We start from the raw sequence: 55505 nt of genomic DNA on the forward strand, positions 1-55505 counted from the left end.
GTCGCGGGCCGAAAGGCCCGGTTTTCACGATCGCCCATGGATATGTCTCCTGAGGAAAGGCGCGGTCGGGCCGCGGCCTGTGAATGCGCAATGAAATAGGAATGCCGCGCCATCCGGGCGGCAGGACGGAAAAATGCCCCGACCTTGCGGATCAGGGCAGCGGGCATGAAAAAATCGAGGCGAGAAATATCGCAAATGGCCTTGGTCCGATGTGACCCGCCGACCCTGCATGGGTGCCTCTGGGGAAAGTCAATTCACATGAAATAACTGCATGGAATGGTAATCTTCCGCCCGCCACCGGTCAATCTGCCGGCGATGATCGGGACCGGGCTGTGGCCGGAATACCCGGCCTAGAATTCGAACGGCTCGACGGTGATGCGGCGGCCAAGGGTAAAGGCATCGGCGACCAGCACCATCGGCGACAGGTCCACCTCCGAAGCCCCGCCCCGCACCAGTTCCGCCATCCGGGCATAAAGCGCGGGATATTCGCCCATGATCGTGTCTTCGCCCCCGGCGGGCTGGCCGTCGATTTCCAAGAGATTGCCCCCCATGCGCAGGGCAAGACTGCCACCGTCGGTCTGGAACTCCATGTCCCATGTCTGCGGACCTTGCTGACGGAAATCGAAATCGGCACTGATCCCTTGCGTCATCGCAAGCCGTGCAGCGATGGGCGCGTCGCGGTTGGCGGGAAAGTCCAGCTCGGCCGCGGTCAGATGCACCGGGCGTGGCAGGATATGGGTCAGGATCGACAACGCATTGATGCCGGGATCAAAGACCCCCATACCGCCTGCCGCAAAGATCCAGTCCTGACCGGGATGCCACTTGCGCACATCCTCGCGCCAGGTGATGCGGCCACTGTCGATACGGCGGCCAGCAAGCCAGCGCCGGGCGGCAGCTACGGCATGGGCCTGGCGCGAATGCCACGTCGTATACAGCGTGACGCCCTGATCGCGGGCGATGGTCTGCAATTCATGCACCTCTGACAAGGACGCTCCCGGCGGCTTTTCCAGCATCACATGCCGACCCGCCCGCAATGCGGCAGATGCCGCGGCAAAGCGTGGCACAGGCGGCAAACAAAGCGAGACCACCGGGATATCCGGCCGCGCCGCCAGCATATCCTCGATCCGGGTGAAGGCCTCGACACCTTCGACCGTCCCATTGCGCGACACGGTGGCGGCCAGTTCCCAATCGGCACTGGCTGTCAGGGCAGGCACATGCTGGTCCAGCGCGATTTTTCCGATACCGACAAGAGCAAGTTTCATCAGTGGCTGTCCTTTCCGACCTCACGGCCCCGGCAGCCCTTGAGAAAATCGAAATCCGCCCCGGTATCAGCACCCTCGACGTGTTCGTGGAACAGCTGCGCATAGCCGCCGTCAGGCTTGGGCGCGGGGTTCTTCCATTCGGCCAGGCGGCGGGCGATTTCCTCGTCCGGCACGTCCAGATGCAGACGGCGGTTCGGCACGTCCAGTTCGATCATGTCGCCGGTCCGCACGATGGCCAGCGGCCCGCCCCGCGCCGCCTCGGGCGAGGTATGCAGCACCACCGTACCATAAGCCGTCCCCGACATCCGTGCGTCCGAGATGCGCACCATATCCGTGATGCCTTTTTTCAGCACCTTGGGCGGCAGGCCCATATTGCCAACCTCGGCCATACCCGGATAGCCGCGAGGGCCGCACATTTTCATGACCATGACGCTGTTTTCGTCGATCTCCAGCGCATCATCGTTAATACGCGCCTTGTAGTCGTCGATATCCTCGAACACGACCGCCGGACCACGATGGGTCATCAGATGCGAACTGGCGGCCGAAGGCTTCAGCACCGCACCATCCGGCGCAAGGTTACCGCGCAGGACCGCGATGCCGCCATGTTCGGTCAGGGGCTTGTCGGCGGGCAGGATCACGTCCTCGTTCCAGTTCCGCGCGTCCTTGACCTCGTCCCACATGGTCTTGCCCGATACGGTCAGCGCGTCCTTGTTCAGAAGCCCCGCCTCGCCCAGGCGCTTGATGACCACGGGCAGACCGCCGGCATAGAAGAACTCTTCCATCAGATACTGGCCCGAGGGCATCAGGTTCACGATGGTGGACACGTCCCGGCCCAGCCCGTCCCAGTCGTCCAGCGTCAGATCGACGCCGACCCGGCCGGCAATCGCCAGCAGGTGGATGACAGCGTTGGTCGAACCGCCGATGGCGCCATTGGTACGGATCGCGTTTTCAAAGGCAGCGCGGGTCATCACATCGCTGGGCTTCAGGTCGTCCTTGACCATCTGCACGATGCGCCGGCCCGTCATCTGCGCCATGACACGGCGGCGACTGTCCACCGCCGGAATCGCGGCATTGCCCGAAAGCGCCATCCCCAGCGCCTCGGCCATGCTGGCCATGGTGCTGGCGGTGCCCATGGTGTTGCAGGTCCCCGAGGAGCGGCTCATGGATTGCTCGGCCTCAAGGAACTCTTCCTGCGTCATCTCGCCGGCCTTCACGGCCTCGGAAAATTTCCACAGATGCGTGCCCGATCCGATGCGTTCGCCCCGGAACCAGCCGTTCAGCATCGGCCCACCGGTGACGACGATCGAGGGAATGTCGGTCGAGGCCGCGCCCATCAGCAGGCTGGGCGTGGTCTTGTCGCAGCCCACCATCAGCACGGCACCATCAATGGGCTGACCGCGCATGGCCTCTTCGACCGCCATGGCAGCAAGGTTGCGATACATCATCGCGGTCGGGCGATAGGTGTTTTCGCTGGCGGAAAAGACCGGAACCTCGACCGGAAAGCCGCCCGCCTCCCAGACGCCGGCTTTGACCTTTTCGGCCAACTCGCGCAGGTGGCCGTTGCAGGGCGTCAGGTCCGCCCAGGTGTTCATGATGCCGATGACGGGGCGGCCGTCGAACAGGTCGTGCGGATAGCCCTGATTTTTCAGCCAGCCACGGTGATAGATCGTGTCGCGGGAATTGCCGCCATACCAATGCTGCGAACGCAGTTTGCGGGGCCAGGGGGCGGGGGTGAAACTCTTGCTCATCGCGGGACCTTTGGGCGGTTGGCGGTTTCGTTTTGTCATCTTGTCAGGCGCGGCGCGCCCCCTGCCGCCCTTGCGGGGGCCGGTTTCGATCTAGCCACAGCGCGACATGCTGGTAAAATGATATCTTCCGCATTCTGCATACCGAAATCAATATGTCCAAGCCCTCGCCCCGCCTGATGCTCAAGCCTGCGCAGCTGCGGCTGATCCAGCAGATCGCCGAACATGGCCAGCTGCAACTTGCGGCCGAGACCGTGGGCATGACCCAGCCCGCCGCCTCACGCATGCTGGCCGAGGCCGAGGCCCAGGTCGGCGCGCCTCTGTTCCTGCGCCTGCCCAAGGGGATGGAGCCGACCGAGATCGGCCGCGCCGTGCTGCGCCGCGCCAATGCCATCCTGCGCGAGATGTTCAGCATGGGCGCCGATGTCGCGGCGCTGCGCAGCGGCGCGGGTGGCGCGGTGCGCGTGGGTGCGGTGACCGGCCCCGCCGTCAGCTATCTTGTCGGTGCCATCCGCGAGATCAAGGCCGCCGCGCCCGGCGCCGATATTACCGTGGACGTGATGCCTTCGCGCGAATTGCTGTCCTATCTGGCTGCCGGAGAGATGGATTTCGTCCTGGCCCGCATCCTGCCGGAATTCGACAGCCAGGATTTCAACATCCTGCCGATGCGCGACGAAAAGGTCTGCTTTCTGGTCCGCGCAGATCACCCGCTTGGCCGCGCAGGCACGGTCAGCCTGACCCAGCTGGCCGATCAGGAATGGATCATGCAGCAGCGCGGCGCCCCCATCCGCGAGGCGGCGCTGGCGGCCTTCGCCGATGTCGGACTGACCGAGCCACAGGATATCGTCAGCAGCCCCTCGCTTTTGCTGACCATCGCCGATCTGGCGCAAAGCGATGCCGTGGCGCCGATGTCCGAAGAGGTGGCCGAGCTGCTGATCCGCCCGCCCGTTTCGGCCGGGTTCGCGATCCTGCCCGTGCGCGAGGAAATCCGCGTTGCGCCCTATTACCTGCTTGATCTCAAGCGCCGGCCGCTGTCGCCTCTGGCCACGCGGCTGCGCGAAAAGCTGGCGGCGATGTCCAGCCTGCGCCGGATCGGCAAGCCATCTTGAACCTTAACGCGAAAGCCGCTAGCAGCGCATCCTTTCTTCAAGACCGGTCAATCGGCCGATCCGGGGAGCCATGATGCGCGACCACACGCTTGCCATTGATTTCGGAACCTCGAATTCCGCCGCCGCCGTGGTGCTGGACGGCCAGATCCGCCGCCTTGCCATCGAGCCGGGGGCCGAGACCCTGCCCACCGCCGTGTTCTTTCCGGCGCGTCAGGGGGCCATGCGCATCGGTCAGGCTGCTTCGGACGCGCTGATCGAGGGCGCCGAGGGCCGTTACATGCGGGCGCTGAAAAGCGTGCTGGGAACGGCGCTGTTTCATGAATCGCGGCTGATCTCGGGGCGGCGGCGCACGCTCTCCGAGGTGGTGACGGCGTTTCTGGCGGAACTCCGGACCCGCGCCGAGGCGGCGTCAGGCCTGCGCTTTCATCGCGCTCTGTCGGGCCGGCCGGTGCATTTCCACAGCAACGATCCCGAACGCGACACGCAGGCCCAGGAAGACCTGCGCGGCTGCTATCTGGCAGCGGGGTTCGATGCGGTCGATTTCCTGCCCGAACCCGAGGCGGCGGCGCTGGCCAGCCACGGGCTTGGCCGTGCCGGTGAGATCGGGCTGATCGTCGATATCGGCGGCGGCACTTCGGATTTCTCGGTGTTTCGCAGCACCGGAAATGCGGTCCAGATCCTTGCCAATCACGGCATCCGGCTGGGCGGCACCGATTTCGACCGGCTGGTGTCGCTGACCCATGCCATGCCGGCGCTGGGGCATGGCGGCAAACTGCGGCGCGAGATGGGGCCAGGCCTGCTGCCGGTGCCCAATGCCATCTATGTCGATCTGGCGACCTGGGCCAAGATCCCGTTTCTTTACACGCCCGAGACCCGGCGCATGGCCGCCGACATGGCGCGCATGGCCGATGACCGGCAGGCGATGGACCGGCTGGTGACGGTTCTGGGCGATGAACTGGGCCATGAGCTGGCCTTTGCGGTCGAGCGCGGCAAGATCGCCGCCAATGGCAGCGACGATGGCCGCATCATGATGGGCTTCATCGAGTCGGGGCTGGCCCAGCCGCTGACGCCGCAGGCGCTGGATGCGGCGCTGCGCGATTGCCGAGCCGATCTATACGAGGCCGCCGCCCAGACCCTGCGCATGGCCGGGGTCGCGCCGAATGATGTGGGCAGCGTGATCCTTGTCGGCGGCTCAAGCCTGATGGGCTTCGTCGCCGAGGAGGCCTTGCGGCTTTGCCCCGCCGCGCAGCTTTTGCGCAGCGAGGCCTTTACCGCCGTGGTCGACGGGCTGGCGCTGGCCGCCGCCCGCTGACCCTTAGCGCTTGGGCGCGGGCCCGCGCTTGCCCGGTTTCGCGCCGCCCTTGGGCGCTGAGGGGCGAAAGGGCTTGTCGTCGCCCGACTTGCTTTGCCAGGGCGCCTTGCCCCCGGGCTTGCCGGCGAATGCCTTGCCGGCGGGCTTACCGCTGGTCCGGCCTTCGGAGCGACCCTCAGTCGAATGCGACTTGTAGCCCGCCGCGCGCGAGGGGCGCCCCTCGGCGCCGTCACCGCGCGCGGGTCCGCCAAAGGACTTGTAACCGGCCGAGCGCGGGCCGGGCTTTGCGCCAGCCTTGGCCGCGGGGGCGAAATCGGGCTTGTCCTTGCCGGTCTTGTGGGCTTGTTTCTTTTCGCTGCTCCAACGCTCCTTGACCTTGCGAGGGGCCTCGGCGGTCTCACGCGGGGCCTCGGTCACATCGGGGCGTGCCTTGGGCGCAGGCTCGTCCAGCTCCAGCAGGGCGGGACGGCGCGCGGGTTTCGCAGCCGGGCGTTCGGGACGGGGCTCGGGATGGGCGTCAAAACGCGTCTCGCTGCGCGGGCCCTGACCGCGATGCGGCTTGCGCTCGGCCCGTTCGGGGCGCGGCGCGCGGGCGCCGGGGGCGTCAAAGACCGGCTCGCTGTCCAGCTTGCGCATGGTCAGGCCCGGCTCCAGCTCGACACCTTCGCCGAAATTCGCGGCAACATTGGCGGCGATCTGGACAAAGGTCTGTTCGGTCTTGACGCGGATCGCACCGATGGCGTCGCGGGTGATGTTGCCCGCCTCGCAGATCTTGGGCAGCAGCCAGCGCGCCTCGGCCCGGCCGGAATGGCCGACCGACAGCAGGAACCAGACCGAAGGCCCGAATTCGCCACGCTCGCGCGGGGCAGAGGGGGCCACGGGCGCCATGCCTTCGGCCAGTTCCTCGGGGGCGGGGCGGCCATCGCGCCACAGCCGGATAAAGGCCGAGGCGACCTGTTCGGCGCCGAAACGCTCGATCAGGGCGGAGGCCTGCGCGGCCTCGTCGCCCGGCGCCTCATGCAGCGCGGGCAGGTCCAGCATGCGTTGGTCGTCGCGCGCCTGCACATCGTCGGCCGAGGGCGCCTTGTCCCATTCCGCCACCAGCTTCGCGCGCTGCAAAAGCCGCTGCGCCTTCTTGTAATCCGCCGAGGTCACGATCAGGACCGAAGTCCCCTTGGACCCCGCCCGCCCGGTCCGGCCCGAGCGGTGCAGCAGCGTGTCGGGATTGGTCGGCAGATCGGCATGGATCACCAGTTCCAGCCCCGGCAGGTCGATACCGCGCGCCGCCACGTCGGTGGCGATGCAGACGCGGGCGCGCCCGTCGCGCAGGGCCTGCAGCGCATGGCTGCGTTCCTGCTGGCTAAGCTCGCCCGACAGCGCCACGACCTTGAAGCCGCGATTGCCCATGCGCGCCAGCAAGTGGTTCACATTGGCGCGGGTCTTGCAGAAGATGATGGCGCTTGGCGCCTCGTAATAGCGCAGGGTGTTGAAGATCGCGTTCTCGCGGTCGCGGGTGGTGACCGACAGGGCACGATATTCGATGTCGCCATGCTGGCGTGCCTCGCCCAGGGCGCTGATGCGCAGGGCGTCGCGCTGGAAATCCTTGGCCAGCGCCTCGATCGCCGGGGGGACCGTGGCCGAGAACATCAGCGTCCGGCGATCGGCCGGCGCGGCGCCCAGAATGAATTCCAGATCCTCGCGGAAGCCAAGGTCCAGCATCTCGTCGGCCTCGTCCAGCACGCAGGCACGCAGGGCAGAGAGGTCCAGCGAGCCGCGCTCGATATGGTCGCGCAACCGGCCGGGCGTGCCGACGACGATCTGCGCGCCACGCTCCAGCGCGCGGCGTTCGGTGCGGTAATCCATGCCGCCGACGCAGGTGGCGATCTGGGCGCCGGCATCACCGTAAAGCCAGCCCAGTTCGCGGGCGACCTGCAGGGCCAGTTCACGCGTGGGGGCAATCGCCAGTGCCAGCGGCAGGCCCGATTGCGGCAAAAGCCTGCCGTCATCCAGAAGATCGTCGGCCATCGCCAGGCCAAAGGCCACGGTCTTGCCCGAGCCGGTCTGCGCCGAGACCAGCAGGTCGCGGCCGCGCGCCTCGGAGGCCAGCACGGCGTCTTGCACAGCAGTCAGGCTGGCATAGCCCTTGGCCGCCAGCGCCGCGGCCAGAGGCGCGGCAATATCATGTTCGTTCATCATCTTCGCCAGAAAGGGGATGCGGCTGCATCCGTTGAGCGGCGCCCATTCCCCTTTGCGGCAGGGCTTTTCCACGCCCTCCGCCCCGGAATCTCGGAGCCAAAGCAGGGCTGCTATCCTGCGCCTGCCGCAAAGTCAAAGGAAAACGCCGCCCTGCATTGAGCGCACGCCACGTCACGCCTAGATAATGGACGAGCGACCGACAGGAGAGCCATGCAGCCCGCCGATACCCGCCCCATGACCCGGCGCGAGACCGAGGTGGAGCGTTTTGTGCGCGCCCGCTACGGCTTGCGCGGCACCCTGGCGCTGCATCGCCATGCGCTGGGGCTGGACCTGTTGCGGGCGCCGGTCAATGTGGCGCTGTCGCCCGTCTTCGTGCTGGTGCGGCTTGGCGCCCCCCTGCTGCGCTGGGTCGGGCTGACCGGGGCGGCGGACTGGCTGGCACGACGCCACATCTTTCTGCGATCCGACGTCGCGCAGCGGATCGAGGCCGATCTGGGCGGATTTCTGGACGATCTCGCCGACGAGGGACTGGCCCCCAGAGCCGCGCCCGAGATGACGGCGCGGGCCGTCGCCAACTATGCCGAGACCCGCAATGCGGTGGCCGAGATCACCTGTTCGCTGATCGTGCTGGGATCGGGGCTGCTGCTGTTCCACCGCGCCACGCCGGGGGTGATCTCGCTGGCGGGGCCGGTCGCGCATCTGCGCGCACAGGCGCAGGCGGTGCAGGATTTCGCACTGGGAAGCTGGGCCGGCGGCATGTGGTATGGTGCCTTTCCGACCGAACTTTCCACTTTCGAGGTGGTGGTAACCGGCACGGTGCTGGCGATGCTGGCCTCGCTCATCACCACCTTTGCCGGGCTGATCTCTGACCCGGTGCAGCTTTGGACCGGCATCCACAAGCGCCGGGTGATGCGGCTTCTGGCGCGGCTGGACCGGGCCGAGCCCGGCCCGGCGCTGGCGCGCGAACATGTGCTGGCGCGGCTGGGCGATCTGTCGGACACGGCGCTGAGCCTGTGGCGCAGTTTTCGCGGCTGAGGGGACGAAAAGCGGTGGTGTGGTCGGCGCGGCTGATCTAGGTTGGCCCCATGCTGGTCGATCCTCACCACCCGTTCTTCCGCCCGCTCTGGATCCGCATCCTGTCCGTGGTCCTGCCGCTGGCTTGGGCATTCTTCGAGCTGTCGACCGGCGCGATCTTCTGGGCGATCCTGTTTGGGGCCGCGGGGATCTATCTGCTGGTGGCGCTGTTCGTGATTCGGAAAGACGAATCCTGACAGTTGTCGGCGCATTTGCGGCTGCTCGCAGGGGCTGACAAATCGCGCACGCAATAATAGATAGAATTAACATTATTCTCCATTAGGTTGTGTCGCCGGTTTGTTGCAAGATCCGGCTACTGTGGCATTTGGATTCTTGTCCACACAATACTTGGGCTCCTGTGGATGGAATCCATCTATATCTTGTTGACCACACCCCATCATCATGGCTAACTGTCCCTCGCCCCACCGCGCAGGACAGGATGGCCCGGTTCATGATCCTTTCGGATCGCAGCGCCGATTCCCTTGCCGCCGGACAGGCCGAGAAAACAAGAAAGGGACAGGCAATGACCATCACCGTCTATTCGAAACCCGCTTGCGTGCAGTGCACCGCCACCACCCGCGCGCTGGAAGCCCGTGGGCTGGCCTATCAGCTGATCGATCTGACCGAAGACGATGATGCGATGGAGCTGGTCACCTCGATGGGCTATCGGCAGGCTCCGGTGGTCGTCGCCGGCGAAGCGCATTGGGCGGGTTTCCGTCCCGACATGATCGGCTCGCTGGCCTGATCCCGGGACGATGGGCGGGCTGGTCTATTTTTCCTCGGCATCGGGCAATACGGCGCGGTTCATGACCCGCCTGGGCCTGCCTGCCGCGCGGATCCCGATCGCTCCTGCGGACGAGATGCCCGCGCCTGACCGCCCCTATGTCCTGATCTGCCCGACCTTCGCCGATGGCGAGGGGCGGGGTGCGGTTCCCAAGCAGGTGATCCGCTTTCTGAACGACCCCGACCGCCGCGCCCTGTTGCGCGGCGTCATTGCCACCGGCAACCGGAACTTCGGGGCGACCTTTGCCCTGTCCGGCAAGGTGATTTCTGATAAGTGCAACGTCCCCGTCCTGTATCGATTCGAACTGTCGGGGACCGATCTTGATATTGCCCGCGTGCAGGCGGGGCTTGAAAAATTCTGGGGGACGGAATGCTTGACGATGGCGTAAAGGCCGAGCTGGACTATCACGCGCTGAACGCGATGCTGAACCTTTACGACGGCGAGGGCCGCATCCGCTTTGACGCGGATCGCAAGGCCGCGCGGCAGTATTTCCTGCAGCATGTCAACCAGAACACCGTCTTCTTCCACAATCTGGACGAAAAGCTGCGCTATCTGGTCGATGAGGGCTATTACGAGCCCGAGGTGCTGGACCAGTATTCCAAGAACTTCCAGCGCGCGATCTGGGACGCCGCCTATCTGCGCAAGTTCCGCTTCCCGACTTTCCTGGGCGCGTTCAAGTATTACACCAGCTATACGCTGAAGACCCGCGACGGCCAGCGCTACCTTGAGCGTTACGAGGACCGCGTGGTCATGGTCGCCCTGGCGCTCGCGCGCGGCGATGAGGCTCTGGCCATGCGCTTCATGGAAGAGATTCTGTCGGGCCGCTTCCAGCCGGCGACGCCGACCTTCCTGAATGCCGGGAAAAAGTCGCGGGGCGAGTTGATTTCCTGCTTCCTGCTGCGGCTGGAAGACAACATGGAATCGATCGGCCGCTCGATCAACTCGGCCTTGCAGCTGTCGAAACGCGGCGGCGGCGTCGCCCTGATGCTGACCAACCTGCGCGAGGCCGGCGCCCCGATCAAGGGCATCGAAAACCAGTCCTCGGGTGTCATTCCGGTGATGAAACTGCTGGAGGACAGCTTTTCCTATGCCAACCAGCTTGGCGCGCGGCAGGGCGCGGGCGCGGTCTATCTGAACGCCCACCACCCCGATATCCTGCGTTTCCTGGACACCAAGCGCGAGAACGCGGACGAGAAGATCCGCATCAAGACGCTGTCTCTGGGCGTGGTCATTCCCGACGTGACCTTTGAATTGGCCAAGAAGAACGAGGACATGTACCTGTTTTCCCCGCATGACGTGGAAAAGGTCTATGGCCTGCCCTTCTCGGAGATCTCGGTCACCGAAAAATATGCCGAGATGGTCGATGACAAGCGCATCAAGAAGCGCAAGATCAACGCCCGCGAATTCTTCCAGACCATCGCCGAGATCCAGTTCGAAAGCGGCTATCCCTATATCATGTTCGAGGACACGGTGAACCGTGCCAACCCCGTGCATGGCCGCATCAGCATGTCGAACCTGTGCAGCGAAATCCTGCAGGTGAACGAGGCCAGCGAGTTCAACGAAGACCTGTCCTATGCGCATCTGGGCACGGATATTTCCTGCAACCTCGGCTCGCTGAACATTGCCGCGACCATGGACGGGCCGGATTTCGGCGCCACCGTCGAGGCGGCGATCCGGGCGCTGACCGCGGTGTCGGAAATGTCCTCGATCGAGGCTGTGCCCTCGATCCGGCGCGGCAATGACGAGGCCCATGCCGTGGGTCTGGGGCAGATGAACCTGCATGGGTTCCTGGCGCGCGAGCGCATTCATTACGGCAGCCCCGAGGGGATCGAGTTCACCAGCGTTTACTTCGCCGCTGTGGCCTATCACGCGATCCGGGCCTCTAACCTGCTGGCGCAGGAAAAGGGCCATAGCTTCAGGGATTTCGACAAGTCGAAATATGCCAACGGCTCGTTCTTTGACAAATATACCAGCCGCGACTGGCTGCCCGAGCTGGCCGATGTGGCGCGGGTCTTCGAGGGCGTGACCCTGCCCACGCGCGCGGATTGGGAGGCGCTGAAGGCCGATGTCATGGCGCATGGGCTTTATAACCGCAACCTGCAGGCGGTGCCGCCGACCGGCTCGATCAGCTATATCAACAATTCGACCAGCTCGATCCATCCGATCGTCGCCAAGATCGAGGTCCGCAAGGAAGGCAAGATCGGCCGCGTCTATTATCCGGCGGCGTTCATGTCGAACGACAATCTGGAATATTACCGTGACGCCTATGAGATCGGGCCTGATGCGATCATCGACACCTATGCAGCGGCGACCGAGCATGTCGATCAGGGCCTGTCGCTGACGCTGTTCTTTCCGGCCGAGGCGACGACGCGCGACATCAACCGCGCCCAGATCCATGCCTGGAAAAAGGGCATCAAGACCATCTATTACATCCGCCTGCGCCAGACCGCGCTGGAAGGGACCGAGGTTCAGGGCTGCGTGTCCTGCACCTTGTGAGCAGCGTAGCGACCCGGGGGTTTTACACCCCCGGACCCCCGTAGGATATTTGGACATGAAAGAGAGGTTCTTCGGATGAAGGATCATGTGATGAAGACCCCGCTGCGCGCGATCAACTGGAACCGGCTGGAGGACGAAAAGGACCTTGAGGTCTGGAACCGGCTGACGGTGAATTTCTGGCTGCCTGAGAAAGTGCCGCTGTCGAATGACGTGCAAAGCTGGGCCACGCTGCGCCCCGAAGAGCGTGAGCTGACCATCCGGGTCTTCACCGGGCTGACGTTGCTGGACACGGTGCAGAACACCATCGGCGCGCCCTCGATGATGCCGGATGCGCAGACGCCACATGAGGAGGCGGTGCTGTCGAATATCAGTTTCATGGAGGCGGTGCATGCGCGCAGCTATTCCTCGATCTTTTCGACGCTGTGCCTGACCAAGGAGGTCGATGAGGCCTTTCGCTGGTCCGAGGAAAACCCGCATCTGCAGGCCAAGGCGCGGCTGATCCTTGAGGAATACAAGGCTGGCTCGGACCCGCTGAAGCGCAAGATCGCATCGGTGTTTCTGGAGAGCTTCCTGTTCTATTCGGGCTTCTACCTGCCGATGTACTGGTCGAGCCGCGCGAAGCTGACCAATACCGCCGACCTGATCCGTCTGATCATCCGCGACGAGGCGGTGCATGGCTATTACATCGGCTATAAATACCAGCGCGCGCTGGAAAAGCTGCCCGAGGCACGGCGGCAGGAGCTGAAGGATTTCGCCTTTGCGCTGATCTTTGATCTTTACGACATCGAGCAGAAATACACCGCCGAGCTTTATGACGGCATCGGCCTGACCGAGGACGTAAAGGCATTCCTGCATTACAATGCCAACAAGGCCCTGCAGAACCTGGGCTATGAGGCGCTGTTCCCGCCCGCCGCCTGCGAGGTCAATCCGGCGATCATGGCCGCATTGTCGCCGGACAGTGAAAACCATGACTTCTTCAGCGGCTCGGGCTCGTCCTATGTCATCGGCAAGGCCGTCGCGACCGAGGATGAGGACTGGGATTTCTGATCAGCTAGGTGCGGCGGGCCATGCGCTGCGCGATGGCCGAGCAGACCAGAAGCTGGGTCATGTGATAGATCATCACCGGCAGCACGGTCGCCCCGACCGTTGCCGCCGGAAAGATGGCCGTGGCGATGGGCAGTCCGCTGGCCAGGCTTTTGGTCGAGCCGCAGAAGAACAGGACCGCCCGGTCCTGATGCGGCATATGGGTGATGCGTCCGCTGGCCACCATGATCCCCATGGCCAGTGCCAGCAGCAGCGTGACCACCGCAAGGCACAGGATCAGGCTGGGCGCCGGGATCGCCGACCAGATCCCCGCCACCGTGCCGGCGCCAAAGGCCGAATAGACGATCAGCAGGATCGAGCCGCGATCCACCACCATGGTCAGCAGTTTGTGGCGCTGGACGAAGCCTCCGATCCATGGCCTCAGGATCTGGCCGAGGATGAAGGGCAACAGGATCTGCAGCGCGATCTTTTCGATGGCGTCGAGGCTGATGCCGCCGCCGTCCTGATGCAGAAGCTGCGCGACCAGCAGGGGCGTCAGCGCCACCCCGATCAGGTTTGAAAGCGAGGCCGCGCAGATCGCCGCCGGGACATTGCCGCCCGCGATCGAGGTGAAGGCGATCGAGCTTTGCACGGTCGAGGGCAGGACGCATAGAAACAGCAGCCCCAGCGTCAGCTGCGGTCCCAGCACGCCGCCGAAGACCGCCGCAAGGATCAGGCCAAGGACTGGAAACAGCAGATAGGTCGCGGCAAAGGTCAGCCCTTGCAGGCGCCAGTTCAGCAGGCCTGCCCGCACCGACGCCGGGTCCAGCTTGGCCCCGTACAGAAAGAACAGCAGCGTCACCGCCCAGAAAGTGACGCCACGCAGCGCCTCGGCCGCGATGCCGCGCGCAGGCAGGATCAGGCCCAGAAGCACCGTGCCGACCAGCAGCAGCATATAGGTGTCGATGCCGATCCGTTTCAGCGCGTTCATGCCCGTCCCCGTCCTGTGATGCCGGGTTTGTGAGCCAGATCAGGGCCGGACACAAGCGCGGGGCACCGGGTCGGGGGGTGCTTTTGGGCCGTTGGGATGCTAGACGGCCCGCGAATCCTGCCCGGAACGACGCCAAGACATTGCCGCGCCCGGCGTATAATCCAGATCGATGACAAGGAAACCGCATGTCCAGCCAGCCCCAGCGCGCCCCAAGGACAGATCCGATGCCCGCGCCCGAGGCCTCGCGCCCCGGCTTTGCCCGCTGGCTGTCGCAAAGCAATGACGTCACTTCGGTCTTTCTGGCGGCGGGGCAGAACCCGGACCTGATCAATCTGGCGGGCGGCCTGCCGGAACCGGCGCTGTGGCCCGTGGACGAGCTGGCCGAACTGGCCGCCGAGGCGGTCCGCAACCACCCGGTCGAGACGCTGGCTTACGGCCCGATCCCGGGCCTGCCGGCGCTGCGCGATCTGATCGCGGCGCGCTTCTCGACCCCCACGCTGCGGCTTGGGCGCGAGAATGTACTGATCGCCACCAGCGGCATGCAGGCGCTGGAGCTGGTGGGCAAGGTGCTGCTTGAGCCGGGCGCAACGACCATCGCCGCACAGAGCCCCGCCTATCTGGGGGCGCTGGATGCGTGGCGTCCGCGCGACCCGGAATATCGCCCGATGCGGCTTGAGGATGCGGGTTTTGACCCGGTTACCGCGCTGGCCGGGGCGCAATTTGCCTATACGGTGCCGAATTTCTCGAACCCCTCGGGGCGGCTGGTGCCGTTGGCGCAGCGGCAGGCGCTGGTCGATGCCGCGCATGAGACCGGGACATGGCTGATCGAGGACGACCCCTACGGCGTGCTTTACTATGAGGGGGCGCCCCTGCCCCGGCTCTTGGACCTGTCCGGCGCGCGCAAGCCCGGCACCTATGACGGGCCGGTGGTCTATATGGGGACGCTCTCGAAAGAGCTGACGCCGGGGCTGCGTATCGGCTGGATCATTGCCGCGCCCGAGATGATCGCGGCGCTGGCGGCGGCCAAGCAAGGCAGCGACATGTGCAGCAGCGGGCTGGGGCAGATGATCGCCCTGCGCGCCTTCGAGCGCGACATTCCGGGCCGCATCCTGCCAGATATTCTGGCCACATATCGCGCCCGGCGCGACGCGCTTTGCGCTGCGATGCATGAGCATCTGGGCGAATATCTGGACTGGCAGCACCCTTCGGGCGGGATGTTCGTCTGGGCGCGGGCGCGCGATCCGCGCCTTGATACCGACCGGCTGCTGGCCCATGCGCTGGCCCATGGCGTCTGCATCTCGCCCAGCAGCGTCTTTGACCCCGAAGGGCTTGACCGGGGCGCCATGCGCATCAACTTTACCCTGAACGCGCCCGAGCGTCTGGCCGAGGGCGTCCGGCGTCTGGCCAGCGCGATCCAAGCCACACTTGCCGAAAGGAGCTGACATGACCGTGACCCTGCACCCCCCGGCCTTCGACGCCATCCCCGATGAGCTGCTGGCGCGCTGGCAGCGCATTCCGGTGGCGGTGGCGGCGGATCTGACGCCCTCGCATCAGATCGACCCGGCGATCCGGCCGCTGCGGCCGGTGGGGCAGCAGGCGGCGCTGTTTGGCCGCGCGGTGACGGTGCGCTGCACGCCGCCGGATTTCGGCGCGGTGCTGCACGCCGTCGGCGCGATCCGGGCGGGCGAGGTCCTGCTGATCGATGCCGGCGGCCAGACCCATCATGCGATGATCGGCGATATCCTGGGCGGGCATCTGCACCGGCAGGCTGCGGCAGGGTTGGTCTGCGATGGCGCCGTGCGCGATGTGGCGGGGCTTTCGGCTATGTCCGGCCTGCCGGTCTATGCCCGCGCGGTCAATCCGCTGGGTCCGACCACCGCCCGCATGGGCGAGGTGAATGGCGGCATCATGATCGGCGGCATCGCCATCGCGCCGGGCGACCTGATCTTGGGCGATGATGACGGGCTTGTCGCTCTGCCGCCCAGGCTTTTGCCCAAGCTGATCGACGCGGCCGAGGCCAAGCTGCGGCTTGAGGCCGAATGGACCGCGCGGCTGACGGCGGGAGAATCGATCCGCGATATCTTCAAGCTGGGCTAGGCTCCGCCCGTCGCCATCTGGATTGCCAGAAAGATCAGCGCCGACAGGATCGCGGCGGCGGGAACCGTCACCACCCAGGCGGTGGCGATGGTCATCACATGCGAGCGGCGCACCAGCTTGCGGCGGCGGCGCTCCTCGGGCGGGATGCGGGGGCGGTCTTCGTCGTCCTGGGACAGGCGCAGGCGGCGCTCGGCATCCCATTCGCGGAAGAAGCCGACGCCAAAGATCGCACCCACCGCAATATGGGTCGAGCTGACCGGCAGGCCCAGCCAGCTGGCCACGATCACCGTCAGCGCCGCCGACAGCGCCACGCAAAAGGCGCGCATCGGGTTCAGCTTGGTGATCTGGCTGCCGACCATGCGGATCAGTTTGGGGCCGAACAGGAACAGCCCGAAGCTGATGCCGAAGGCTCCGATCAGCATCACCCAGACCGGAATGCTGACATCATGGGTGAAATCGCCGGTCTGCGAGGCCTGCACGATGGCCGCCAGCGGCCCGACCGCATTGGCGACGTCATTGGCGCCATGGGCAAAGCTCAGCAGCGCGGCGGACACGACCAGCGGAATCGCGAACAGCACCTTCAGCGACTTGTTGCGGTTCTCAAGCCCCTCGGACTGGCGGCGGACGACCGGGATCATCACCAGCCAGGTCGCGATGCCCAGCCCCAGCCCCAGCAGGACCGCCATGCCCAGCGAGACATCGATCAGATTCTTTAGCCCCTTCAGCGCCAGATAGGCGGCAAAGGCGCCCGACATGATGCCGACCAGCACCGGCACCCATTTGCGCGCCGCCGCGATCTTGTCGGGCTGATAGATGATGCGGGCCTTGATGAACCACAAAAAACCCGCCGCGCTCACACCGCCCAGCACCGGCGAGATCACCCAGCTTGCGGCAATGGCGCCCATCATGCCCCAGTTGATCGCACCGAAACCGGCCGCCGCGATCCCCGCACCGACGACGCCGCCCACGACCGAATGCGTGGTCGAGACCGGAGCCCCGATCCAGGTCGCGAGGTTCACCCACAAGGCCGATGACAGCAGCGCCGCCATCATCGCCCAGATGAAAACGTCGGACTCGGCGATGCCGCCTGGGGTGATGATGCCCTTTGAGATGGTCGAAACCACGTCGCTGCCCGCGATCAGCGCACCCGCGCTTTCAAAGATCGCGGCGATGACGATGGCACCGCCCATGGTCAGCGCATTGGCGCCCACCGCCGGGCCCATGTTGTTGGCGACGTCATTGGCGCCGATGTTCAGCGCCATATAGGCACCAAAGGTCGCGGCGATGACCACGATCAGCGTGTTGCTGGTCTGGCCCAGCGACAGCGCCGCCACCAGCCCTGCCAGAATGATGAAGACAAAGGCGATGCCCGGACCCACCAAGGGCCGCGAAACATAGCTTGCCGCCATTTCCAGATTCGAAAAGCGCCCGAGATCGCGGTCCAGCGTCTCGAGATGTCGGGATTCGTGGTCGTTCTGGGCCATGCTCTCACCGCTGCGGTCGCGCCGGGTGGGTAGGCGGGATTTGGGGGCAAATCAACCTTTGCGTCACCGAAACGTTAAAGATTCTTTACATGGCGCTGCGGATGGGTCGCTATGGCGGCCGGTAGCAAGTATCGACAATCCTTTCCTGTCGGATTTATCTATAAAAATGACCAGCAGATCAGAAGACACTCTCGCCCATCGCATCAGCCGCGTGCTGGCCGAGCGCATCATCGCCGGCCAGATCCAGCCGGGGGCGCGCCTGCGTCAGGACCATATTGCCGAGGAATTCGGCGCCAGCCACGTCCCCGTGCGCGAGGCGTTCCGCCGGCTCGAGGCGCAGGGCCTGGCGGTCAGCGAGCCGCGCAAGGGCGTCCGGGTGGCGAGCTTTGATCTCGACGAGGTCAAGGAGGTCGCGGCGATGCGCGCTGCGCTTGAGGTGCTGGCGCTGCGCCATGCCGCCCCGCATCTGACCCCGGCGGTGCTGGATGCGGCGGATGAGGCGACGCGGGCGGGCGACGCCTCGCGCGATGTCCGCGAATGGGAGGAAGCGAATCGCCGCTTTCACCGCCTGATCCTTGAGCCTTGCGCGATGCCGCGGCTGCTGGCCTCGATCGACGATCTGCATGCAGCCAGCGCGCGCTTCCTGTTCACGGCCTGGCAATCGACCTGGGAGGCGCGCACCGATCACGATCACCGCGCCATTCTGGGCGCCCTGCGCAAGGGCGATGTCGAGACCGGCTGCGCCACGCTGGCGCGGCATGTGCAATGGATCGGGCATCGCCCCGTTGCCAGCCCGAATGGCCGGCACCGAAGCGCTTTCGCCATCGTCGGTTAAAATTATCTATAATATCACTTGCGACTCATCGCCGCATTGCGCTCAATATAGATCATCGTGTTGATTATCTATAATTCTGAGGAGCAATGATGAGCACCACCCCCTCCCTGTCGCATCCGGCAATGCCGGGTCTGGCCCGAAAGGGCGCCGTCATCGTCCTGGGGGTCGCCCTCATCACCCTCTGCGCCAAGCTTCGCGTGCCGTCCTGGCCGGTGCCGATGACGCTGCACACGCTGGCGGTGATGGCGATTGCGCTGGCGACGGGGCCCCGCCTCGCGACGGCGACCTTCATGGCCTATCTGATGGCGGGCGCGGCGGGATTGCCGGTGTTTTCCGGCACACCGGAGCGCGGCATCGGCCTCGCCTACATGGTCGGCCCGACCGGCGGCTATCTGCTGGGATATCTGGTCGCCAGCTGGGTTTCGGCCAGCATGGCGCTGGGGCGCGGGACGCCGGGCCGGATCATCGCGATGCTGGCGGGGCTGGCGATCACCTATGCCGTCGGCCTGCTCTGGCTTGCGAAATTCGTGCCGGCGGGCGCGGTCGTGGCGGCCGGCTTCACGCCTTTCATTCTGGGCGATCTGATCAATATCGCCATGGTCGCATTGGGGGCCATTGTCCTGCCCGCGCGCCTGATGGGACGGATCGGGCAATGACCGCGCAGCTCCCTTGCCTGCCCGAAGGGCAGATCGCGTCCCGGACCGCCTTGCGCCATGACTGGACCGAGACCGAGGCGCGGGCGATCCATGATCTGCCCTTTCCCCAGCTGATGTTTCGTGCCCAAAGCCTGCATCGGCAGCATTTCGACCCCGAAACCATCGAAACCGCGACGCTTTTATCTATAAAAACCGGCGGTTGCCCCGAGGATTGCGGCTATTGCTCGCAAAGCGCGCATCACAAGACCGGGCTTCCGGCCTCGAAACTGATGCAGGTCGAGGAGGTTCTGGCCGAGGCGCGCCGCGCCAAGGCCGGAGGCGCGACCCGGTTCTGCATGGGCGCCGCCTGGCGCGGCCCCAAGGATCGCGACATGGCGGCGGTCTGCATGATGATCCGGGGTGTGCGCGAACTGGGCCTGGAAACCTGCGTCACGCTGGGCATGCTGACGCCGGCGCAGGTCGCACAGCTGGCCAGGGCCGGGCTGGACTATTACAACCACAATATCGACACTTCGCGCGACTATTACCCAGACATCGTCACCACCCGGACCATGGACGACCGGCTTGAGACGCTGGCCCATGTCCGCGCCGGCGGGATCAAGGTCTGTTCGGGCGGCATCCTCGGCATGGGCGAGCGGCCCGAGGACCGCATCTCGATGCTGGTGACGCTGGCCACCCTGCCCGCGCATCCCGACAGCGTGCCGCTGAACATGTGGCACCCCGTCGCCGGCACCCCGGTGATGGAGAAGGCCCGCCCGGCCTCGGCGCTGGATCTGGCGCGGCTGGTGGCGCTGGCGCGGATCCTGATGCCGCAAAGCGTCCTGCGCCTGTCGGCCGGGCGCGAAGCGCTCAGCGACGAGGCGCAGGCGCTGTGCTTTCTGGCCGGGGCGAATTCGATCTTTACCGGCGAAAGGCTGCTGACCACCGCCAATCCCGAACGTGACAAGGATGCGGAGCTGCTGGCGCGGCTGGGGATGCGCATGGCCGAGCTGCCGCCCCACCCGATAATCGCTGCCAATTGAGGTTTCCTGCATGACCCACGCCATCATCCGACACGCCATCGTTGTCACCGGCACCGATACCGGCATCGGCAAGACCGTCTTTGCCGCCGGGCTGGCCGGGGCGCTGGACGGGTTTTTCTGGAAACCTGTCCAGGCCGGGATCGAGGGTGCGACCGACAACCAGACCGTCGCCCGCCTGTCGGGCCTGCCCGAGGGACGCATCCTGAAAGAGGCCTGGCTGCTGCGCACGCCGGCCTCGCCGCATCTGGCCGCGGCGCTTGAGGGGGTCGAGATCAATCCCGACCTCATCAATCCGCCGGCGCTGCCCCGGCCGCTGGTCATCGAGGGCGCGGGCGGGGTGATGGTGCCGCTGAACCGGCGCCGGACCTATCTGGATCTCTTTGCCCGCTGGAACCTGCCGACGGTGCTCTGTGCCCGCACCCGGCTGGGGACGATCAACCACACGCTGCTGTCGCTGGCGGCGCTGCGTGACCGGGGCATTCCGGTGCTGGGCGTGGCCTTCATCGGCGATCCGGCCCCCGATACCGAAAGCATCATCGCGGAACTGGGCCGGGTCAGGGTTCTGGGCCGCATGCCACGGCTGGCGCGGCTGAACTCGCTGACCGTGCCCGCCGCCTTTCACGAGGGGTTTTCCATGGATCATTTCCGCATCTAGGCCAGAATCCAGGTCCGGAACATGGACCGGCGCCCCGGCGCCATGCACTCAGTCCGTGCCGCGCGGGCCCTCATCGGCGGCCAGCATCGCGGCCAGCTCGACCGCGTTCCTGACCCCCATCTTGGCCAGCACCCGGCCGCGATGGACCTCGACCGTGCGCATCGAGATGTTCAGCTCGGCCGCGATCTGCTTGTTCATCGCCCCGGTCAGCATCAGCGCCATGACCTCGTCCTCGCGCGCCGATAGCGTGGCGCGGCGGACGGCAAGACCGCGGCGGCTGGCGGCCTCGGCCCTGGCGGCGATATGGGTCTGGATCGCCGCCAGCACCAGATCGACGATCTGGTTGTCGTTGAAGGGTTTTTCCAGAAAATCATAGGCCCCGGCCTTGAGCGCCTGCACCGCCACCGGCACATCGGCATGGCCGGTCAGAAAGATCACCGGCGCGGCATTCCCCAGCGCCCGCAGCCGCTGAAAGGTTTCGGGGCCACTGAGCCCGCCCATGCGCACGTCCAGGATCACGCAGGCGCAATCGGCCAGCGGCTGCGCGGCCAGGAACGCCTCGCCCGAGGGCCAGCCGCGCGAGGCCACCCCCCGCGAGGTAAAGAGGAAGCTCAGCGCGTCGCGGATCGCCTCTTCGTCATCGACGATATGGATCATCCCCTCGCCCGTCATGTCGCAGCCGTCATTCTGTCACCCCTTACCCTGCACCCGTGCCGCTTGCCCATGGCGTCAAGCCGCCTTTTCCGCCCCCGCCCGCAGCGGCAGCAGGATGCGGAACACCGTGCCCCCGCCCGCGCCCGGCCGATGCGTCAGCAGCCCGCCATGCAGTTCGACGATCGAGCGGCAGATCTTCAGCCCCATGCCCATGCCCTGCGGCTTGGTGGTGGCAAAGGCATCGAAAAGCCGCCCCGCCAGTTCCGGGGCGATGCCGGCGCCGCAGTCGGCGACCTCGATCACGACATGACCCGCCTCGGTCATCAGCCGCACCTCAAGCCCGTCGCCCGAGCGGCTTTCCCCCATCGCCTCCATCCCGTTTCGGATCAGGTTGATCAGCACCTGTTCCAGCAGGATGCGGTCGGCCTCGACCGGCGGGACCGGGGCGATGGCGGCCGCCAGTTCCACCCGGTGTTCGCGGGCATCAGCCTGCAGGAATTCGACCGTCTCGGCAATGACCTCGTCCAGCCGGGTTTCCGAAAAGCGCGGCTCGCGCTTTTTCACCAGATCCTGAATGCGGCGGATGATCTGTCCGGCACGGTCGGCCTGACGCGCCAGTTTCTGATTGGCCTCGCGCATCAGCACCGGGTCGGCATCGCCGCGATCCATCAGATTCTGCATCCCCGCCGCGTATGAGGCGATGGCCGCCAGAGGCTGGTTCAGCTCATGCGCCAGCGTCGAGGCCATCTCGCCCAGCGTCACCAGCCGCCCGGTGCGGGCCATGGTCTCGTCCTGCGCCCGGGCCAGCCGGGCCACGCGTTTCTGTTCGGTGATGTCAATGACCGAGCCCATCCAGCCGCGATGCTTGCCGGCCGCGTCGATCAGCGGCGCATCATAGACCTGGACATCGATCTCGTGCCCGTCGCGATGCAGGAAACGGGTCTCGAAGCTGCGCACGGCCGGACCGCGGGCCATCTCGCGGTGGCGCGCCTCGGTTTCCGAAAGCCGCTCGGGGTCCCAATAGGGCATCGGCGGCATGCGCCCGACCAGCTCCGAGACCTCCCAGCCGACCAGGTTGCAAAAGGCCGAATTGACGTAAAGGATGCGGCCCGAATGATCCTTGGCGCGCAGGCCGACGGTCAGGCTTTCCTCCATCGAGCGGCGGAACGCGGTCTCGTTGCGCAGCCGCAGCTCGGCCAGCCGCCGGTGGCCGGCGCTGCGAAACAGGATCACCAGCGCCAGAATGGCAAAGATCGCCAGCCCGCCGATCGCCGCCATCAGCAGCGTGGTGCGAAACGAGGTCGGCGCCTGATAGGCGTTGATCTGGACCGCCACGCCACGCAGGGGCGGATCGAAACTGATGGCGTGGCTGGGGCTGTCGGCGGTGGGGGTCAGGCGCTGGCGGGCGGCCAGCTCGGTGCCGGCACTGTCAAGGATGCGCACGCCATATTGCTCGGCGATCCACCAGGGCAGGTGGCGGTTGAGAAGCAACGGCAGCGACAGCGTCGCGGTGACAAAGCCCCGCCTTCCGGGCAGGGCAAGGCCCATGGCGACGCTGCCATCGGGGGCAATGTCGCCGTAGCTTGGCCGGGTGGTGCCGACGCCGCTTTGCGCCAGCCGGCCCACCAGCACGTCATCGCCCGGCGCATCGCGGCCCGGAAGCGCGCGGATGCGGCGGCCCTCGGCATCATACCAGACCACGGACAGGAATTCCGGGCTGCCGGCGATATGGGCGCGGGCGCGGGCATCGATGGTCGCGCTGGAGATGCCGCTGGCCGTATCCAGCGACATGCCGACCAGCATGTCCTCGTCGACCGACATCTGGAAGCGCAGGGTCTGTTCGACCCAAAGCGCATCCGTGGCCAGTTTCGTGCGCGCCTGCTCGGTCTCGCTGCGATTGGCGATCCAGATCACCAGCGTCACCAGCACGACCAGCGCCACGATGGCAAACAGCGGCACCAGCGACAACAGATCAAGGCCGCGCCGCACTGGCACGCGCCCCTCGCCCGACCACGGATCGCCGTAGGGCGCAGGCTTGCCGCCGCCAAGCCGGACCGGTCTGTCGCCTCGGATCACCTGCACTCCCCCCAGCGCATCATCTTGCCGCCGCTATCTCGCGAGCGGCCTATTGCGGAAACCCACAATAGCGATCATCACGGATTGGTGACAAGAAACCAATCACCGCTCGGAGGGGCGGACAAGTAATTAGGGAGGAAAAGCCATGCTGACTCGTCGCAGCTTCACCGCCATGGCGGGGGCCGTTGCCATTGCCATGTCTGCCGCGCTGCCCGCGCTGGCTCAGGACGCCATCACCATCAAGTTCAGCCACGTCGTTGCCCCGGACACGCCCAAGGGCAAGGGCGCGCAGAAGTTCAAGGAACTGGCCGAGCAATATACCGAAGGCAAGGTCAAGGTCGAGATTTACCCCAACAGCCAGCTCTACAAGGACAAGGAAGAGCTTGAGGCGCTGCAACTTGGCGCCGTGCAGATGCTGGCCCCGTCGCTGGCCAAGTTCGGCCCGCTCGGCGTCCAGCAATTCGAGCTGTTCGACCTGCCGATGCTGTTCGCCAACCGCGAAGAGCTGCGCAAGATCACCGATGGCGACGTCGGCAAGGGTCTTCTGGCCAAGCTGGAAGACAAGGGCATCAAGGGCCTGGCCTATTGGGATAACGGCTTCAAGATCATGTCGGCGAACTCGCCGGTGATCACGCCCGACGATTTCCTGGGCCTGAAAATGCGCATCCAGTCCTCGAAGATCCTCGAGGCGCAGATGGAGGCGCTTGGCGCCGTGCCGCAGGTCATGGCCTTCTCGGAAGTGTATCAGGCGCTGCAGACCGGCGTTGTCGACGGCACCGAAAACCCGCCCTCGAACATGTACACCCAGAAGATGCATGAAGTGCAAAAGCACGCGACCATCTCGCGCCACGGCTATCTGGGCTATGCGGTGATCGTGAACAAGGCATTCTGGGACGGCCTGCCCGAGGATGTGCGCGCCAATCTGGAAAAAGCCATGGCCGAATCGACCGTCTATGCCAATGGCATCGCGGCCGAGGAAAACGACAAGTCGCTGGAGGCGATGAAGGCCGCCGGCACCACCGAATTCCACGAAATGACCGACGAAGAGCGCGCCGAATGGCTCGAAGTCCTCAAGCCCGTGCATGAGGAAATGTCCGACCGCATCGGCGCCGACCTGATCCAGCAAGCCTATCAGGCGATCGGAACCAACTGATCCCGGAATAGGCCAACTCGGGGGGTGCGGACTGCGCACCCCTCCTTTCCCCCATATCGAGGTATGCCATGCTGTTACGCATCCTCGACCGCTTCGAAGAAGTCTTGATCTCGGTGCTCATGGCCGTAGCCGTGGCGCTGATCTTCGTCGCGGTCGTTCACCGCTTCTCGCTCGGCGCAGCCGCGGATCTGGTCGGCTACGCCCGAAGCCATGAGATGACCGGCCTGCAATCCGCCGCCCGTTCGGTCTTCAAGGCGATCAATTCGATCAAGCTGACCTGGGCGCAAGAGGCCTGTATCTATCTGTTCGTCTGGATGGCCAAGTTCGGCGCCGCCTACGGCGTGCGCATCGGCATCCATGTCGGCGTCGATATTCTGGTCGAACGTCTGAAAGACCCGGCCAAGCGGATCGTCACCGCCATCGCCATGTCGGGCGGGATCCTCTTCACGGCCATTCTGGTCTGGATCGGCACCGATTTCGTCTATCACGTCCGGCTGGGCGGGCAGACCTCGCCCGATCTCGAAATGCCGATGTGGATCATCTACCTGGCGGTGCCGCTGGGATCTGCGCTGATGTGCTTCCGCTTCATCCAGGCGCTCTATCTGTATCTGACCACCGGCTACATCGCCCATCATGACCTGAGTTCGGTCGATGGCGTCGAGGAAGAGGCCAAGGACGTCGCCGAGGGGGGCCACGGATGACCGCGCTTATCATCTTCCTGATCCTGACGGTGCTTTTGCTGACCGGGATGCCCGTCTCGATCGCATTGGGTCTGACGGTGTTCTCGTTCCTGTTCGCCTTCACCGAAATCCCCATGGACAGCATCGCGCTGAAGCTGTTCACCGGCATCGAGAAGTTCGAGATCATGGCGATCCCGTTCTTCATTCTGGCCGGCAACTTCCTGACCCATGGCGGCGTGGCGCGGCGGATGATCCGTTTCGCGACCTCGATGGTGGGGCATTGGTATGGCGGCATGGGCATGGCTGCGGTCATGGCCTGCGCGCTGTTTGCCGCGATCTCGGGCTCGTCGCCCGCGACCGTGATGGCGGTGGGCTCGATCCTGATCCCGGCCATGGTCAAGCAGGGCTACCCGCCGCAATTCGGCGTGGGCTCGATCGCCACCGCCGGCGGCCTTGGCATCCTGATCCCGCCCTCGATCGTCATGGTCATGTATTCGGTGGCGACCTCGGGCATGGTCGTGACCGGCCCCGACGGCCAGCCGGTCCTGTCGGCCTCGATCGGGACGCTGTTCATGGCCGGTGTCGTGCCGGGTCTGATGCTGGCCTCGATGCTGGGCGCCACCACCTATTTCCGCGCGAAAAAGCACAACTACCCGCGCATGGCCCGTGCCGACTGGCGCGAGCGCTGGCTGGCCTTCCGCGAGTCGGTCTGGGGTCTGATGCTGATCGTCATCATCATGGGCGGCATCTATGGCGGCATCTTCACGCCGACCGAGGCCGCGGCCGTCAGCGCCGTCTATGCCTTCGTGATCGCAGTCTGGGTCTATAAGGACATCAAGCTGCGCGAAGTGCCCAAGGTGCTGCTGTCCTCGGCGGCGATGTCGGCGATGCTGCTCTATATCATCACCAATGCCGTGATGTTCGCCTTCATCCTGACCAGCGAACAGATCCCGCAGACGCTGTCGGACTGGATCGTGGGCCTGGGCCTGGGCAAGATCGGCTTCCTTCTGGTCGTCAACATCATGCTGCTGTTCATCGGCATGGTGATGGAGCCCTCGGCCATCGTGCTGATCATGGCGCCGATCCTTTATCCGGTCGCCGTGAAACTGGGCGTCGATCCGGTGCATTTCGGGATCATGATGGTCGTCAACATGGAGATCGGGCTGTGTACGCCTCCGGTGGGCCTGAACCTCTATGTCGGCTCGGCGATCTCGAAACTGGGCCTGACCGAGGTGACCAAGGCGGCCCTGCCCTGGCTGGCGACGGCCCTGGTGTTCTTGATGCTGATCACCTACGTGCCGGAAATCACCATGTTCCTGCCGCATCTTCTGGGCATGAACTGACCGCGAGAGACGCGGGACATCAAAAAGGGGGCCGGTTCATTCCGGCCCCTTTTCCATTGTGACAGGTCGCGATGCGCGGGTCAGTCGCGCAGTTTGACCACCTTCTTGCCGAAGTTCCGGCCGCTGATCACATCCATCAGCGCCTTAGGGGCAAGCTCCAGCCCATGGCTCATATCCTCGATATGGCGGATTTCGCCGGCCAGGACCCAGGGACCGATCTCGCGCTGGAACTGGTCCCAGAGGTGGAAGTAATCGGTGACAAGAAAGCCCTGCACCAGCACCCGGTGTTGCTGGAACCGCGCCATTATCACGTCCGAATGATCCGGCAGCGCCGCGTTCGGCTGTTTGCTGCGCGCAAGCCCGCCCGGATCACCGACATCGGCGCTGCAGCGCCGACCGAGCCGTCGGAGAACTTCAGCGAGCGTCGGGTCGGCATGACCTTCAATATGCCCGAGAGCCGGCACAAGCGTTTCAAGATGGCTGCCTTGCAGTCCGACATGTCCATGCGCGAGCCGCTGATACGCAGCTTTGACGCCTGGCAGCGCGAGGAAATGAAGAAGGGCCGGTGATCCAGCCCTTCCTTCAGAACAGTGCGGTCAGGTGCGGCTTGGCGACCCAGGCCGCTGTCGCGGCCGAAAGGATCGCGAAGGACATGCACGTGGTGATCTCCGTGGGGTTTTGGCGATCGTAGATCCTCCATGAACATAAGTAGATACTTGCTTATTGACCTGCGCTCGAACCGTTGCGCTACGTGCGTTGCGTGGCTTTTGAGGAACTTAGTTGTAAGTTCACGAATTGAGAGTATGTTGTGCAGACTAGAGACCGGAGATACGGTTATGACCATGCGGAAATGCGATAAATGCGGCAGGGTTCACCCTGTTCGGCGCGATCCCGCCTGCGCGCATGATTCGGTATCTTACTGTATTCCGGCCAATATGCCCCATGCCATCGTGTCCGAGAATACCGCTCGCAAGCGTCTGAGCGCGCGCGAGGCAATGGCGCGCACCAAGGTGCAATACAGGCAGACCCTCGACTATCTGGCTTAATGTCTGCCTTTCAGCGTCCTGACCTCTGAATGAGGTCCATTTCCTCACGCTTGAGGATTTGGACTTCTTTCATGAGGAGGTGCTGACGCCAAGACAGATCATGGGCTATCGGCAGCTCAGCGACCTGCAAGGCGCGATCGGCCGGCCGCAAACCGCAGCCTATTACGACGAGAGTGCAGATCTCGTGCGGATCGCTGCTTATTACTGGCATGGGATCGCGCTCAGTCATGGCTATGTGGATGGCAACAAGCGCACCGCCTTCACGTCGATGACCACATTCCGGCTCATGAACGGCCTGGAGTTCGTCGCGCCCGATTACGCGCTCGGCCCCTGGATCGAAAACCTCTTCGAGACGGATCGGTTCGATCTCGACGTGCTCGACACGCTCATTCGAACCCATGCGCGGCCTCTGACGGACTGAGTTGGGGATCGGGAGCGCAGGGTTCGAGCGCCGACCCGTCTTGCGTCACCCGTCACCCTGCCCTGCGTCACCCTGCCTGGTCCCGGTGTCTTCAGTATCTGGATCTGGCACCGACCCGGAGGGTTCAGCCGAAATCCAGTCGTGAACACCCTGGGCATCTCCATCACCGTCGCTGCAAATCTCTGAGACTTCGCATCACGCGCAAACCTACCAGAAAACCGACCGCATAGCCTGGAGTGACGATGTAGAAGAGCGCCGGCAGCGCAAAGACGAGCGCGCAGCCCAGGGCATCGGCGAGCAGTTTGGAAAGCTTGTGCATGTCTGACTTTTTAGTTAAATAGCTATCTAGCTATTTAACTGTAGCGCATCCAGCGCAGTAGGTCGGCTGGCAATCGCGCTCAGAAGGGCTTGAGGCTGAAACGGCTCTCCGCCTCCGTCGCCAGGGCAGCGGCAAGAAGGGCGAGGCCGGGATCATCCACGCCGTCCCGCTTCAGCCGCCCGAGGATCTCGTCATGGAGCGCCCCGGCGTCTCGGATCAGGTCTTCCAGCCGCACCCGCAGCACCTCGGCCTGTTGCCACTCCGGCCGGGTATAGGGGTCGCAATTCTCGCCCAGGCTGGCGCGGTGCTTGTAGGCAAGGCGCTCCAGCGCCGTCATCTGCCTCAGCCGCTCCTTGTGGCGTGCCACCGACTCGCGGATCTGGGCGCGGCGGTGCTCTTTCGGATCAGGCTCAGGCTGGGACATAGGTCGATTTCCTTTCAGGCTCGAGGATTTGGGGAAGGGCTGGGTTTTCATACGCGCGGTTTCTGGCAGGGACGCCCCGTGCGTCAGAATGCTACCATAGGCTTAGTACTAAGCGTTAAACAGATGCCAGAGGCAAAACGCATTCTGGTGAAAAAACAGGTCGCTTTCGCGGCCTGCTCTTAGCTTACATCGTGATATATGATGAGCTGCTCGCTGAAAATCGGACAGTGACGGAAGCTAAGATCTGACGTCTGCTGGTCTCCAGGAACGAGGAGATCAGGGCATGTCGAAGCACAGGAACCGCGACGCAGCATTCAAGGCGCGTGTGGCGCTGGAAGCCGTGAAGGGTGAGCGCACGGTGTCGGAGCTGGCCGCCGAATATGGCGCGCATCCGACAATGATCCATCAGTGGAAGAGGGCGCTGTTGGACGGCGCGGCAGACATCTTCGAGCGGGACGGCAAGAAGGCCCCTGAGATCGACGAGGATACGATTCGAGTGCTGCATGCGAAAATCGGGGAACTGGCCGTCGCCAACGATTTTTTTTGTCGCGAAAGCTCAAGCCTCGGATCGGCAAGTGGTGAGGGATCGAGCCGCCACCGGTTCAAGGCCGATCCCGAACGGGAGTGGTCGAACGCTCACATCCCAAGCTGTCGGTCGGGGCGCAGTGCCGCCTACCTGGTGGCGGTCATGGACTGGTTCACGAGGAAGGTGCTCGCTTGGCGCATCTCCAACACGCTGGAGGCGGACTTCTGTGTCGAGGCCCTGAACGAGGCGATCCACAAGTTCGGACCGCCCGAGATCATGAACATCGATCAGGGTAGCCAGTTCACGTCCTTCGCCTGGACCGACCGGCTGAAACGGGTTGGCACGCAGATCTCGATGGAAGGCAAGGAACGCTGCCTCGACAACATCTTCATCGAGCGCCTCTGGCGGTCCCTGAAATATGAAGGCGTCTATCTGCACGCTTGCGAAACCGGCTCGCAGGCGAGGACCGGCATCGGGCGCTGGATCACCTTCTACAACCACCATCGCCCACACACTGCCCATGGCGGTCAACCGCCCGCCGTGGTCCACTTCAACACCATTGAAACCGACAAGCAGGTGCAGGCAGTGGCTTAAATCACCCAGAAATCTGTCCAAAAGACGGAGAGTAGCTCAGTTGGGCGTGTAACATTCGGGGTCGAAAATGTTACGTTTTGCTGCCAGAATGGTTGCACACCAGCATCTGCCCGGGCTCGGGCTGGGCGATTTCGGCAGTCTCAAGACGATAATCGGCTTCCTTGATCGCCCCGACCGGCCGGGAATTCAGGACGATCCGGCGGTTGGTGTCTTGTTCCACACGTTTCAGCATGCCCATTTTCCTCTATCGCATCTGCGAAGGGGAACCCTCCGCTGTCGATGAGGCATGTTTGAACCGGAGCCGCCCCGGACAACCGCAGGCCGGGGGTTACGTCGCGTCGCCCGGGGATGACGCGACGTGGCTTCGGGCGGAATTTTCCCGGCCGGGCGCGGGCTATTCTTCCTCGAAACTGAACAGGGCCAGGCTGCGCTCGCGCTCATTGACCTTGAGCCGGCGGTTCATCGGCGCATGCGCCCGGGCCGAGCAGTCGGGGCGCTCGCACAGATAGCAGTTCAGTCCGATATCGACCGGCCGCGTCCGTTCCAGATCGATGCCATCGGCATAGATCAGCCGCGGCGCATAGGCCACGTCGCAGCCCAGCCCGATGGCCAGCCGCTGCGCCGGTGCGCCGTGCTGGCCGCCGGCCCGGGTGGTGGTGCGGGCGATGGAAAAATAGCTTGCCCCCTCGGGCATGCGAATGACCTGGGTCTGGATGCGCTCGGGCGTCTCGAAGGCGGCATGGATGTTCCACAAGGGGCAGGTGCCGCCAAAGCGCGAGAACGGAAACCGCCCGGCGCTGAAGCGTTTCGAGATGTTCCCGGCCTGATCGACGCGCACGAAATAGAACGGGATGCCCTTGGCATCGGGGCGCTGCAGCGTCGACATGCGATGCGCGGTCTGTTCATAGCTGGCGCCGAAACGATGGCCCAGCAGCTCGACGTCATAGCGCTCAGATTCGCAGGCGGCCAGAAACCGGCCGTAAGGCATCAGCAGCGCCGCGCCGAAATAATTCGCCAGACTGACCCGCAGCAGCGACACGGCGGGCGGGTCGGACAAGTCGGAATCCTGGACCAGTTGCGAAATCGTCGCCTCCTGTTCCAGCCGCGCCAGCAAGACGCCGATCTGGAACCGGCGGCTGGCCTGCCCCAAGAGCTCGGACAGCATCAGCTCCTTGCGGTGAAAATCGAACCGGCGCAGCTGGTCGCCCATGACATCGGCGGGCAGGATGCGCACGATGATCCCGTGCGAGGCCAGCCGGCTGGTCAGTGCCACATGCGGCTCGTGCCGGTGCAGGGCCAGTTCCTCGGCCAGTTCCTCGGCGGGGCGGTCCAGCGCATCGACATAGTTGCGATGGACATAGAACCAGTTCCGGACCGCATCGACCGGACGCGAGTTTTCGGCCAGCACCTCGGCCTTGTCGCGGTCGGTCAGCGGGTTGTCATCGGCCTGCGGGCGCAGGATCGCCTCGCGGTATTGTTCATGCAGGCGCACGAAGGCCGAGGCAATGCGCGGCGAAGCCTGCAACACCGCCTCGATTTCCGAGCGCGACAGGCTGCCGGTGCCAAGCGCCGGCTCCTTCAGTGCCGCCGAGAAATCGGTGGCCAGTTGCGCGTCCGTCGAGGGCGCCAGTTCCGACACGTTCAGGTCATAGACCTCGGCCAGTTTCATCAGAAACCGCGCCGAGGCCGGGCGCTGGTCCGCCTCGATCAGCGTGACATAGCTGGCCGAGACGCCCAGCTCGGTCGCCATCTGCGCCTGGGTCAGGCCCAGCGACTGGCGCAGCACCCGCAAACGCTGGCCGATGATCAGTTTCTCGTTGCGAACTGTCATGTGACAAACCTTACAATCTTGTCACTGGCGATGTGACAATCCCTACCTCAGCACCCGATCCTTACAGGTTTATGCTGTGCAAAGTCCATTACATTACTAACATGACATTATGAGCTGAATCACTGAACTTCCCCGGAGGCCCCCATGCCACTTGATCGTCCACCCCCCGCCCTGCCGCCGATCGTCCTGCGCGCCGTTCCCGGTGCCGACGATGTCCTGACCCCCGAGGCGCTGGCCTTTATCGCCGAGTTGCAAGGCCGCTTTGGCCTGCGGCTGCACGCGCTGATGGTTGCCCGTGCCCGCCGTCAGGAACGCATCGACCGCGGCGAGCTGCCCGACTATCTGCCCCAGACCAAAGAAATCCGTCAGGGCATCTGGCGCGCCGCCGATATCCCCGAGATCCTTGAGGATCGCCGCGTCGAGATCACCGGCCCGGTCGACCGCAAGATGATGATCAACGCGCTGAATTCCGGCGCCAAGGTCTTCATGGCGGATTTCGAGGATGCGACCTCGCCCAGCTTTGCCAATCTGATCGCCGGCCAGATGAACCTGATCGACTATCGCGACGGCAAGCTGGAATATGAGGATCAGGCCAGCGGCAAATCCTATCGCGTCAACGCGGATTCGGCACTGCTGATGATGCGCCCGCGCGGGCTGCACATGTCGGAATCCAACGTGCTGATCAACGCGCAGCCGATTTCGGCGGCGCTGTTCGACTTTGGCCTGTCGCTGTTCCACACCGGCAAGGCGCTTGCGGAAACCGGGCGCGGCCCGTTCTATTACCTGCCCAAGCTGGAAGGCCATGGCGAGGCGCGCTTCTGGAATGAGGTCTTTACCTATGCGCAGGACCGTCTTGGCCTGCCGCAAGGCACGATCAAGGCCACCGTCCTGATCGAGACCCTGCCCGCCGCCTTCGAGATGGACGAGATCATCTGGGAGCTGCGCGACCATATCGCCGGGCTGAATTGCGGGCGCTGGGATTATATCTTCAGCTATATCAAGACCCTGCGCAATCACGACGCTTATGTCCTGCCCGACCGCGCCGAGGTCGTGATGGAGGACGCCTTCCTTGCGACCTATGCCGCGCGGGTGGTCAAGGCCGCCCATCGCCGGGGCATCCATGCCATGGGCGGCATGTCCGCTGCGATCCCGGTCAAGGACGATGCGGCCGCCAACGAAGAGGCATTCGCCAAGGTCCGCGCCGATAAAAAGCGCGAGGTCGGCATGGGCTTTGACGGCTGCTGGGTTGCGCATCCCGATCTGGTTCCGGTCGCGCAGGACATCTTTGACGCCGAAATGCCCGGCCCCAACCAGATCCGCAAACCGCGTCAGGAATGGCGTATCCTGCCTGCGATGCTGCTGAAGCCGCATCAGGGCCGGATCACCGAGGCCGGGGTCAAGACCAACATCTCGGTCGCGATCGAATACCTGGCCAACTGGCTGTCGGGCCGCGGCGCCGTCCCCATCCACAACATGATGGAGGATGCCGCCACCGCCGAGATCAGCCGCGCCCAGCTTTGGCAATGGCTGCGTCACGGCGCCACGGTCACGCTGGACAGCGGCGAAGAGCGGCTTTTTACCGCCGACTGGCTGGGCGAACTGGTTCAGGCCGAGATCGTCTCGATCCTGACCCGACTGGGCCCGAACGGCTTCCATCGCGGGCATTACGCCTCGGCGGCGCGCATTGTCCAGGAGGCGGTGACAGCGCAGGCCCTGCCCGACTTCATCACCGCGCCGGCCTATGACGTGCTGAACGCGCTGGACTGATCTGAAATCCCATTCGGCGGGCCGCGCGCCCGCCACCCCCTCACGTGAATACGACGAAAGGAAATACCATGGCCAACCGTAAGACTTACGCCCAGCTGCGTGCCGAGGTCGAAAAGCGCTATCCCTCGGGCCAGACCCCCGGCGGCGTCACGGTCGATGACATCGTTCAGCTGAAGATGCAGAACACCTATGACACCCATCTGGACATCGCCCGCGACATGGCCAAGATCATGCGCGAGGACATGGCCGCCTATGACGCCGACGCCAGCAAATTCACCCAGTCGCTGGGCTGCTGGTCGGGCTTTCATGCCCAGCAGATGATCAAGGCCGTGAAACGCATGCGCGGCACCGCGCGGGGCACCTATGTCTATCTGTCGGGCTGGATGGTCGCCGGCCTGCGCAACCGCTTCGGCCACCTGCCCGACCAGTCGATGCATGAAAAGACCGCCGTCGCCGACCTGATCAACGAGATCTATGTCTCGCTGCGTCAGGCTGATGAGGTGGCGATCAACGACCTGTTCAAGGACCTGAAAGCGGCCCGCGACAGCGGCGACGCGGCGGCCGAAAAGAAAGCCATCGCGGCCATCGACAACTTTGAGACCCATGTCGTGCCGATCATCGCCGATATCGATGCCGGTTTCGGCAACGAGCACGCCACCTATCTGCTGGCGAAAGAGCTGATCAAGGCCGGTGCCTGCGCGCTGCAGATCGAGAACCAGGTCTCGGACGCCAAGCAATGCGGCCACCAGGACGGCAAGGTCACCGTGCCGCGCGAAGACTTCATCGAGAAGCTGCGCGCCTGCCGCCTTGCGCTTGAGGAAATGGGCGTGGACGAAGGCGTCATCGTCGCCCGCACCGACAGCCTTGGCGCCGGTCTGACCCAGAAGGTGCCGGTCAGCCAGCATCCGGGCGATCTGGCCTCGGAATACATCAAATGGCTGAAGACCGAGCCGATCACCGACGCGAACCCGATCCGCGACGGCGAGCTGGCGCTGTTCCAGAACGGTCAGTTCGTCAAGCCGGCCCGCATGCCCAACGGGTTGTTCCCCTTCAAGGAAGGTACCGGCCGCGCCCGCGTCATCGAGGATTGCATCGTCAACCTGACCCAGGGCGGCGCCGACATGCTGTGGATCGAAACCGACACCCCCAATGTCGATGAGATCGCCGGCATGGTGAACGAGATCCGCAAGGCGGTCCCGAATGCCAAGCTGACCTATAACAACTCGCCCAGCTTCAACTGGACGCTGAACCTGCGCAAACAGGTCCGCGCCCAATGGCTGGCCGAGGGCAAGATCAAGGATGCCGACTATCCGGATGGCAACGAGCTGATGAAGGCCGATTACGACGAGACCGATCTGGGCCGCGAGGCGGATGCCCGCCTGCAGCGCTTCCAGACCGATATCTCGGCCCGCGCCGGCGTGTTCCACAACCTGATCACGCTGCCCACCTTCCACCTGACCGCGAAATCGGTGGACGAGCTGTCGCGCGGCTACTTTGGCGACCAGAAGATGCTGGCCTACGTCAAGACCGTCCAGCGCGAGGAAATCCGTCGCGGCGTCTCGGCGGTCAAGCACCAGCACGAGGTCGGCTCGGATCTGGGCGACACGTTCAAGGAAATGGTCGGCGGCGAGCGTGCGCTGAAAGCCGGCGGTCACGCGAACACCATGAACCAGTTCGCGGCCGAATAACGGGGTCGGGCCTCGGACGACACCTGCCTTCGGTGGATTCGCTCATAACGTGTTCGAGGTCTGTCGCGCCGCCTCCGGGAAACCGGGGGCGGCGTTCTTTATACGCCAGGTCAAGCGGCGGCGGGCTGCGCCTCGGGCAGCGGATAGACCCGGTCATAGGCAATGTTGAAAAAGAACGTATAGACCAGATAGAAGGCCACGATCGCGATATCCATCACCAGCGCCTGCCACAGCGTGATGCCCAGATACCAGGCAATCATCGGGATCAGCAGGACGACCAGACCGCCCTCGAACATCAGCGTATGCAGGATGCGCACGGGCACGGATTTCGCCGCGCTGCCGGTCCGGCGGATCATCGTCCGGTCAAAGCCCATGTTGAAGACGAAATTCCACAAGGTCGCCACCGTGGCCGAGATCAGCCCGATCACGCCCATGTCCATCGCCGGCTTGTCAAAGGCCAGCGTGGCCAGCGGCGTGAAAATGGCCAGCCCGACGATTTCAAAGCTGAGGGCATGGCGAGCCCGGTCCGAAAAGCTGCGCGTTTGCATCTGAATCACTCATTCCTGTTTTCGCCGCCCCTTCTATCTGCAATCATGCAGAAAGAAAGTTAGGTCATATCAGAAAAACAGATGGGTCACGTGGCATGGATGTCTCGATGGAACAGCTTGCCGCCTTTGCCGCCGCCGCTGCGCATGGCTCGTTCTCGGCCGCTGCCCGCGCGCTTGGCAAGGCGCAATCGGCGGTCAGCACCCAGATCGCCAATCTGGAAATCGATCTGGGGGTCGAGCTGTTCGACCGCAGCGGCCGCAACCCGGTGCTGACCCCCGCAGGCGCCCGGCTTTTGCCCGAGGCGCGGGTGATCCTTGACCGGCGCGAACATCTTCTGGGCGTGGCCAGCAGCTTTGCCGGCCATGTCGAGACGCGGCTGGTCGTCGCCATTGACGAGCTGTTCCCCGAACCCGCCGTGGGCGAGGTCTTTGCCGATTTTGCCAGCCGCTTTCCCCATGTCGAGCTGGAGCTGATGTTTCCCAATATGGAGGATGTCGGCCGCTTCGTTCTGGACGGCAAGGCCGATCTGGGGGTGATGTGGCGCCAGGAGGTACTGCCGCCTGAGCTGGGCTTTCTGACCATCGGCTGGGTGCCGCTGCAACTGGTCTGCGGCCGCGACCACCCGCTGGCCAAAGGCCCGGTCGGCTGGGAAGAGCTGAAGCGTCACCGCCAGATCATGGTGGCCGGGCGCAGCGAAGGCCCCGAAAAGCAGCGGCTGCGCGTCGCCTCGGATGTCTGGTGGATCGAAAGCCATTGGGTGATGCTGCAGATCCTGCGCCGCAATGTCGGCTGGGCGCTGATCCCGCGCCATATCATCGAGGGCTCGCCCCTGGCGCCGGATCTGGCGACACCAGCGCTGGAATTCGACAAGGGCGATCATCCGGTGGCGCTGGAGATGGTCTGGCACAAGCAGCGCCCGGTCGGTCCCGCCGCGAAATGGCTGCGAAACCGCCTGACCGCGACCCGCATCGCCCTTGGCTAAGGCTCAGGCCAGCGCGGCGGCCAGCCGGTCGCGTTCCTCGGCCATGGGCAGGTTCTGCATGGCGCGGTCCCGCGCGATGGCCAGCTGGCGCTCGGCCGCCTGCCGGGCCTCGGGCGGGCCGATGCGGGTCAGGGCGCGCAGGGCCTTGACCAGCCGCAGCATGACGTCGATCTGCCCCGCCCCGTCGCGCCCGATCAGATTGAACGCGTCCTCATACAGATCGCCGTAATCCAGCGGCGGCACCGACAGGCGCGGATAGGGCGCGGTCCGGCCCGGCGCATCCGCCTTGGCATGTTCCTGCGCCCAATGGGTCAAAAGCCGGGTCTGGCGCCCGATCACGTCGATGGCGGTGCCGGGGTCGTTGACGGCGGGCGACAATGCCCGCAGCGCCACCTCGGACAGGGCAACAAGGCCAAAGCGCGGGTCCTGATCAAAGGTGCGGGTCGCCCCCAGCGTAAAGGCGGCATGGATCAGCGCGCGCAGCGTCTCGTCGGGGGCATCGCCCTGTCCGGCACCGGTATGGACCCGCGCCAGCGGCGTGTCGGCATAGACAAAGCTGCCGGGCAGGACCAGCACATCCAGCCGCCAGCCCCGGTTCTCGCAGATCGCGGACAGGCTGACCGTATCGACATGCTCGACATAGCCCACCCGCCCGGCCGGGATCGGCACCCCGCCCCGGTCGGCATCCGGGCTGCCCTGCAACCGCTGGCCGCCCAGACAGGGCAGGTCCAGCCGCGCCTGCATGGCCTCATGCGTTGCCTCCTCCAGCCGGGCGGTGGTGTCGGCGACGCGGCCCAGCCGGGTCAGCTGGTCGATCCAGCGCAGCAGCGCCAGCACGATCAGCACGATCACCGCCAGCGTGGTCAGAAACAGCAGCGCCCGCCCCTGCGGCCCATAGGCGCTGACCCGCAAGGCCACCAGCCCGACGATGCTGAAAAGAAACGAGCCGACAAAGGTTGCCAGCGCCGATTGCACCACCTGATCCTCGGCCAGAAGCGTCGTCGCGCGCGGCGTTCCGTTCGAGGTCGCGGCCCCGTAAGCCGAGGTCAGCGCCCCCACCGAAAAGGTCGTCACCGCCAGCATGCTTGAGGAAATCACCGTCAGCAGGCTGTCGATGGCATCCGTGCTGACATCGATGGGCACCGGCCATGGCAGATAGCGGGTCGCCAGCGACGCGGCCATCGCCGCCACCACGCCCAGCACCGCGTAAAGCACGACATGCACCCAAAGCTGACGCCCGAGACGCGACAGGATCCAGCGAATCTTCGACATGGCTGCCCCTCCGGATACAATGGCTTCCCCCGGATTTGGATCACAGTTTTCCCCGGCTGAGAAGCGCGCAGCGCATCCCGGCGCTTTACTTGTATGGAAGTATGGTTTATTTCGGCAAGGGGAGGCCGGCATGGAATCAAGCATCATCACCCTTGCGCCCAGCACTGCAAGCCAGGTCTATGACTGGCTGCACCGCCGCGTGCTGCGGGGCGAGCTGCCCCCCGGCGCCCGCCTCAGCGAGACCGAGATCGCCACCGAGATCGGCATCAGCCGCCAACCCGTGCGCGAGGCCTTCATCCGCCTTGGCAGCGACGGTCTGGCCGAAATCCGCCCCCAGCGCGGCACCTATATCAGCAAGATCTCGATCTCGGCGGTCCTGTCGGCGCGGCTGATCCGCGAGGCGGTCGAGGGCGATCTGGCGCGGCTGACCGCCAGCCTGCGCCCGCCCCAGGCGCTTGGCGCCATGCAGGCGGAAATCGACCTGCAACATGCCGCCGACAGCGCCGGCGACGTGAATGGTTTCATCGAATCCGACGACCGCTTTCACCGTCTGCTGGCGGTGGCCGCCGGCCATGAGGCGGTCTGGACCGACCTTGAGCGGCTGAAATCGCAGATGAACCGGCTGCGGCACATGTCGATGCGCGCCTTTGACCGCGCCCGGACCATTGCCCAGCATCAGCAGATCCTGGACGCCATACGCGCAGGCGATTCCGAGGCGGCCGAGACCGCCGCACGCACGCATCTGCACCAGATGCTGACGGAATTGCCGCAGATGGTGGCACAATACCCGGAATTTTTCACCGATTAAGGAAAGGACAGCGGAATGCGGCATACCTGGCGCTGGTTTGGCCCCAAGGACCCGGTCTCGATCGACGACATGATGCAGGCGGGGGTTCAGGGCGTGGTCACGGCCCTGCATCACGTCCCGACCGGCGCGGTCTGGACCCCCGAGGAAATCGCCCGCCGTCAGGCCGAACTGGCAATGATGTCGGACGGCGCGCCCTCGCATCTCGCATGGGAGGTGGTCGAAAGCATCCCGGTCAGCGAGGCGATCAAGACCCAGACCGGCGACTGGCGCCAGCATGTCGAAAACTGGATCGCCTCGATGCGGAACCTGCATGCGGCGGGGATCCGGGTGATCTGCTATAACTTCATGCCGGTTCTGGACTGGACGCGCACCGATCTGGCATGGCGGCGCCCGAACGGCGCGCGCTGCATGCGGTTCGACCTGCCCGATTTCGTGGCCTTCGACATCCATATTCTTGAGCGCAGGGGTGCCGCCGAGGACTTCCCCGAGGCATTGCGCGACGAGGCCGCCCGCCGCTTTGCCGCCATGGATGAGGCGCGCTGTCAGGAACTGGTGAAGAACATCGTCTTTGGCCTGCCCGGCGCCGCCGAACAGCAGACGATGCAGGACGTGCGCGATCTGCTGGACAGCTATGCCCCGGTCACCGACCCGGTGCTGCGCCGGAATTTCCACGCTTTCCTTGAGCAGGTGGCGCCGGTCGCGCAGGATCTGGGGATGCGGCTTTGCTGCCACCCCGACGACCCGCCCTTCCCGCTGCTGGGCCTGCCCCGGATCATGTCGACCGAGGCTGACTATGCCGAACGCATCGCCGCCGTCGATCTGCCCGCGAACGGGATCACGCTCTGCTCCGGCTCGCTTGGGGCGCGGCCCGACAATGACCTGCCGGGCATGATGCGCCGGCTGGGGGATCGCGTGCATTTCCTGCATCTGCGCAATGTGCGCCGCGACACCGAGACCATCCCCGCCAGCTTCTTCGAGGACGAGCATCTGGGCGGCCAGACCGACATGGTCGAGCTGATCGACGCCGTTCTGGACGAAGAGGCCCGTCGCCGCGCCATCGGCCGCGAAGATGCCGTCATTCCCATGCGCCCCGATCACGGACAGGACATTCTGGACGATATCGGGCGCGGCGGGCAGCCCGGCTATCCCGCCATTGGCCGTCTGAAAGGTCTGGCCGAGCTGCGCGGGGTCGAACTGGCACTGTCGCGCCGGATGGCGGGCGCATGATCCCGCCCCGGATCCTGTCGATCGGCGAGGCGATGCTGGAGCTGTCCTCGGCCGGTCAGGGTGACCTGTGGCGGCTGGGGATCGCGGGCGATACGCTGAACACCGCCTGGTATCTGCGCCGGTTGCTGGGGGATGACGCGCGGGTGGAGTATTTCACCCGCGTGGGCACCGGCGAGTTTTCGCAGAAAATGCTGGATTTTCTGTCGGCTGAGGGTATCGGCACCGATCACATCCCCCGCGATCCCGCGCGCGAAATCGGGCTTTACGCCATCTCGCTGAAGGATGGCGAGCGCAGCTTTTCCTATTGGCGCGACACATCGGCCGCGAAGCTTCTGGGCGACGACCCGGTGGCGCTGGACCGGGCGCTGGCGGGTGCGCGTATCGCCTATTTCTCGGGGATCAGCGTGGCGATCCTGTCCGACCGGGGCCGCGCCAATCTGCGCGACGCACTGGCGCGCGCGCGGACCCAAGGCACGATGGTGGTCTTTGACCCGAACCTGCGTCCGCGCCTCTGGACGGATGCGGCAGCGATGCGGGCGGGGATCGAGGCGGCGGCCTCGGGTGCCGATCTGGTCCTGCCCAGCTTTGATGATGAGGCCACGCATTTCGGCGATGCCGATGTCGGTGCCACGATCCGGCGCTATCTGGATCTGGGCGCGGGCCATGTCGTGGTCAAGAATGGCGGCGGCCCGATATGGTTCGATGGCGCGCAAGGGACCGGCGCGCTGCCTGACCTGACGCCTGACCTGCCGGTCGACACGACGGCGGCGGGCGACAGCTTCAACGCCGGTTATCTGGCGGCGATGCTTGCCGGCGCGGATTGCGCCGATGCGATCCGCGCCGGTCATGCGCTCAGCCGGCAGGTCATCCGCCATCGCGGCGCGCTGGTCCCCGAAGCCGTCGAGGCCGCACGCGCCTGATAGACGAAAGGCGCGGCGATCACATCGTCGCGCCGATCTGCCATGGCACGAATTCGTGGTCCCCCAGCCCCAGCGTCTCGCTTTTGCTGGCCCTGCCCGAGGCGGTGGCCAGAATCAGATCGACGATCTGGCGGGCCTTGTCCTCAAGCGCCACGCGCTGGCTGAGGATATCGCCGCAATTCAGGTCCATGTCGTCGGGCATGGCGGCGGCCAGCCGGTCATTCGTCGCCAGCTTGATCGTCGGTGCGGGTTTCGACCCAAAGGCCGAGCCGCGCCCGGTGGTGAAGACGATCAGCTGCGCCCCGCCCGCGATCTGGCCGGTGGCCGAGACCGGATCATAGCCGGGCGTGTCCATGAAGTTCAGCCCCGGCGCGGTGATGCGCTCGGCATAGTCCAGCACCGCCTCCAGCGGCGCATTGCCGCCCTTGGCGACCGCACCCAGCGACTTTTCCAGAATGGTAGTCAGCCCGCCGGCCTTGTTGCCGGGGCTGGGGTTGTTGTCCATCGAGGCACCGTTCTTTTCGGTGTAATCCTCCCACCAGCGGATTCTTTCCAAGAGCTTGTCGGCCACCTCGGTCGAGACGGCCCGGTCCAGCAGCAGCCGTTCCGCGCCATAGATCTCGGGCGTTTCGGCCAGCACCATGGATGCCCCCTGCGCGGCCAGAATGTCGCTGGCCAGACCCAGCGCCGGATTGGCGGTAATGCCGGAAAACCCGTCCGAACCGCCGCATTGCAGCCCGATCTTCAAGGCGCCCGCAGGCACGGTTTCGCGATGGACATCGTTCAGCGCCGGCAGCATCTCGCGGATGCGGGCCTTGATCGCGTCGATGGTCTTGCGGGTGCCGCCGGTATCCTGAATGGTCAAACCGTGAAAGCGCGCGGCCTGCCCCAGTTCCTGCTTCATGCGGGCGATCTGCATGGTCTCGCAACCCAGACCGACAAACAGCGCCGCGCCGACATTCGGATGCCCGGCATAGCCGGTCAGCACCCGTTGCAGCGCCGTCCAGCCCGGCCCGCTATCGGCCATGGCGCAGCCGGTGCCATGGGCAAAAGCCACGACGCCATCGACATTGGGATAGGGTTCCAGCGCGCCCTCGATGCGGATTTCCTCGGCGGCGCGGCGGATCACGGTGGCCGAGCAATTCACCGTCGCGACCAGCGCCAGAAAGTTGCGCGTCCCGACCGAGCCGTCGCTGCGCCGGTAGCCCTGAAAGGTGAAGGCCGGATCCTTGCGCGCGGCCAGCCCCGCCCGCGCCGCCGCCAGCCCCGCGCCGGGGTGATAGTCGCGGCCATGATCGCCAAAGACGCAATTGTGGCTGTGGACATGGGCGCCGGTCGCGATGTCCTCGGTCGCATAGCCGATGACCTGCCCGTATTTCACCACCTCGGAGCCCTTGGCGATGGGGCGGCGGGCGATCTTGTGACCGGCGGCGGCGATGCCCTTTTCGGTCAGGATCGCCACATTGTCGGCGGGGTTCAGGATCAAGGGTTCAGGCATGGTCGTTTCCTTTATGGCTGGCCCCTTTCAGGCTGGCTTTTGCGCCGTCGCGGATCAGTCCGCTCAGCGCGGCGGTCAGGTCGGCGGCGAAACCCGGATCGTCGCGCAGGGCGGGCGGAAACACCTCGGCCAGCGCCAGAAACCCCGCGACCGTCGCCGCCGGATCGTCCCGCCACAAGGCGGCGAGACGCTGCGCCAGCGGGTCCTTGACCTCGATCGGCTGACCCTTTTCGTCGCGACCCGAAGCATAGCGCATCCATGCCGCCACGGCCAGCGTCAGGCCGGGCACCTTGCGCCCCGCCGCGCGGGCCTCACCGATGGTGCCAAGGATGCGCTGCGGCAGTTTCTGGCTGCCATCCATGGCAATCTGCCATGTCCGGTGGCGGATGGCGGGATTGGCATAACGCGCATGCAGCGCATCGGCATAGGCCCCCAGATCGACGCCGGGCGGAGGGGTCAGCACCGGAATGATCTCACCATGCCAGAGCCCGCGCACAAAGGCGGAAAATTCGGGATCGGCGACGGTGTCCGAGATCGTCTCATAGCCCGCCAGATAGCCCAGATAGGCCAGCGAACTGTGGGTGCCATTCAGCATCCGCAGCTTCATATGCTCAAAGGGCGTCACATCGCCCACGAGCTGCGCGCCCACTGCGGCCAGATCGGGGCGGGCGGCGCCGACGAAATCGTCCTCGACCACCCATTGCCGGAAGGGCTCGTGCATGACCGGCGCCTCGTCGCGGTATCCGGCCGTGGCCTCAAGCCGGTCCAGATCGGCAGCGGTGGTGGCGGGCACGATGCGGTCGACCATGGCCGCCGGGAATGCCCCTTCGGCCTCGATCCATGCGGCCAGCGCAGGGTCGATCAGCCCGGCCAGTTCCAGCACCACGCCCCGCACGACGCGGCCGTTTTCCGGCAGGTTGTCGCAGCAAAGCACGGTAAAGGGCGGCAAACCCGCCGCCCGGCGCATGGCCAGCGCCCGGACCAGAAAGCCCGGCGCCGATTTCGGCAGGGGGTTTTCCAGATCATGGGCGATATCGGGATGGGCGCGGTTCAGCCTGCCCGTCGATGGCTCATGGCAATAGCCTTTTTCGGTGACGGTCAGGCTGACGATTTTCACGGCCGGCGCGGCCATGGCGTCCAGCACCGCCTGCGGGCCTTCGGGTGCGACCAGCACGTCGCGCAGAACGGTCACCACCTGCGGCTTTTCCCCCTCGGGGGCCAGTTCCAGCGCCGTATAGGCCCAACCCTGCAGTTTCAGCTTGTCGCGCGTGCCCGGCGATTGCAGCGAGACGCCGACAATCCCCCAGTCGCCGCCGGATTTCGCCATCGCCTCGGCGATATAGATGGCACCATGGGCGCGGAAAAACGCGCCCAGTCCCAGATGCACGATCCCCGCCGGAGCGGCCGAGGGTTCGCGGAAAAGCCTATCTTGCAAGCCAGCCTCCATCGACATTCAGCACCGTGCCGTTGATGTAATCCGAGGCCGGGGCAGAGAGGAACACCGCCGTCTGGCCGATATCCTCGGCCCGGCCCCAGCGGCCTGCCGGGATGCGCTCAAGGATCGCCTGCGAGCGCGCGGGATCGGCGCGCAGGGCCTCGGTATTGTTGGTCTCGATATAGCCGGGCGCGATGGCGTTGACGTTCAGCCCCTTGGCCGCCCATTCATTCGCCATCAGCTTCGTCAGCCCCGCCACGCCATGCTTGCTGGCGGTATAGCTGGGCACGCGGATGCCGCCCTGAAACGACAGGAGCGAGGCGATGTTCACGATCTTGCCGCGCCCGCGCGGCAGGGCGGCGCGGGCGAAGGCCTGACAGGTGAAGAACAGCGATTTCAGGTTGACGTCCATCACGTCATCCCAATCGGATTCAGAGAAATCCACCGCATCGTCGCGGCGGATGATACCGGCATTGTTGACCAGAATGTCGATGCGCTCGGCGGCAAAGACATCGCGCGCGGCCATCGGGTCGGAGAAATCCAGCCGCATGCCCCGGCCCTGCGCGCCCATCAATGCCAGCGTTTCGTCACAGTCGCGGCGCCCGGCGGCGATGACCTCGGCACCCGCCTGCGCCATGGCGACCGCGATGGCCTGACCGATGCCGGTATTGGCGCCGGTGACCAGCGCCACCTGACCTTCTAGCGAAAAGGCGTTCACCGCAGGTCCTCCGGCTGCACAAAGTCCATGTCGGTATAGTCGATATTGTCGCCGGCCATGGCCCAGATGAAGGTATAGCCGCCGATCCCCGCGCCGGCATGGATCGACCATGTCGGCGAGATCACCGCCTGTTCATTAGCGACGACGATATGGCGCGTCTCCTGCGGCTCGCCCATCAGGTGCAGGACGCGCGATTGCGGCGCCATGCCGTGATAGAGATAGGCCTCCATCCGGCGGTCATGGACATGGGCGGGCATGGTGTTCCAGACCGAGCCATCCTCCAGCGCGGTATAGCCCAGAACCAACTGGCAGCTTTCCATGACCAACGGGTGGATGAACTGGCGGATGGTGCGTTTGTTGCTGGTCTCGACCGCGCCCAGCTTCACCTCCTTGGCCTCGGCCACGGTGATCAGGCGGCTGGGCAGCGTGCGATGCGCGGGACATGAGGTGATGTAGAACCGCCCCTGCCCCGAAAACGTCACCGGCCCCGAACCCATGCCCAGATAAAGTACATCGCCATAAGCCATGTCCCAGCCCTGCCCGCCGGCCTCGACCCGGCCGGCCTCGCCGATATTGACGATGCCCATTTCGCGCCGCTCAAGGAAGGTGGCGGTCTTGGTTTCCTCGACCTTGTCGAGGGTCAGGCTGCCGCCCGCCGGCACCGCCGCGCCGACGGTAAAGCGGTCGTAATGGGTATAGACCAGCCGGATCTCACCCTCGGCAAACATGCCTTCGGTCAGGAAGTTCCGGCGCAGGGCCTCGGTATCCATGGTCTTGGCGTGGTCGGGATGGATGGCGTGGCGGGTCTCGACGCTCAGCATATTGGTCCTTTCTGGGATCGTCATTGTCAGCCGGTCACTTGAAGACCGAGGGCAGCCACAAGGACAGCGCCGGGATATAGGTCACCAGCATCAGGGTCACAAAGGCGGCGAAATAGAATGGCCAGATCGTGCGCATCGCCTGCCAGATCGAAATGCGCCCGACCGCGCAGCCCACGAACAGCACCGCACCCACCGGCGGCGTGCACAGACCAATCCCAAGGTTCAGGACCAGAATGACCCCGAAATGCACCGGGTCGACGCCGAAGGCCTGCGCCACCGGCAGAAAGATCGGCGTGGTGATGACAATGAGCGGCGACATGTCCATGAAGGTGCCAAGGATCAGCAGGATCACGTTCATCAACAGCAGGATCACCAGCGGATTGTCCGAGATGTTCTGCAAGACCGCGACCAGCTGCGCCGGCACCTTCAGATAGGCCAGAAGCCAGCCGAAACAGGCCGCGCAGCCGATCACCAGCAGCACCATCGAGGTGGTGCGCACCGCGCCCTTGGTGGCCTCGACGAATTCGGACCAGGGCAGGCTGCGATAGACCAGCGCCGTCACCAGCAGCGCATAGACCACGGCGATGTTCGAGGATTCGGATGCGGTGAACACGCCCGAGCGCACGCCGCCAAAGATGATCGCGATCAGGATCAGCCCCGGCAGGGCCGAGACGAAAAGCTGCCCCATCATCGCGAAACCGGGGAATGGGTCGGTCGGATAGCCGCGCTTGCGCGCCACCCACCATGCCGCGACCATCAGCAGCACCGCCAGCAGCAGGCCCGGGATGATCCCCGCCGTGAACAGGTCGGCAATCGACAACCGCCCCCCCGCCGCGATGGAATAGATGATCATATTGTGGCTGGGCGGGATCATCAGCGCGATGATCGAGCTGACAACAGTGATGTTGACCGCGTAATCGACGTCATAGCCGCGCTTTTTCATCTGCGGCACCATCAGCCCGCCGACCGCCGAGGCATCCGCCGCAGCCGAACCCGAGACACCCCCGAACATCAGCGAGGCCATGATATTGACCTGTCCCAGCCCGCCCTTCAGATGCCCGACCAGGGATCCGGCCAGCGCCACCAGACGCCGGGCGATGTCACCCCTGACCATCAGGTCGCCCGAATAGATGAAGAACGGAATGGCCATCAGCGCAAAGACCGAGATGCCCGAATTCAGCCGCTGGAACACCACCACCGGCGGAAGCCCCAGATAAAGCACGGTGAAAAAGCTGGCCGCGCCAAGGCAGAATGCGACCGGGGTGCCGATCAGCAGCAGGAACGAAAAGCTTCCGAACAGGATCCAGTATTCCATCGCCTATTTCCCCTTCCCGCCGGGAACGCTGTCTTCAAGCATCGCCTCGGCCGAGGGGCCTTCGGCATGGCCGTCCAGAATACCGTCGGCGGCATCGTCCATGTCGCCGAAACGCGCCGTCTTCAGCCCCGCGCCCCGGCGCAGGATGCGCTCAAGCGAGAACAGGACCAGCAGCACGCCGCCGCCGATCACCGGCGCAAAATCCCACAGCCGCGAGATGCCAAGCCCCGGGATCACCCCGCTGACGACCTTGGCCGCCAGCTGCCAGCCATAATAGGCCATGCCAAAGCCAAAGGCCGCGACGACCAGATCGGACAGGCTGTGAAACCATGGCCGCATCCAGTCCGGCACCAGATAGAGGCCGACGTCGAAGGACAGGTGATACCCTTCCTTGACGCCGACCGCGGCACCCAGAAAGATGAACCAGCCCATCAGCATGACGCTGGCGGGCTCCGCCCAGAACAGGCTGGTGCCCATCACATAGCGGTAAAAGACCTGGGCAAAGACAAAGGCGGTCATCAGCACCAGCCCGATCCCCGCCACCCACAGGCCCAGACGCGCCAGCCATCCGGTCAGCCGCGCCATCGTCAGCATTGCATCGCGCATCATGTTCCCCATGCGTGCAAGGGCGCCGCCCGCAACCATCTGCGGGCGGTCCGTTCGGTCACTCGGTTTCCTGGATCCGCTTGACCAGATCCTTGGCCTCGGGCGTGGTCACGTATTTCTCATAGACCGGGGCCATGGCCTCGACGAAGGCGGTCTTGTCGATATCCTTGATGACCTCGGACCCGGCGGCGACGACCTTTTCCTCGGAGGCCTTTTCCTGATCGGCCCACAGCTTGCGCTGCACGGTGGCCGAATTCCTGGCCGCCTCGCGCAGGATCGCCTGATCCTCGGGGGTCAGCTTTTCCCAGCTTGCCTTGGACATTGCCACCAGCTCCGGCACCATAAGATGCTGGTCCAGCGTGAAATACTTGGCCACCTCGGCATGGCCCGAGCTGTCATAGCTGGGAAAATTGTTCTCGGCCCCGTCAATGACGCCGGTCTGGATCGAGGAATAGACCTCGCCGTAAGGCATCGGCGTCGCATTGGCGCCAAGCGCCGTCATCATGTCGACAAAGACGTCGTTCTGCATGACGCGGAACTTCATGCCCTTGAGATCCTCGATCGACTTGATCGGCTTTTGCGAGTTGTAGAAGCTGCGCGCGCCGCCATCGTAATAGGCCAGTGCGATCAGGTCCTTTTCCTCGAACCCCTTGGCGATTTCCTCGCCGATGGAGCCGTCCATGACCTTGTGCATATGGTCCTCGGACTTGAAGAGGTAAGGCAGGGACATGGTCTGCGTCACCGGCACGATGTCGTTGAACGACCCGAAACTTGCGCGCACCATGTCGATGACGCCGAACTGGGTCTGCTCGATCGTGTCCTTTTCCTCACCAAGCTGGGACGAGGGGAAGACCTCGATGCAGATGCGGCCGCCGGATTTCTCCTTGGCCTCGGTGGCCATGGCCTTGACGCCCTCGACGGTCGGATAGCCGTCGGGATGGGTGTCGGACGAGCGCAGGGTGACTTCGCATTCCGCCGCGGCGCTACCAGCCAGCGCAGCGGATGCCAGCAGGGCGGCAAGGGTTGTCGTGACGAGTTTCATGTTTTCCTCCCGTTGTGAAACTCAGAGCTTATAGGCCCTCTTGGCGAGGCCATAAGAAAGGTCATGGGCAAGGTCCGGCGCCTCGTCCTCGGCCAGCCGGCCCGAGGCGACCAGCGTCGCCAGAAAGGCGCAATCGACCCGCCGGGCGACATCATGGCGCGCCGGGATCGAGCAAAAGGCCCGCGTGTCATCGTTGAAGCCCACGGTGTTGTAGAAACCGGCGGTTTCGGTGGTCATCTCGCGGAACCGGCGCATGCCCTCGGGGCTGTCGTGGAACCACCATGCCGGCCCCAGCCGCAGGCAGGGCCAGACCCCGGCCATCGGCGCCAGTTCGCGCGCGTAAGCGGTCTCGTCCAGCGTGAACAGGATCACCGTCAGGTCCGGGCGCATGCCGACCGCGTTCAAGAGCGGCCGCAGCGCCGCGACGTAATCGGTGCGGCCGGGAATGTCGAAGCCCTTGTCGCGCCCGAAACTCGCCAGCACCTGATCGGAATGGTTGCGCCGCGAACCGGGATGGATCTGCAGCACCAAGCCGTCATCAAGGCTCATCCGCGCCATTTCGGTCAGCATATGGCCGCGAAAGGCATCGGCCTCCTCCGCCGTGCATTGGCCGCGCAGGGCCTTCTGGAACAGGGCCGCCGCATCCGCCTGCGCCAGATCCTCGGTCCGGGCCGAGGCATGGCCGTGATCGGATGAGGTCGCGCCGAATTCCTTGAAATAGGCCCGGCGCGCGCGATGCGCGTCCAGATATCCGGCCCATGTCGCGGTATCGAAGCCGGTCTGCTGGCCCATCAGCGCGACATTTTCCGTGAACCCCGCCATTTCGGGGTCGATGACGCCATCGGGCCGATAGGCGGTGATCACCCGCCCGTCCCAGCCCGACTCGCGGATCATCCGATGCCAGCGCAGATCGTCGGTCGCGGCTTCGGTCGTGGCGATCGCCTCGATATTGAAGCGCTTGAACAGGGCGCGCGGACGGAACTCGGGCCGGGTCAGGCAGTCGGCGATATGGTCGTAATACCAATCCGCCGTCTCGGCCGACAGCCGCCGGTCGATGCCGAAGACATGCTGAAAGCTGTGATCGAGCCACATGCGCGAGGGCGTGCCCCGCAGCAGATGATAGTGGCGCGCGAACAGATGCCAGATCTTGCGGCCATCCGTCTCGGTCAGACCGCCATCGGCGCGCGGCACGCCCAGATCGGTCAGGCTGACCCCCTGCGAGCAGAGCATGCGAAAGACATAGTGATCGGGGGTGACGAAAAGCTGCGCCGGATCGGGAAAGGCCGCGTCCTCGGCATACCAGCGCGGGTCTGTATGCCCATGCGGGCTGAGGATCGGCAGATCGCGGATTTCCGCGTAAAGCGCGCGGGCCAGATCGCGGGCGCGCCCCTCCAGCGGGAACAGGCGGTCTTCGTCCATCAGGCCCATGCGTCACCCTCTCCCCTGCGACTCACGCTTGCACTAAAACTGATCATCTAATATGCTAGTTTTCAAGATCGGTCAATGCAGAGTCGTCGCAGGAGGGAATGATGGCATCACAGACGCTTTCGGCCGCGGCGCTGCCGGTTCTGGGCGAGACACGCCCGCGCACCGTCACCGACCAGATTTTCGACCTGCTTTACGAGCGGGTGGTGAACCTGACCCTGCCGCCCGGCGCCAAACTGTCCGAGGCCGAGGTGGCCTCGCAGATGGGTGTCTCGCGCCAGCCGGTACGCGACGCGTTCTACCGGCTGTCGCAGATGGGCTTCATCCAGATCCGGCCGCAGCGCGCCACCACCATCACGCCGATTTCCGAACCGGCGGTGCTTCAGGCCTATTTCATCCGCGCCGCGCTGGAAGAGGCCTGCATGCGCGTCGCCGCCGAAAAGCTGACGCCGGCGCAGCTGGACGCGCTTGATGCGCTGGTGGACCGGCAGGAGGCGGCGCTGGATGCCGGCCAGCGGGCCGAGTTCCACGCCATGGACGACCAGTTCCACCGCGACATCTGCGCCTATTCGGGTCTGGATTTCGTCTGGAGCCTGGTCAAGGAGAACAAGGGCCACATGGACCGCGCCCGCTATCTCAGCCTGACCCATGGCGCCCGCACCGCACTGGACGAGCATCGGCTGATCATGGCCACGCTGCGGGACCGCGATCCGGCCCGTGCCGCCGCTGCCGTCCGCCAGCATCTGAGCCGGATCGAGGGCATCATCGCCCGGCTGCGCGTCGAGCAACCCGGCGTTTTTGGCGGCTGATCCGCCTTAGCCGCCCAGATCCAGCACCTGCCCGTCCTTGAGCGTCTTCAGCACGATCTCGGACCGGACCTGCGCCACCTGCGGATGCGGCAGCAACTCGGCATGGATGAAGGCGGCAAAGGCCTCAAGGTCGCGCACGCGGATATCCAGCACGTAATCCGCATCGCCCGAAACCGAAAAGGCCGAATGCACCTGCGGGTGATCCTGCAAAAAGCGCACGAAGCCGTCATCGCGCCCCTGACCATGGGCGCGCAGGCTGACGCGGGTGATCGCGCGCAGGCCAAAGCCCAGCATCTGCGCATCCAGCCGGGCGACATAGCCCCGGATCAGCCCCGCCTGTTCAAGCGCCGCACGCCGACGGGAACATTGCGAGGCCGACAGATGCACGATCTCGCCCAAGGCCGCGTTGGTCAGCGCGCCATCGCGCTGCAATGCGTCAAGAATCGCAAGGTCGAATTGATCCATGCGCATATCGTGCATCCATTTCGCGCTTCATGCATGTTTCATCTGCAACAATCGGCTTTTGCCACCCGGATTGCAAGCACCATGCGCGGCTTTCATGCCATGCTTGTTCCAAGACCAGCGATATAAGGAAACGCCATGGGCCCCTTCCCGCATGACGCGCCGAAAGCCACGATCAGCCTGGACAATCCCGCCGGCACCGACGGGTTCGAGTTCGTCGAATTCGCCCATCCCGAGCCGGAAAAGCTGGACGCCACCTTTCGCCAGATGGGGTTCGTGCCCGTTGCCCGGCACAAGCGCAAAAAGATCACCCTCTACCGGCAGGGCGACATCAACTATCTGCTGAATGCCGAGCCCGACAGCCACGCCGCGCGCTTTGTCGCCCAGCACGGCCCCTGCGCACCCGCCATGGCCTGGCGCGTGGCCAATGCGGGGCAGGCACTGGACCATGCGCTGGCCCTGGGCGCCACGGAATATACCGGGTCCGGCAAGTCGCAGAACCTGCCGGCGGTGAAAGGAATCGGCGGCTCGCTGTTGTATTTCGTCGATCACTACGGCGATGCGGGCAGTTGCTACAGCCCGGAGTTCGACTGGCTGGGCGAGGCCGATCCCTGTCCGACGGGCTTTGGCTTTTACTATCTGGACCACCTGACCCATAACGTCATTCGCGGCAATATGGACACCTGGTATCGGTTCTATCGCGACACGTTCAATTTCCGCGAGATCCGCTTTTTCGACATTCAGGGCAAGATGACCGGGCTGGTCAGCCGGGCGCTGACCTCGCCCGACGGCAAGATCCGCATCCCGATCAACGAATCCACCGACGATCACAGCCAGATCGAGGAATATCTGCGCCGCTACAAGGGCGAGGGCATCCAGCACATCGCCATCGGCACCGAGGACATCTATTCCGGCACCGACCGCATCGCCGGGGCCGGCATGCGTTTCATGCCCGGACCGCCCGACACCTATTACGAGATGTCGCGCGAGCGGGTGACCGGCCACGCCGAGCCGATCGCGCGCATGAAACAGCACGGCATCCTGATCGACGGCGAAGGCGTCGTCGGCGGGGGCGAGACCCGGATCCTGCTGCAGATCTTTTCAAAGACCGTGATCGGGCCGATCTTTTTCGAATTCATCCAGCGCAAGGGCGACGATGGTTTCGGCGAGGGAAACTTCCGCGCCCTCTTTGAATCGATCGAGGCCGACCAATTGCGCCGTGGCGTGCTGAAACCCGGTGACGCTGCCTGATCTGCCCTGCCCCGCGCGCGTTTCGCGCTGCGCGATACCCGGCCGCCTCTCTGCCCTTCTGGAGGCGGCCGGGCCAGTTTCGGGATCGGCTCAGGCCGCCATGGTGGCGGCCACCGCGCGCTTCCAGCGCGCATAGCGGGCATCGCGCGTGGCCTTGTCCATCGCCGGTTCAAAGCGATGCTCTAGCGCCCATTCGCGGGCAAATTCCTCGGGCGGAGGGCAGATGCCCGCGCCCAACCCGGCCAAATAGGCGGCGCCAAGCGCGGTGGTTTCGGTCACCACCGGACGGTCAACCGGCGCGCCAAGAATGTCGGACAGGAACTGCATGGTCCAGTCGCTGGCCACCATGCCGCCATCGACGCGCAAGACGCCCTCGGCCGCGGCGCCCCAATCGGCGCGCATCGCCTCGAGCAGGTCACGGGTCTGGAAGCCGACGCTTTCCAAGGCCGCACGGGCAAATTCGGCGGGGCCGGAATTTCGGGTCAGACCGAAGACCGCGCCCCGGCTGTCGGGCCGCCAATAGGGCGCGCCCAGCCCGGTAAAGGCCGGGACCATGATCAGTTCCTGCGTCGGATCGGCGGCCTCGGCCAAAGGCTGCGTCTCGGCGGCGTGGCGGATGATTTTCAGCCCGTCGCGCAGCCATTGCACCACCGCGCCGGCGATAAAGATCGAGCCTTCCAGCGCATAGGTCGTCTGCCCGTTCAGCCGATAGGCAATGGTGGTCAGCAGCCGGTTTTTGGACGGCACCATCTGGTCGCCGGTGTTCAGCAGCGCGAAGCAACCGGTGCCATAGGTCGATTTCATCATGCCGGGACGGAAACAGGCCTGCCCCACGGTCGCGGCCTGCTGGTCGCCCGCGACGCCCATGATCGGGATCTCGCGTCCAAACAGATCGGCGCGGGTGACGCCGAAATCGTCGGCGCTGTCGCGCACCTCAGGCAAAAGCGCCATCGGAATGTCCAGAAGCGCGCAGATATCCGCGTCCCAGCGGTTCTCGGCGATGTTGTAAAGCAGCGTCCGCGCGGCATTGGTGGCGTCGGTCGCATGCACCTTGCCGCCGGTCAGGTTCCAGATCAGCCAACTGTCGACGGTGCCGAAGGCCAGCTCGCCAGCCTCGGCGCGGGCGCGGGCGCCCTCGACATGGTCCAGCAGCCATTTCAGCTTGGTGCCGGAAAAATACGGGTCGAGCAGCAACCCGGTCCGGGCCGAGATCATCGGCTCATGCCCATCAGCCTTCAGCCGCTCGCACAGATCGGCGGTGCGGCGGTCCTGCCAGACGATGGCGTTATGCAGGGCGCGGCCGGTCGCGCGGTCCCAGAGCACCGTGGTTTCGCGCTGGTTGGTGATGCCGATGGCGGCGATGTCATCCGCCCCCTGCCCCAGTTTCTCGATGGCGGCGCGGGCGGTCGCGGCGACCGTGCTCCACAGATCCGAGGCGTCATGTTCCACCCAGCCCGAGGCCGGAAAATGCTGGGCGAATTCCTCTTGCGCCGAGGCGACGGGCCGCAGCTTTTCATCAAACAGGATGGCGCGGGACGAGGTCGTGCCCTGATCGATGGCAAGAATATGTTTCATGGCGGACTCCTCCCCGAGATAGAATGGGGGCGGGACAATGCCCCGCCCCCGATGCTGTTACTGCCAGGACTTCAGCAGTTCATCATAGGAAATCGTCTCGCCCTGCGGCTTTTCGTTTTCCAGCTTGCCCACCGGCGCGCCGGGCGCGTCAAGCCATTCCTGGGCGTCCTTTTCCTCGTTCATCTTGGGGCCAAGATCGCCCTGAACGCCAGAACGCTCGATCCGGGCCAGGACCTTTTCCTGTTCGGCACAAAGCGCGTCCAGCGCCTCTTGCGGCGACTTCGCACCCGAAAGCGCGTCCCCGATATTCTGCCACCAGAGCTGTGCAAGCTTCGGATAGTCGGGGATGTTGGTGCCGGTCGGCGACCACTGCACGCGTGCGGGCGAGCGGTAGAATTCGACCAGACCGCCCAGTTTCGGCGCGCGGTCGGTGAAGGACTTGTCCTGAATGGTCGACTCGCGGATGAAGGTCAGGCCGACATGCGATTTCTTCACATCGACCGTCTTCGAGGTCACGAACTGCGCATAAAGCCATGCGGCCTGCGCGCGGTCCACGGGGGTCGATTTCATCAGCGTCCACGAACCCACGTCCTGATAGCCGATCTTGGTGCCTTCGGTCCAATAGGCCCCGTGCGGCGAGGGCGCCATGCGCCATTTCGGCGTGCCATCCGCGTTCACCACGGCGGTGCCTTCCTTGACCATGTCGGCGGTAAAGGCGGTGTACCAGAACATCTGCTGGGCGATGTCGCCGCGTGCCGGGACCGGCCCGGCCTCGCCGAAGGTCATGCCCTGGGCTTCCGGGGGCGTATAGGCTTTCAGCCAGTCGATGGCCTTGGTCACGGCATAGACGGCTGCCGCATCGTTGGTCGCGCCACCACGCGCCACGCAGGACCCGACCGGACGGCTGTTTTCATCGACGCGGACGCCCCATTCATCGACCGGAAGGCCGTTCGGCTCGCCCTTGTCGCCCATGCCGGCCATGGACATCCAGGCATCGGTATAACGCCAGCCAAGGCTGGGGTCCTTCTTGCCGTAATCCATGTTGCCCCAGGCCTTGGTGGGACCGCCCTCGATATAGGACATGTCGCGGCCGGTGAAGAATTCGGCGATGTCCTCATAGGCCGACCAGTTCACCGGGACGCCCAGATCATAGCCGTACTTGGCCTTGAAATCGTCCTTGGTCTTCTGGTCGTTGAACCAGTCATAGCGGAACCAGTAGAGGTTCGCGAACTGCTGGTCGGGCAGCTGATACAGATCGCCATCGGGCGCGGTGGTGAATTTCAGGCCCAGAAAGTCCGGCAGGTCCAGACCGGGGTTGGTGAAATCCTTGCCCTCTTCGGCCATCCATTTGGTCAGGTCGCGGGCCTGCTGATAGCGCCAATGGGTGCCGATCAGGTCCGAGTCGTTGACATAGCCGTCATAGATGTTCTCGCCGGTCTGCATCTGGGTCTGCAGCTTTTCGACGACATCGCCCTCGCCGATCAGGTCATGGGTGACCTTGATGCCGGTGATGGCGGTAAAGGCCGG

53 protein-coding genes and 2 pseudogenes (2 of these 55 cut by a window edge) are annotated in these 55505 nt (G+C 64.9%); 29 read left to right on the forward strand and 26 right to left on the reverse strand.

All coding sequences use genetic code 11. The features are described from left to right. The 3 genes from DFP89_RS04620 to araD form a co-directional block, all read right to left on the reverse strand. Positions 1 to 38 carry the beginning of a carbohydrate porin gene (locus DFP89_RS04620; protein ID WP_181870245.1) on the reverse strand. It extends 1237 nt beyond the left edge of the window, so the window shows 38 of its 1275 coding nt (coding positions 1-38); the start codon lies at positions 36 to 38; its stop codon lies off the left edge, out of view. Positions 39 to 350: 312 nt separating this feature from the next. Further along, positions 351 to 1262 carry a Gfo/Idh/MocA family protein gene (locus DFP89_RS04625; RefSeq protein ID WP_114348219.1) on the reverse strand — a complete coding sequence of 304 codons (912 nt, stop codon included), beginning with the start codon at positions 1260 to 1262 and terminating at the stop codon, positions 351 to 353. After that, complete coding sequence (araD, locus tag DFP89_RS04630) at positions 1262 to 3010, reverse strand: L-arabinonate dehydratase (RefSeq protein WP_114348220.1); 1749 nt, start codon at positions 3008 to 3010, stop codon at positions 1262 to 1264. The genes DFP89_RS04625 and araD overlap by 1 nt, the downstream gene beginning before the upstream one ends. Positions 3011 to 3162: 152 nt before the next feature. Here araD and DFP89_RS04635 point away from each other — a divergent pair, with 152 nt between their 5' ends. Continuing rightward, positions 3163 to 4116 (forward strand): LysR family transcriptional regulator, encoded by a 954-nt coding sequence (locus DFP89_RS04635; protein ID WP_114348221.1) that lies wholly within the window; start codon positions 3163 to 3165, stop codon positions 4114 to 4116. 73 nt (positions 4117 to 4189) lie between these two features. Next, complete coding sequence (locus tag DFP89_RS04640) at positions 4190 to 5428, forward strand: Hsp70 family protein (RefSeq protein WP_114348317.1); 1239 nt, start codon at positions 4190 to 4192, stop codon at positions 5426 to 5428. A gap of 3 nt (positions 5429 to 5431) precedes the next feature. On the opposite strand, the gene DFP89_RS04645 is transcribed toward DFP89_RS04640, so the two are convergent. After that, entirely contained in the window at positions 5432 to 7621 is a 2190-nt protein-coding gene (locus DFP89_RS04645) for a DEAD/DEAH box helicase (RefSeq protein ID WP_114348316.1), read from the reverse strand. A 213-nt stretch (positions 7622 to 7834) separates the two neighbouring features. On the opposite strand from DFP89_RS04645, the gene DFP89_RS04650 reads away from it, so the two are divergent. The 6 genes from DFP89_RS04650 (at position 7835) to nrdF (ending at position 13025) form a co-directional block, all read left to right on the forward strand. Next, the gene (locus tag DFP89_RS04650) at positions 7835 to 8659 is read left to right on the forward strand and encodes a DUF6635 family protein (RefSeq protein ID WP_114348222.1); all 825 of its coding nucleotides are present in this window, start codon (positions 7835 to 7837) and stop codon (positions 8657 to 8659) included. Positions 8660 to 8709: 50 nt separating this feature from the next. Beyond that, on the forward strand, positions 8710 to 8895 hold the full coding sequence (locus DFP89_RS04655) for a hypothetical protein (protein WP_114348223.1): 186 nt from the start codon (positions 8710 to 8712) through the stop codon (positions 8893 to 8895). Positions 8896 to 9221: 326 nt separating this feature from the next. After that, positions 9222 to 9443 carry a glutaredoxin-like protein NrdH gene (nrdH, locus tag DFP89_RS04660; protein ID WP_114348318.1) on the forward strand — a complete coding sequence of 74 codons (222 nt, stop codon included), beginning with the start codon at positions 9222 to 9224 and terminating at the stop codon, positions 9441 to 9443. Between the two features lie 10 nt (positions 9444 to 9453). Then, the gene (nrdI, locus tag DFP89_RS04665; protein WP_114348224.1) at positions 9454 to 9870 is read left to right on the forward strand and encodes a class Ib ribonucleoside-diphosphate reductase assembly flavoprotein NrdI; all 417 of its coding nucleotides are present in this window, start codon (positions 9454 to 9456) and stop codon (positions 9868 to 9870) included. Beyond that, positions 9852 to 11978 carry a class 1b ribonucleoside-diphosphate reductase subunit alpha gene (gene nrdE, locus DFP89_RS04670; RefSeq protein WP_114348225.1) on the forward strand — a complete coding sequence of 709 codons (2127 nt, stop codon included), beginning with the start codon at positions 9852 to 9854 and terminating at the stop codon, positions 11976 to 11978. Before nrdI ends, nrdE begins: the two co-directional genes overlap by 19 nt. A gap of 90 nt (positions 11979 to 12068) precedes the next feature. Beyond that, positions 12069 to 13025 (forward strand): class 1b ribonucleoside-diphosphate reductase subunit beta, encoded by a 957-nt coding sequence (nrdF, locus tag DFP89_RS04675; protein WP_425452630.1) that lies wholly within the window; start codon positions 12069 to 12071, stop codon positions 13023 to 13025. A gap of 4 nt (positions 13026 to 13029) precedes the next feature. Here the strand turns inward: nrdF and DFP89_RS04680 are convergent, their stop codons facing one another. Further along, on the reverse strand, positions 13030 to 13992 hold the full coding sequence (locus DFP89_RS04680; protein WP_114348227.1) for a bile acid:sodium symporter family protein: 963 nt from the start codon (positions 13990 to 13992) through the stop codon (positions 13030 to 13032). Between the two features lie 185 nt (positions 13993 to 14177). Here DFP89_RS04680 and DFP89_RS04685 point away from each other — a divergent pair, with 185 nt between their 5' ends. Continuing rightward, complete coding sequence (locus tag DFP89_RS04685; protein WP_245948595.1) at positions 14178 to 15434, forward strand: aminotransferase-like domain-containing protein; 1257 nt, start codon at positions 14178 to 14180, stop codon at positions 15432 to 15434. Between the two features lies 1 nt (position 15435). After that, the gene (locus DFP89_RS04690) at positions 15436 to 16089 is read left to right on the forward strand and encodes an RraA family protein (protein WP_114348229.1); all 654 of its coding nucleotides are present in this window, start codon (positions 15436 to 15438) and stop codon (positions 16087 to 16089) included. Here the strand turns inward: DFP89_RS04690 and DFP89_RS04695 are convergent. Next, positions 16086 to 17573, reverse strand: coding sequence for an inorganic phosphate transporter (locus tag DFP89_RS04695; RefSeq protein ID WP_114348230.1), 1488 nt, complete (start codon positions 17571 to 17573; stop codon positions 16086 to 16088). The two genes, DFP89_RS04690 and DFP89_RS04695, sit on opposite strands and share 4 nt — an antisense overlap. A gap of 166 nt (positions 17574 to 17739) precedes the next feature. Between DFP89_RS04695 and DFP89_RS04700 the strand changes: the two genes are divergently transcribed. The 4 genes from DFP89_RS04700 to bioD all read left to right on the forward strand — a co-directional run bounded on the left by DFP89_RS04700 (position 17740) and on the right by bioD (position 20741). Then, positions 17740 to 18408, forward strand: coding sequence for a GntR family transcriptional regulator (locus DFP89_RS04700; protein ID WP_114348231.1), 669 nt, complete (start codon positions 17740 to 17742; stop codon positions 18406 to 18408). Between the two features lie 89 nt (positions 18409 to 18497). Then, entirely contained in the window at positions 18498 to 19064 is a 567-nt protein-coding gene (locus DFP89_RS04705; RefSeq protein WP_425452632.1) for a biotin transporter BioY, read from the forward strand. After that, entirely contained in the window at positions 19061 to 20086 is a 1026-nt protein-coding gene (gene bioB, locus DFP89_RS04710; protein ID WP_114348233.1) for a biotin synthase BioB, read from the forward strand. The genes DFP89_RS04705 and bioB overlap by 4 nt, the downstream gene beginning before the upstream one ends. 10 nt (positions 20087 to 20096) lie before the next feature. After that, positions 20097 to 20741 (forward strand): dethiobiotin synthase, encoded by a 645-nt coding sequence (gene bioD, locus DFP89_RS04715; protein WP_220269808.1) that lies wholly within the window; start codon positions 20097 to 20099, stop codon positions 20739 to 20741. Between the two features lie 48 nt (positions 20742 to 20789). Here bioD and DFP89_RS04720 read toward each other — a convergent pair whose 3' ends face one another. Together DFP89_RS04720 and DFP89_RS04725 are read right to left on the reverse strand one after the other, a co-directional pair. Continuing rightward, positions 20790 to 21413: a response regulator transcription factor gene (locus DFP89_RS04720; RefSeq protein ID WP_114348234.1), complete on the reverse strand. Its 624-nt coding sequence runs from the start codon at positions 21411 to 21413 to the stop codon at positions 20790 to 20792. Positions 21414 to 21470: 57 nt separating this feature from the next. Beyond that, a complete protein-coding gene (locus DFP89_RS04725; protein ID WP_245948596.1) occupies positions 21471 to 23471 on the reverse strand; it encodes a two-component system sensor histidine kinase NtrB in 2001 nt (666 codons plus the stop codon). Positions 23472 to 23616: 145 nt separating this feature from the next. Here DFP89_RS04725 and DFP89_RS04730 point away from each other — a divergent pair, with 145 nt between their 5' ends. From DFP89_RS04730 to DFP89_RS04740, 3 genes are all read left to right on the forward strand, one after another. Next, positions 23617 to 24624 (forward strand): TRAP transporter substrate-binding protein, encoded by a 1008-nt coding sequence (locus tag DFP89_RS04730; protein ID WP_114348235.1) that lies wholly within the window; start codon positions 23617 to 23619, stop codon positions 24622 to 24624. Positions 24625 to 24692: 68 nt separating this feature from the next. After that, entirely contained in the window at positions 24693 to 25325 is a 633-nt protein-coding gene (locus tag DFP89_RS04735) for a TRAP transporter small permease (protein ID WP_114348236.1), read from the forward strand. Beyond that, positions 25322 to 26647, forward strand: a complete 1326-nt coding sequence (locus tag DFP89_RS04740) for a TRAP transporter large permease (protein ID WP_114348237.1) — start codon at positions 25322 to 25324, stop codon at positions 26645 to 26647. The genes DFP89_RS04735 and DFP89_RS04740 overlap by 4 nt, the downstream gene beginning before the upstream one ends. Before the next feature lie 80 nt (positions 26648 to 26727). Here DFP89_RS04740 and DFP89_RS04745 read toward each other — a convergent pair whose 3' ends face one another. After that, a complete protein-coding gene (locus DFP89_RS04745; RefSeq protein WP_114348238.1) occupies positions 26728 to 26952 on the reverse strand; it encodes a hypothetical protein in 225 nt (74 codons plus the stop codon). Between the two features lie 12 nt (positions 26953 to 26964). On the opposite strand from DFP89_RS04745, the gene DFP89_RS04750 reads away from it, so the two are divergent. Both DFP89_RS04750 and DFP89_RS04755 read left to right on the forward strand, forming a co-directional pair. Continuing rightward, positions 26965 to 27216 carry a hypothetical protein gene (locus DFP89_RS04750; RefSeq protein ID WP_147273269.1) on the forward strand — a complete coding sequence of 84 codons (252 nt, stop codon included), beginning with the start codon at positions 26965 to 26967 and terminating at the stop codon, positions 27214 to 27216. A gap of 502 nt (positions 27217 to 27718) precedes the next feature. Beyond that, positions 27719 to 28114 (forward strand): type II toxin-antitoxin system death-on-curing family toxin, encoded by a 396-nt coding sequence (locus DFP89_RS04755; RefSeq protein ID WP_342770935.1) that lies wholly within the window; start codon positions 27719 to 27721, stop codon positions 28112 to 28114. Between the two features lie 163 nt (positions 28115 to 28277). Here DFP89_RS04755 and DFP89_RS20255 read toward each other — a convergent pair whose 3' ends face one another. After that, the gene (locus DFP89_RS20255; protein WP_181870246.1) at positions 28278 to 28433 is read right to left on the reverse strand and encodes a hypothetical protein; all 156 of its coding nucleotides are present in this window, start codon (positions 28431 to 28433) and stop codon (positions 28278 to 28280) included. Positions 28434 to 28512: 79 nt separating this feature from the next. Further along, positions 28513 to 28857 (reverse strand): hypothetical protein, encoded by a 345-nt coding sequence (locus tag DFP89_RS04760; RefSeq protein WP_114348241.1) that lies wholly within the window; start codon positions 28855 to 28857, stop codon positions 28513 to 28515. Positions 28858 to 29140: 283 nt separating this feature from the next. On the opposite strand from DFP89_RS04760, the pseudogene DFP89_RS21145 reads away from it, so the two are divergent. Then, positions 29141 to 29282, forward strand: a pseudogene (locus DFP89_RS21145) (transposase); the annotation flags it as partial. A gap of 236 nt (positions 29283 to 29518) precedes the next feature. Then, positions 29519 to 29920 (forward strand): annotated as a pseudogene (locus tag DFP89_RS21150) (transposase); the annotation flags it as partial. Between the two features lie 127 nt (positions 29921 to 30047). On the opposite strand, the gene DFP89_RS20260 reads toward DFP89_RS21150, so the two are convergent. Together DFP89_RS20260 and DFP89_RS04770 are read right to left on the reverse strand one after the other, a co-directional pair. After that, positions 30048 to 30209 carry a hypothetical protein gene (locus tag DFP89_RS20260; protein ID WP_181870247.1) on the reverse strand — a complete coding sequence of 54 codons (162 nt, stop codon included), beginning with the start codon at positions 30207 to 30209 and terminating at the stop codon, positions 30048 to 30050. Between the two features lie 162 nt (positions 30210 to 30371). Continuing rightward, positions 30372 to 31808 (reverse strand): helix-turn-helix domain-containing protein, encoded by a 1437-nt coding sequence (locus tag DFP89_RS04770; RefSeq protein WP_114348243.1) that lies wholly within the window; start codon positions 31806 to 31808, stop codon positions 30372 to 30374. 144 nt (positions 31809 to 31952) lie between these two features. Between DFP89_RS04770 and aceB the strand changes: the two genes are divergently transcribed. Beyond that, entirely contained in the window at positions 31953 to 33575 is a 1623-nt protein-coding gene (gene aceB / locus DFP89_RS04775; protein WP_114348244.1) for a malate synthase A, read from the forward strand. A gap of 68 nt (positions 33576 to 33643) precedes the next feature. Then, positions 33644 to 35263, forward strand: coding sequence for an isocitrate lyase (locus DFP89_RS04780; RefSeq protein ID WP_114348245.1), 1620 nt, complete (start codon positions 33644 to 33646; stop codon positions 35261 to 35263). A gap of 110 nt (positions 35264 to 35373) precedes the next feature. On the opposite strand, the gene DFP89_RS04785 is transcribed toward DFP89_RS04780, so the two are convergent. After that, entirely contained in the window at positions 35374 to 35811 is a 438-nt protein-coding gene (locus DFP89_RS04785; protein WP_114348246.1) for a PACE efflux transporter, read from the reverse strand. Positions 35812 to 35918: 107 nt separating this feature from the next. On the opposite strand from DFP89_RS04785, the gene DFP89_RS04790 reads away from it, so the two are divergent. Further along, complete coding sequence (locus DFP89_RS04790; RefSeq protein ID WP_245948597.1) at positions 35919 to 36794, forward strand: LysR family transcriptional regulator; 876 nt, start codon at positions 35919 to 35921, stop codon at positions 36792 to 36794. 3 nt (positions 36795 to 36797) lie between these two features. Here DFP89_RS04790 and DFP89_RS04795 read toward each other — a convergent pair whose 3' ends face one another. Beyond that, entirely contained in the window at positions 36798 to 38066 is a 1269-nt protein-coding gene (locus tag DFP89_RS04795) for a DUF2254 domain-containing protein (RefSeq protein WP_114348248.1), read from the reverse strand. Positions 38067 to 38196: 130 nt separating this feature from the next. Between DFP89_RS04795 and DFP89_RS04800 the strand changes: the two genes are divergently transcribed. The 3 genes from DFP89_RS04800 to DFP89_RS04810 are packed head-to-tail and all read left to right on the forward strand — an operon-like array spanning position 38197 to position 41021. Next, a complete protein-coding gene (locus DFP89_RS04800; protein ID WP_114348249.1) occupies positions 38197 to 38874 on the forward strand; it encodes a GntR family transcriptional regulator in 678 nt (225 codons plus the stop codon). Between the two features lie 15 nt (positions 38875 to 38889). Further along, entirely contained in the window at positions 38890 to 40101 is a 1212-nt protein-coding gene (gene uxuA, locus DFP89_RS04805; protein ID WP_114348250.1) for a mannonate dehydratase, read from the forward strand. Then, the gene (locus DFP89_RS04810; RefSeq protein ID WP_181870248.1) at positions 40098 to 41021 is read left to right on the forward strand and encodes a sugar kinase; all 924 of its coding nucleotides are present in this window, start codon (positions 40098 to 40100) and stop codon (positions 41019 to 41021) included. Before uxuA ends, DFP89_RS04810 begins: the two co-directional genes overlap by 4 nt. 19 nt (positions 41022 to 41040) lie before the next feature. Here DFP89_RS04810 and DFP89_RS04815 read toward each other — a convergent pair whose 3' ends face one another. The 8 genes from DFP89_RS04815 to uxaC are packed head-to-tail and all read right to left on the reverse strand — an operon-like array spanning position 41041 to position 49884. Then, entirely contained in the window at positions 41041 to 42519 is a 1479-nt protein-coding gene (locus DFP89_RS04815) for a UxaA family hydrolase (RefSeq protein WP_114348251.1), read from the reverse strand. Continuing rightward, the gene (locus DFP89_RS04820) at positions 42512 to 43966 is read right to left on the reverse strand and encodes a mannitol dehydrogenase family protein (RefSeq protein WP_114348252.1); all 1455 of its coding nucleotides are present in this window, start codon (positions 43964 to 43966) and stop codon (positions 42512 to 42514) included. Before DFP89_RS04820 ends, DFP89_RS04815 begins: the two co-directional genes overlap by 8 nt. Then, positions 43944 to 44672: a 2-dehydro-3-deoxy-D-gluconate 5-dehydrogenase KduD gene (gene kduD, locus DFP89_RS04825; RefSeq protein WP_114348253.1), complete on the reverse strand. Its 729-nt coding sequence runs from the start codon at positions 44670 to 44672 to the stop codon at positions 43944 to 43946. The genes DFP89_RS04820 and kduD overlap by 23 nt, the downstream gene beginning before the upstream one ends. Then, entirely contained in the window at positions 44669 to 45493 is an 825-nt protein-coding gene (gene kduI, locus DFP89_RS04830) for a 5-dehydro-4-deoxy-D-glucuronate isomerase (RefSeq protein WP_114348254.1), read from the reverse strand. The genes kduD and kduI overlap by 4 nt, the downstream gene beginning before the upstream one ends. 34 nt (positions 45494 to 45527) lie before the next feature. Further along, positions 45528 to 46808, reverse strand: a complete 1281-nt coding sequence (locus DFP89_RS04835) for a TRAP transporter large permease (RefSeq protein ID WP_114348255.1) — start codon at positions 46806 to 46808, stop codon at positions 45528 to 45530. Between the two features lie 3 nt (positions 46809 to 46811). Beyond that, on the reverse strand, positions 46812 to 47414 hold the full coding sequence (locus DFP89_RS04840; RefSeq protein WP_114348322.1) for a TRAP transporter small permease: 603 nt from the start codon (positions 47412 to 47414) through the stop codon (positions 46812 to 46814). Positions 47415 to 47472: 58 nt separating this feature from the next. Further along, complete coding sequence (locus tag DFP89_RS04845) at positions 47473 to 48456, reverse strand: TRAP transporter substrate-binding protein (protein WP_114348256.1); 984 nt, start codon at positions 48454 to 48456, stop codon at positions 47473 to 47475. Positions 48457 to 48477: 21 nt separating this feature from the next. Next, on the reverse strand, positions 48478 to 49884 hold the full coding sequence (uxaC, locus tag DFP89_RS04850; RefSeq protein WP_114348257.1) for a glucuronate isomerase: 1407 nt from the start codon (positions 49882 to 49884) through the stop codon (positions 48478 to 48480). A 101-nt stretch (positions 49885 to 49985) separates the two neighbouring features. On the opposite strand from uxaC, the gene DFP89_RS04855 reads away from it, so the two are divergent. Beyond that, entirely contained in the window at positions 49986 to 50690 is a 705-nt protein-coding gene (locus tag DFP89_RS04855; protein WP_114348323.1) for a GntR family transcriptional regulator, read from the forward strand. 6 nt (positions 50691 to 50696) lie between these two features. Here the strand turns inward: DFP89_RS04855 and DFP89_RS04860 are convergent, their stop codons facing one another. Next, the gene (locus DFP89_RS04860; protein ID WP_245948598.1) at positions 50697 to 51155 is read right to left on the reverse strand and encodes an Lrp/AsnC family transcriptional regulator; all 459 of its coding nucleotides are present in this window, start codon (positions 51153 to 51155) and stop codon (positions 50697 to 50699) included. A gap of 135 nt (positions 51156 to 51290) precedes the next feature. Between DFP89_RS04860 and hppD the strand changes: the two genes are divergently transcribed. After that, complete coding sequence (gene hppD / locus DFP89_RS04865; RefSeq protein ID WP_114348259.1) at positions 51291 to 52403, forward strand: 4-hydroxyphenylpyruvate dioxygenase; 1113 nt, start codon at positions 51291 to 51293, stop codon at positions 52401 to 52403. A gap of 90 nt (positions 52404 to 52493) precedes the next feature. On the opposite strand, the gene glpK is transcribed toward hppD, so the two are convergent. Together glpK and DFP89_RS04875 are read right to left on the reverse strand one after the other, a co-directional pair. Continuing rightward, positions 52494 to 53978, reverse strand: a complete 1485-nt coding sequence (gene glpK, locus DFP89_RS04870) for a glycerol kinase GlpK (protein ID WP_114348260.1) — start codon at positions 53976 to 53978, stop codon at positions 52494 to 52496. A 57-nt stretch (positions 53979 to 54035) separates the two neighbouring features. Continuing rightward, a protein-coding gene (locus tag DFP89_RS04875) for an ABC transporter substrate-binding protein (protein WP_425452633.1) crosses the window boundary here: on the reverse strand, positions 54036 to 55505 show its 3' portion. 255 nt of this gene lie beyond the right edge of the window; only the last 1470 of its 1725 coding nucleotides appear in the window; its start codon lies off the right edge, out of view; it ends in the stop codon at positions 54036 to 54038.

Origin of the sequence: Paracoccus lutimaris, assembly GCF_003337565.1 — a bacterium.
Taxonomy (GTDB): domain Bacteria; phylum Pseudomonadota; class Alphaproteobacteria; order Rhodobacterales; family Rhodobacteraceae; genus Paracoccus; species Paracoccus lutimaris.

Excerpts from the sequence above, each read along its gene's own strand:
- DFP89_RS04625 (WP_114348219.1), bottom strand. The coding sequence starts at position 1,262 with ATGAAACTTGCTCTTGTCGGTATCGGAAAAATCGCGCTGGACCAGCAT.
- araD (WP_114348220.1), bottom strand. The coding sequence starts at position 3,010 with ATGAGCAAGAGTTTCACCCCCGCCCCCTGGCCCCGCAAACTGCGTTCG.
- DFP89_RS04635 (WP_114348221.1), top strand. The coding sequence starts at position 3,163 with ATGTCCAAGCCCTCGCCCCGCCTGATGCTCAAGCCTGCGCAGCTGCGG.
- DFP89_RS04640 (WP_114348317.1), top strand. The coding sequence starts at position 4,190 with ATGCGCGACCACACGCTTGCCATTGATTTCGGAACCTCGAATTCCGCC.
- DFP89_RS04645 (WP_114348316.1), bottom strand. The coding sequence starts at position 7,621 with ATGAACGAACATGATATTGCCGCGCCTCTGGCCGCGGCGCTGGCGGCC.
- DFP89_RS04650 (WP_114348222.1), top strand. The coding sequence starts at position 7,835 with ATGCAGCCCGCCGATACCCGCCCCATGACCCGGCGCGAGACCGAGGTG.
- DFP89_RS04655 (WP_114348223.1), top strand. The coding sequence starts at position 8,710 with ATGCTGGTCGATCCTCACCACCCGTTCTTCCGCCCGCTCTGGATCCGC.
- nrdH (WP_114348318.1), top strand. The coding sequence starts at position 9,222 with ATGACCATCACCGTCTATTCGAAACCCGCTTGCGTGCAGTGCACCGCC.
- nrdI (WP_114348224.1), top strand. The coding sequence starts at position 9,454 with ATGGGCGGGCTGGTCTATTTTTCCTCGGCATCGGGCAATACGGCGCGG.
- nrdE (WP_114348225.1), top strand. The coding sequence starts at position 9,852 with ATGCTTGACGATGGCGTAAAGGCCGAGCTGGACTATCACGCGCTGAAC.
- nrdF (WP_425452630.1), top strand. The coding sequence starts at position 12,069 with ATGAAGACCCCGCTGCGCGCGATCAACTGGAACCGGCTGGAGGACGAA.
- DFP89_RS04680 (WP_114348227.1), bottom strand. The coding sequence starts at position 13,992 with ATGAACGCGCTGAAACGGATCGGCATCGACACCTATATGCTGCTGCTG.
- DFP89_RS04685 (WP_245948595.1), top strand. The coding sequence starts at position 14,178 with ATGTCCAGCCAGCCCCAGCGCGCCCCAAGGACAGATCCGATGCCCGCG.
- DFP89_RS04690 (WP_114348229.1), top strand. The coding sequence starts at position 15,436 with ATGACCGTGACCCTGCACCCCCCGGCCTTCGACGCCATCCCCGATGAG.
- DFP89_RS04695 (WP_114348230.1), bottom strand. The coding sequence starts at position 17,573 with ATGGCCCAGAACGACCACGAATCCCGACATCTCGAGACGCTGGACCGC.
- DFP89_RS04700 (WP_114348231.1), top strand. The coding sequence starts at position 17,740 with ATGACCAGCAGATCAGAAGACACTCTCGCCCATCGCATCAGCCGCGTG.
- DFP89_RS04705 (WP_425452632.1), top strand. The coding sequence starts at position 18,498 with ATGAGCACCACCCCCTCCCTGTCGCATCCGGCAATGCCGGGTCTGGCC.
- bioB (WP_114348233.1), top strand. The coding sequence starts at position 19,061 with ATGACCGCGCAGCTCCCTTGCCTGCCCGAAGGGCAGATCGCGTCCCGG.
- bioD (WP_220269808.1), top strand. The coding sequence starts at position 20,097 with ATGACCCACGCCATCATCCGACACGCCATCGTTGTCACCGGCACCGAT.
- DFP89_RS04720 (WP_114348234.1), bottom strand. The coding sequence starts at position 21,413 with ATGACGGGCGAGGGGATGATCCATATCGTCGATGACGAAGAGGCGATC.
- DFP89_RS04730 (WP_114348235.1), top strand. The coding sequence starts at position 23,617 with ATGCTGACTCGTCGCAGCTTCACCGCCATGGCGGGGGCCGTTGCCATT.
- DFP89_RS04735 (WP_114348236.1), top strand. The coding sequence starts at position 24,693 with ATGCTGTTACGCATCCTCGACCGCTTCGAAGAAGTCTTGATCTCGGTG.
- DFP89_RS04740 (WP_114348237.1), top strand. The coding sequence starts at position 25,322 with ATGACCGCGCTTATCATCTTCCTGATCCTGACGGTGCTTTTGCTGACC.
- DFP89_RS04745 (WP_114348238.1), bottom strand. The coding sequence starts at position 26,952 with ATGGCGCGGTTCCAGCAACACCGGGTGCTGGTGCAGGGCTTTCTTGTC.
- DFP89_RS04750 (WP_147273269.1), top strand. The coding sequence starts at position 26,965 with ATGATCCGGCAGCGCCGCGTTCGGCTGTTTGCTGCGCGCAAGCCCGCC.
- DFP89_RS20255 (WP_181870246.1), bottom strand. The coding sequence starts at position 28,433 with ATGCACAAGCTTTCCAAACTGCTCGCCGATGCCCTGGGCTGCGCGCTC.
- DFP89_RS04760 (WP_114348241.1), bottom strand. The coding sequence starts at position 28,857 with ATGTCCCAGCCTGAGCCTGATCCGAAAGAGCACCGCCGCGCCCAGATC.
- DFP89_RS20260 (WP_181870247.1), bottom strand. The coding sequence starts at position 30,209 with ATGCTGAAACGTGTGGAACAAGACACCAACCGCCGGATCGTCCTGAAT.
- DFP89_RS04770 (WP_114348243.1), bottom strand. The coding sequence starts at position 31,808 with ATGACAGTTCGCAACGAGAAACTGATCATCGGCCAGCGTTTGCGGGTG.
- aceB (WP_114348244.1), top strand. The coding sequence starts at position 31,953 with ATGCCACTTGATCGTCCACCCCCCGCCCTGCCGCCGATCGTCCTGCGC.
- DFP89_RS04780 (WP_114348245.1), top strand. The coding sequence starts at position 33,644 with ATGGCCAACCGTAAGACTTACGCCCAGCTGCGTGCCGAGGTCGAAAAG.
- DFP89_RS04785 (WP_114348246.1), bottom strand. The coding sequence starts at position 35,811 with ATGCAAACGCGCAGCTTTTCGGACCGGGCTCGCCATGCCCTCAGCTTT.
- DFP89_RS04790 (WP_245948597.1), top strand. The coding sequence starts at position 35,919 with ATGGAACAGCTTGCCGCCTTTGCCGCCGCCGCTGCGCATGGCTCGTTC.
- DFP89_RS04795 (WP_114348248.1), bottom strand. The coding sequence starts at position 38,066 with ATGTCGAAGATTCGCTGGATCCTGTCGCGTCTCGGGCGTCAGCTTTGG.
- DFP89_RS04800 (WP_114348249.1), top strand. The coding sequence starts at position 38,197 with ATGGAATCAAGCATCATCACCCTTGCGCCCAGCACTGCAAGCCAGGTC.
- uxuA (WP_114348250.1), top strand. The coding sequence starts at position 38,890 with ATGCGGCATACCTGGCGCTGGTTTGGCCCCAAGGACCCGGTCTCGATC.
- DFP89_RS04810 (WP_181870248.1), top strand. The coding sequence starts at position 40,098 with ATGATCCCGCCCCGGATCCTGTCGATCGGCGAGGCGATGCTGGAGCTG.
- DFP89_RS04815 (WP_114348251.1), bottom strand. The coding sequence starts at position 42,519 with ATGCCTGAACCCTTGATCCTGAACCCCGCCGACAATGTGGCGATCCTG.
- DFP89_RS04820 (WP_114348252.1), bottom strand. The coding sequence starts at position 43,966 with ATGGAGGCTGGCTTGCAAGATAGGCTTTTCCGCGAACCCTCGGCCGCT.
- kduI (WP_114348254.1), bottom strand. The coding sequence starts at position 45,493 with ATGCTGAGCGTCGAGACCCGCCACGCCATCCATCCCGACCACGCCAAG.
- DFP89_RS04835 (WP_114348255.1), bottom strand. The coding sequence starts at position 46,808 with ATGGAATACTGGATCCTGTTCGGAAGCTTTTCGTTCCTGCTGCTGATC.
- DFP89_RS04840 (WP_114348322.1), bottom strand. The coding sequence starts at position 47,414 with ATGCGCGATGCAATGCTGACGATGGCGCGGCTGACCGGATGGCTGGCG.
- DFP89_RS04845 (WP_114348256.1), bottom strand. The coding sequence starts at position 48,456 with ATGAAACTCGTCACGACAACCCTTGCCGCCCTGCTGGCATCCGCTGCG.
- uxaC (WP_114348257.1), bottom strand. The coding sequence starts at position 49,884 with ATGGGCCTGATGGACGAAGACCGCCTGTTCCCGCTGGAGGGGCGCGCC.
- DFP89_RS04855 (WP_114348323.1), top strand. The coding sequence starts at position 49,986 with ATGGCATCACAGACGCTTTCGGCCGCGGCGCTGCCGGTTCTGGGCGAG.
- DFP89_RS04860 (WP_245948598.1), bottom strand. The coding sequence starts at position 51,155 with ATGGATCAATTCGACCTTGCGATTCTTGACGCATTGCAGCGCGATGGC.
- hppD (WP_114348259.1), top strand. The coding sequence starts at position 51,291 with ATGGGCCCCTTCCCGCATGACGCGCCGAAAGCCACGATCAGCCTGGAC.
- glpK (WP_114348260.1), bottom strand. The coding sequence starts at position 53,978 with ATGAAACATATTCTTGCCATCGATCAGGGCACGACCTCGTCCCGCGCC.